The following is a 57,671-nucleotide window of genomic DNA, read 5'->3' on the forward strand; positions in this document are numbered from 1 at the left end:
TCGCATAGCGAAAACCTTAGTCTTTTAACAAACGAAGTGAGTTAAAACCCTTCACTATAGTGCTCGACAAATTCCAATTTGTAAGGATAAATTTGGTATTGGTAATTTAAATATTTCAGCTTGTTTATCTATATCTATAGAAATTATCTTGCTGCCTGAATAACGCCACATGCTAGTCTTCTACCAGAATTTCCCGCTGGCTGCGTTCTATAATCATCAGGGCTTTCATGTATTATTACTGTCCTTCCTATAATTTGTGGAACCGTAAACTTATTTGTAAAAAATGTCATTCTTGCATAACCATTATTAGAAAAAAGAACTGGAAAATCTCCTGCATGATTTCCATGAGGTTGATTAGTTGGATTCCAGTGTTCTCCCGTACTTGAAAATGGTTGTTGACTATTTCCTACTCTACAGCTCCCACCTTCATGTATGTGAAAGCCAAAAGGTCCAACTTGAGGTCTTCCACCTCCTCCACGTCTATATGGAGGAAGTCCATTAACTTCAACAGAAACTTCAGTTCCTCCACGTACACCCGTAAATGTTACAGTACCTCTAATATTAGGTGCTAGTGGCCCTCCTGTTATATTAGCAACAGCTCTCCTAGGTCTATTACTAATATTCATCTCGCTTCTATATCCATGGTAATTAAAAAAAGGACATTGATATTCAGAAAAATGCATAGTTACCTCCAATTTAATATTACAATTTATATTTTATGTAATTTTAAAAAAAATTGTTACAATTCTAATATTTAAGGTGATACAGCTATACATTACCAAGTATACAATTTCGCAAAAAATCTAAAACTATTATTGATATGGAGGTGTTTTTAATGAGTCACAGACCACTCGTTCCAGGTGCAAGAGGAAAACTTGAAAAATTAAAAGAAGAAACAGCAAACGAAATTGGTATTAGATTTAATGAAGGTTATGGTGGCAATGTAGCTTCAAAAACCAATGGATATGTTGGAGGTCCAGTTGGTGGTTTAATGACTAAAAAAATGGTAGAGGATTTTGAAAAGAAGCTAGCGAAGAAATAATGCTTCGTCGCATTAAAAAAATCCTATAAATCTAAGTGGTGAATTTAAGCGAGTACCTGCTCAGGGTATAGAAGGATAATGGGCAAAGCCCATGCCCCGTGCATGTTTACTCGCTGAGAAAATGCTCAAAAATTTTGTCCATCCACTTATTACTACTCATTTTTGTTCGTTACGCGGAAGCTAATTATAGTTCCAACCTGCTTAATCGAATATCCATAATAAGCAATGGGTGATAGTTTGAGCTACGGAAGTTAAATTCCAACAAATTGAATCATCAGCCCATTTCTTATTATAATAAAAATAAGTGCAGATTACTTAATCAAATGAGATTAAGTGTCTACACTTATAGTACAAAACAGATTGAAATATCTAAGCATTTTACAATTTTTAAACCAAGATTTATTAGAATCTTTTTAAACCGTTCCTTCAGCATTGTTACTTCACCCCCACGGTAGTGCAAGGAAAAAATTCCTCCGTATCTACGGAATTTTAGATGTAAATTTTTGTAATTGCTTAAATTTTCACATTATATATAACTATCAATTTTCATTGAATGACCATATTTACAATGTATTTTTTGCATCAATCCACAGCTTGGTATGGCTAGTTTAAGGTTCTCAAATCACATTAGCTCCGCCAAACCCACAATATGTGTATATCATTTGCATTTCCGGTTTAGCTAAGTAACAACATTGAAGAAATAGTTTAAATAAAATTTTAACAATTTGACGCTTAGATTTATTAATTTTATTTAATATTTCAAGATGTTGTTACTTCGCAATTTTTTATTGCATGCTAGTAGACATATTCCTGCATTCAGTTGCACATTGCTTACAAACATCTGCACAAGTTTTGCAATGCTGATCTTGAAACATACTGCACTCATTTGCACATCTATCACAAATTGTAGCACATACATTGCATATTTCTTTTATGCTTCCGCTGCCTCTTGACATAAAACAAACTGCTGTAGAACATATTTCTGAACAATCTTGAAGAGTTTTAATGCAATTTTTTCTTGCACTTACATCTGGCTCTTGTAAACACATATCCAAACATTCCTGACATATCTGAGTACACTTTGCGCATGCATCTATACATCTTTGATGTGGATTTCCTCCTGTTCTAAGTGATCCTGCTGGTATATTCATTGTTGCTGGCATAATAATTCCTCCTTGTAAATTAAATTTTAATACAAAGTTTATTATCTGCTTTATTGTTAGAATTATTCTGCTAAATTAATGTCATAAATTTTTACTTACAACATGTAATTTTGCATAATCCTCTTCTATACTAACAAGTCCTTCATCTTTATAACCGTTATTTTGAAACCATTTAAGATTGCCATTTGGGAACACACCTTTTTCATCACTAATTCCTATAATCCTTTTAAATTTAGATTTCAATTGTTTTTCCAAAGTCTTAAGAGGATAAGATTTGTTATCAAACTCTAGATCATAAGATAAATAAGAGCAAGTTAAAAATGCAGTTTTTTCATCCTTCGGTATATCATATGGAACAAAAATCGATGGTACATATTCGGCACCTCCAATTATTCTATTATTATTAAAATGAAGGTAACCTAGAAATTCTCCATCTACCTGTGACAAAAACTCACCTTTAGCTTTACATCCATCACTGCAACCACTCATAGTGCAGCAATCTTTAACCTCATTTATTGTTTCATTAGTAAGTTCTATTAATTTACCCTTATATTTATTTGAGGGTATATCTACAATATAGGGTTTTTCCTTAACCTTCTCACCATTTCGCATTTTATTAATGAGAGTAATATTTATTGGACTTCTCCATCTAATACAATCATCGAATACAGTTAAAAATGGGAAATACATATTCATTTTTTTAGTTAAAGCTTTATCATCAGTAATATCATAAAAACTAATCCTAAACAAATTTGAATCTAAACTATTTAGTAATTTTATTGTTTCATAATTTATAGGACATTGAGTGCCCCAATAATAAAAATCTATTTGCATTTATTCGTTCCTCCACTTTTTATAATGGAAATAAATTATAAACCAGTAAATTCGACAACTGTATGGCTTATATAATTATTAATGTTTTTTAAATATATTCCATATTACATTAGCTACAAATGATAATGCTACAAAAACTACTAAAAAAATAATAACCTTCATTTGTATTCCTCCTACATTACAAATCTTTTCTTGAATAAATGTGAATTGATAAAGCCATAGAAATACCAGTAATTATTAAAGCAAGAACATACGGTCCCAATTCTTGCATCAACTTAGGTAATGAAGTAATATACTGAAAGTCAATATTATTAGATTGAAGCCACTTTGCTATATACCCTCCAGTAATTGGTATCATAAAAACAATTATGACCAGTATATTTCTCAATTTTATAAAACCAAATTTATACAGTGCAGGTATAGTAATATCAAAAAAATAGCTACAATTAAAAGAGATATTCCAATCTCAGAAATATTTATCTTAGTCACATTAACAGGGACTATAAGTGCTGTAACTGCATAAATAATACAGTTACAAATAAAAATTACAAAAACAAATAAATATTTTGCTTCTACTAATGCTTTTCGTGTATATGGAGTTGCACAAAGCAATACTGAACCTTTATATTTATCTTCCAATTGCCATATCATAGTATTCAATACATATTCAAGCACAATTTCAGTCATAAAAAAGCCTAAAATACCAACATTAACCGTTGAGTTAGCATTAATAAAAATTGGTGCTCCAATTGCAAAAATAATAAAAAGCAACAAATATTTTTTTACTAATAAAAAATCCTTGTTAACAAGACTCAAAAGCATTATTATCCCCTCCTATGTAAGCTAACATAATATCTTCAATAGTTGGTCTCTCTATTATTACATTTTTCATTTGCTCACGAACAACAGCTTTTCTATTTGTGATGCCTTCAAAATTATAATTAGTCTCGTGAAGCTTTAAAAATAACTTTCTTGTGTGCTCATTAATCATAGATTTATCACCTTTAACTAATCCATGAGTATCCAATATTATGTCCTTTTCTTCGTTTAACACAATTTTCCCGTTATCAATTAAAATTAATACATCAGCTATTTTATCCAAATCGGATGTAATATGAGTAGAAAAAAATACGCTTTTGCCGTCTTCCTCCATAAATTCTAAAAGTATATCCATCAGTTCATTTCTTACTAATGGATCAAGTCCACTTGTTGGCTCATCCATAATAAGCAAATCTGCATGATGTGCCAGTGCCAAAGCAATACTATATTTCATTCTCATACCTTTTGACAATGTAGAAATTTTCTGTTTAAGTGGCAGCTTAAAACGAGTTATATAATTTTTAAATACTGTTTCATCCCAATTTGAATATGCAGGAGCAATGATGTTTTTCATTTCTATAAGCGTCATATCATCATAAAAATATCCATCATCCAATACAACACCTATATGATTTTTAAGTTCTCGTTCATTTTTATCAATTTCCTTTCCAAATAATTTAACACTTCCAGCATCCTTTATTACGAGACCAAGAATTGATTTTATAGTAGTAGTTTTTCCTGCCCCATTTATGCCAATAAATCCTGTTATGCACCCCTTTTTAAGCGAAAAACTAACATCTTTTAAACCAAAACTTCCAAAATCTTTTTTTAATCCACTTACTTCTAAAATATTATCCATTACTCATCATCCTCTTCAAATAATAAATCCATCATAGAATACAATTCTTTTTTAGAAATTCCAAGCGAGCGAGCAGTTTCCCATGCCTCTAAAAGTTTTGTTTCTACCATACGTCTTTTTGATTCCCTCAAAAGCTCAAGATTTTCTGGTGCCACAAACGACCCTTTTCCTGCTTTTGTTATAACAAATCCTTCCGACTCAAGTTCATCATATACTCTTCTAGTAGTAAGAACACTAACATGTAAATCATTTGCTAGTACTCTAATTGATGGAAGTGCTTCTCCCTCTTTTAACCCACCACTAATTATTGCATTTTTAATTTGTTCTTTTATTTGCTCATACAAAGGTTTATCTGACACATTTGAAATAATAATATTCATTTAATTTTCTCTCCATCTTTAAAACTGTTAATATATTAAATACACAGTATGTACACAATACACATTATATATAAGTATTATAATATTGTCAATATTTCCTCGATATAAAAAACAAAATTCCAAAAGGCATTTAACCTTCTGGAATTCACAAAAACTTCTTATTTAAATATTAGAACAGCGCTTAAAATCCATTAATCACATAAATCTTTATCATCATTCTTTATTCTTTCTTTGCCTTTTTTAGTAGCAGCAGTTTTTCTTTTCAATTTTTTTATATTATCAACATGACGAAAACGAATTGCAGACCAATTATCATCAATAGAAGCTTGAGACACTGGTTCAAAATCATACGGAGAAAATATATCCCACGACTTTTTTCTATTAATATTCGATTTGTATTTTTTAGAAGTTCCCTTTGGATAACAAAGCCACAAATGTCCATCCCCGTCCAATGCTTCAATCGCTGCTTTTGCATAACTATTTGCCTCTTCAAAGCTTATAGAAAACATCTGTATAAACTTATATTTTCCATTAAATTCTTTATGAATCTCACCATCTATGTCCTTCATTATTTCTTTATATTCATCTGGTGCATTTAAAATAAGTACTGGATTTTGATTAGTTAATCCTAATTTTTTTAAAATGGCATTCATAAAACATTCCTCCTGAATCCTCAAAATATTTTTACCTACAATACATATTCTACTGCCAACTATTTATCTGTTTCACATACATTGATTTTGCAAAACTAAAGTAAATTACTTGAAGCACAAAATAAATCCCCACAATAGTCATCAAATAAAGGCTAAGATTTGAAATTAAAAGGTTACTAAGGGCTTTTATTGCAAAGCTTGTATGACTAAATGCTATTACAAAAGGCAAGAAAAACATTATAAAACATTGAATACTTACTATCCTTTTCACTTCTTCTGCAGACATGCCCATCTTTTTAAGTGCTATAAATTCTTGTTTATCCCTTTGAATTTCATTAAATAGCTTAAAATAAAGTATACTGCCTGTTGCTATGAAAAACAATACTGCTATAAAAGTTCCTATAAAGAAAAACAAAGACATGTTCTTCATAACTTTAGAGAACTCTATTACCCTTTGACTAAATGCACTTTTCATTTCCTCAGGCACTTCACTTCTCAGCTTCCTTACGGCCTTTTCTGATTTTATCCAATTTTCTATGTTATAGCCATAGTATACATTAAGTTTTTCGTCTGTAAGTTTGTTTTTAAGCTTATTAAACTGTTTATCACTAATCACAATGGTATTAGAATTTATTTCATCCTCATTAATTACAGCTCCACCTATTTCTTCTATAACATTAAACTTTACAGTTTCACCTTGTACATTTAGTTTTAAATATTCCTTACCTTCTGGTATCTTTGCCGCCTTAGCTCCCTCAGAACTGTGAGAATATACAACTGCTTCCCCTGACTTGAGAGAAAAACTTTCCTTTTTTTGCTGCTGTGCTAAAGAATTATACTCATAATTAGATATAATATAAAACTGATTTTTACTGTTGTATCTTTGATATTTTAAAGCTCTATTTATAAACTTAGACTCACTAGTTCCCTTCATAAGTATGATTTTGTCTTTATTCTCTACCTTATTTCCATAGTTATTAAGAACTTCTTCAACTCTTTCAGGCATTATCACCTTATGAGAATTCAAACCATCCTCTACAAAGCTTATATCATGTGGAAAATCTAAAACTGTTTCCTTTTCCATAGTTTTTTGAAAAGAATATACACTAGAAGATGCCGTTAAAGTTACTGCTGAAAGTATTGAAACTGCAAATAATATTCTTGCATTATCTCTTAGTTTATATATTATTTGAGATAAAGTTATCATATTGATTCCTTTATAAAAAATCTCTTTGTTATTTTGGAGCTTATTTGCAAAATATACACTAAACTGAGAATATAGAAGGTATGTTCCCCATACGGTCAACCCTAAAACTGGAAACATAGTAGCTATTATAAACTGCCCTGAAGCTACTGCCATAGTATATCCAAGTACAATAAGAACTATAGAAGAAATTGCTTTCTTTGTTGAAAACTTAGGTACCGGTTTTGCAATTCTTGCACCTTTTAGAAGTTCTATTATGTTATTATTTTTAATTTTATAACTTACTATAAACCCAATTCCCTGAAACAATACTAAAAAGCATAATACAGTTAAAACTACAGCTTTAAGAGATATTGTGAGAGGAAGTTCTGTATCCAAAACTAAAATTGCTGAAACTCCCATAAAAAACAATTTGGAAAATAGAATACCTAAGAATAATCCCGTTAAAATTGAAAGTAAGGAAACAATAAAGTTCTCAAACATTACGTACCCTCTTATTTCGCTTTTTGTAAGACCAAACATAGATAAAAGTCCAAATTCTTTCTCCCTTGATTTTAAAAAGCTCGAAATAGAGTAATTAGTAAAAACTATTGTAAACACAACTATTACAAATTCACATAAGATCATTATATTTGATATAATCGCTCCCATTTGTCCCATGTTTTTTACATTTTTTATATTGGGACTACATATAAAATTTGCAAATATAAAAAATACCATAACCACAAATGCATTGCTTAAATAATACATTATGAATTTACTTAAATTGCCTTTTATGTTTTTTAGAGCAACATTACGCAAGGTCATTATTTCTTACACCTCCTATAAGAGTAAGTGAATCCATAATTTCTTTAAAGAAAGCTTGACGATTGCCTCCTCTTACAATTTCTAAGAAATATTTTCCATCCTTAATCATTACTATTCTCTTGCAAAAACTTGCTGCGAATGGATCATGTGTAACCATCATAATAGTTGCTTCATTTTTCTCATTAAGCTTTTCTAAAGACTCCATCACATCTTGAGAAGCCTTTGAATCAAGGTTTCCTGTTGGTTCATCTGCAAGTATTATAGCAGGATTGTGAATTAATGCTCTTGCACAAGCGGCCCTCTGCTGCTGCCCTCCTGAGGTTTCATATGGTCTTTTTTCTAAAATTCCTTTTATATTTAGTATTGCTGCAATTTTTTCAACTCTTTCTTCTATTTCACTAACTTTAATTTTTTCCATCACAAGTGGAAGTATTATATTTTCTTTTATTGATAATGAATCCAACAAATTAAAGTCTTGAAATATGAAACCTAATTCCTTTCTTCTAAATAAAGCAGCCTTCTTATCATCAAGCCTTGATAAGTTAGTTCCGTTTATAAAAATTTCCCCTGAAGAGGGCGTATCTATTGTGGCAAGAATATTTAAAAGAGTGCTCTTTCCACTTCCCGAAGGTCCCATAACTCCTACAAATTCTCCTTTTTCAACGTTGATGCTAAATTTATCGAGGGCTTTAATCTTTAACCCCCCTCTTTTATCCCCGTAAACCTTAGTTATATTTTCTGCCTTTAATACAGCCATATTACCACTTCCTCCAAACCTTATATTATATATACATTCACTTTACTCTCTACTCTGTACACTGATTTAACTATATTATAAAAAAAATAGAGAAATCAATGTATCGATTTCTCTTTCAAACATAACTTTAATCTTACAATTTTGAAAGCTTAAATATACTTTTATTTTTATAAAATATAATAGAAAAAACAGCGCCTCTCCCTTCTTCTGATTGAACAATAATATCATGCCCCAATTTATCACATATTTTCTTTGCCAGATACATTCCCATGCCTGTTGATTCATCTGTCTTTCTTCCATTCTTGCCAGTAAAAAAAGCGTTAAACACTCTTGTTAAATCTTCTTTAGGTATACCCATTCCTCCGTCTTCTATAGACAATATAATCTTTGAAGCTTCCTCACTAATGCCAAAGGTAATGTGCTTGTTTTCTGATTCTTTAACTTTTGAATATTTTATAGCATTTACTACTATTTGATTTATAACAAAAGAAATCCACTTCCTATCTGTTTCTATCATTACATTTTCACCTTTAATTATTCTTGGAAATATATGATTTCTTATGAGAGACTTTTTATTGTCATTAATAACCTTTCTTAAAACAGATATTAAATTAAGCCTCTCTACCTTAAAATCAATATTAAATTCATTAAGCCTTGCATTGTAAAGCATCCTATCAAGCCCCTGCTTAATTTTTTCATTTTCTTCAGCCATGCTTTCAAATACTTCCTTATTCTCTTCATTTATCTCATCTTGAAGTATAAGATTAATAACAGATACGGGGGTTTTCATTTGATGTACCCACTGATTTATAAAATACATATACTGCTTATGTTCTTCCTCATATTTTATCATCTTATTGCCACAGGTTTTATATACTTTGAGCAAAATTCTTTTAAACATTTCTTGTTCTTTGGTATTGGGCGTTCCTATGTTTAATATGCAATCTAAATCATCTTCTGAATTTAATATTCTGTTTAACTGTTCTTGAAAATTCTTATTTTTATAATAATCATACACTAAGAAAATTATAAATAAAACCGCAGAAATCAAAAGCGCATACAATATATTATTCTTTGAAAGCTCAATTTTATCTATTATCAAAGTCAAATACATTATAAAAATAACTACTGCACTACCTAAAAAATAAACTACTCCATATGCTATTTTGTCCTTAAAAAAATCCTTTAACTTCATTTATTCACCACTTTACCAACAGTTTATAGCCTTGTCCTCTTTTAGTTTCAATGACATCGGTAATTCCTATATCCTCTAATCTTTTTCTAACTCTAGTCATATTAACAGATAAAGTATTATCATCAACAAAATCAACATCATTCCATAAAACTTCTAAAAGAGTCTCTCTAGAAACAATTTTATTTACGTTTTTAAGAAGCATATATAAAAGCTGAAATTCCTTTTTGCTAAGCTCAATATTTCTTTCTTTGTATTCTACTGTATTTTGATTCATATACAAAAATAATCCGTTTATCTCAAATACGTCACTATTTCCACTTTCGGCGTAACTTCCATAAACTCTTCTTATAACTCCCTTTATTTTTGCAAGAAGAACATCATAAGAAAATGGCTTAGTTATATAATCATCCCCACCATTTTCAATTGCCATAACTTGATCCATATCAGAATCTCTAGCTGATATAAATATTATGGGTACCTTTGAAATAGTTCTTATATCCCTGCACCAATAAAAACCATCGTATACAGGCAAATTTATATCCATAAGAACAAGACTTGGATTATTTTTCACAAATTCCCCTTTTAGATTAGAAAAATCATCTATGTTGAAGGTTTTATATCCATACTTTTTAAGGTGATTTTTTATAAGACTACTTAGTTTTTTATCATCTTCAATTATCATTATACTATACATATATATTCTCCTTTAAACTTAGATATAAAATTGACTAAATGTATAAATCTTGTGAAATTTAATTCCTGAATGCTTTGTTTTTATTGTATCATATTGTACTCATGTGGATAAACTAATTAAAATATAAATTATAGGAGGGATTTTATGACATTTAGTATTCCTGCTACTACCAGGAGGGTAGAATTGCATACTAGTAAACGTGTTAATCAAAGAATTAGAAAAGAAACTCTAGATAATATTGCAAGTTATACTAATAAACCAAATGAAGAAATTATAGCTAGAATAAATGAACTTAATAAAGAATGGGATATTGAAAGATTACTTGAAACCAATGCAGCATCTGCCGTAATTTTAGGTACCATACTTGGATTTGCAGCAAATAAAAAATGGTTTGCACTTTCAGGAGTAGCTGGAGGTTTTCTATTAGAGCATGCTATTCAAGGTTGGTGCCCACCAATACCTATTTTTAGGCGACTTGGAATAAGAACTAGTTCAGAAATAAACTATGAAAAAGAAGCACTAAAAAATCTGCTTAGTATTCATAGAGGTTATTAATATATATAGGGAAACTATCTCCAAACCCAAAAATACAAATGGATGATTTATCCTTCCTGCGTTGGATAAATCATTCACAGAATTTGTTCCTATATTCCTTATACTTTTCTAATATGTCCTTATTACTATTAAAAAAGCCGCATAATATTTTCATGCTTTTTACAGTATCTTCATCAATAATGTGCTCTATTAATTCAGTTTGAACCAAAGCATCTTTGTTACGTCCTATAAATGATAAAAAATTCTCTATTGTATTATGCCTGTTTAATAAATACTCTCCTATCCTTCTCCCCTTATCTGTCAGTGTTACAATTCCATACTTCTCATAATTCACAATTCCTAATTCTCCAAGTTTTTTTACCATCTTTGAGGCTGAAGAATCCTTAACATTTAATAGTTGTGCAAGCACATTTATTCGAATATAGTTTTCATTCAAACTATTCCTATATATCATCTCAAGATAATCCTCTAATGCAGAGGTAAGCTTATTTTTGCCATGTCTTTGCAATTCATATCCACGTACGGTATGAAATCTATCGTCCATTTTAATCACCACCATCAACTTTATAAAGAAATTACATTCCTATTTATAATATATTAGTAACACTTAAAAAGTAGTTATCATATTTTAGTGTAGGGAAAGATTTTTTCTCTTAAGCAAAAGATTTTACTTAGAAACTTTTGTTATATAGTGAAACTTATAAAGTGAGGTTATTTAAAATGAATAATTATTATATTCCGCTCAGCTCATTAAAGCTAGGTGAAAAATGCAAAGTTAAAAGGCTTACTTCAGGTGGTATATTAAGAAGAAGATTGCTGGACTTGGGCTTAATTGATGACACAGTAGTTGAATCCTTAGAAAAAAGTCCCTCTGGAGATCCAGTTGCTTATCTTATTCGAGGCGCAGTAATTGCTCTCCGTGCCGAAGTAGCATCAATGATATTAGTAGAAAAGCTTTAAATAAATTTATCAAGTGTTTTTAGGAGGATATATTAATGGGGTTAACCGCCAAATCAACCGGAACAGGAGCAATGGAAAAAGACCTTAAAATAGAAAAAATTACACCAAATGATAAAATTATTGCTTTAGCAGGCAATCCTAATGTTGGCAAAAGCACCGTTTTTAATAATTTAACTGGTTTAAATCAACATACCGGGAACTGGCCTGGTAAAACTGTAACAAATGCTCGGGGAACTTATTCTTATAAAAATACCAATTTTATTCTAGTTGATATTCCAGGTACCTACTCATTAATGTGTAATTCCGTTGAAGAAGAAGTAGCCAGAGATTTTATTTGCTTTGGTAATCCAGATACAATCGTAATTGTAGTAGATGCTACCTGCTTAGAAAGAAATCTAAATCTTGTCCTACAAACCTTAGAGATCACTCCAAAGGTAGTGGTGTGCGTTAATCTATTGGACGAAGCAAAACGAAAAGGAATATCTGTAAACATAAAAGAATTATCAAAGCAGCTTGGTGTTCCTGTAGTAGGAACAAATGCTTTACATGGAGAAGGCCTGGATAATTTGATGGACATAGTTTTTAATGTGGCATCAAATAAAATCACTACTAATCCTATAAATATTATATATGAAGAGCCCATAGAAATGCTTATTTCTAAAATTGAGAGTAAAATTAAATCACTACTTCAAAATAAACTTAATCCTAGATGGGTATCACTAAAACTTTTAGATGGAAATGAAAGTCTGCTTTCTTCCATTAATAAATATCTAAACTTTAACATAACTGACCAACATGAGCTTATGGATGAGGTTAATGAAGCACGTGCCTCTTTATATGAACATGGTATTGATTCTGATACATTACGTGATAAACTGGTGCTTCAATTGGTAAGGACCTCTGAAAAAATCAGTAACAAGGTCGTCTCTTTTAAAAATAAAAATTACAATAACACTGATAGAAAAATAGATAAATACCTTACTTCTAAAAAATTTGGAATCCCTATTATGATTCTTCTTTTAAGTTTTATTTTCTGGCTTACTATTGTTGGTGCCAATGTTCCTTCTGATATAATTTCTGCTGGTTTATTTTGGGTTCAAGATAGACTTACAGATTTTTTCACTTGGCTCGGTGCTCCTTCTTGGGTACATGGATTATTAGTTATGGGTATGTATCGGACTCTTGCTTGGGTAGTATCTGTTATGCTTCCTCCAATGGCTATATTCTTTCCTCTTTTTACCTTGTTAGAGGATTTAGGATATCTCCCTAGAGTGGCTTTTAATCTTGATAACTACTTTAAAAAAGCCTGCACCTGTGGAAAGCAGGCACTAACAATGTGCATGGGGTTTGGATGTAACGCTGCCGGTATAGTAGGCTGTAGAATAATAGACTCTCCAAGAGAGCGTCTTATAGCAATCTTGACTAACAACTTTGTTCCTTGCAATGGAAGATTTCCTACTCTCATTGCTATTATATCCATGTTCTTTGCAGGAATTATTGTAGGACCTTTTAGATCTGTATTATCTGCACTTATTCTCACTGGAGTTATCCTACTAGGGGTTTTTATGACACTTACAATATCTAAGATTTTATCAAAAACAATACTCAAAGGTATTCCATCAAATTTTACTTTAGAGCTGCCACCCTATAGAAAGCCACAAATAGGCAGGGTTATCGTAAGATCCATATTTGACAGAACCCTATTTGTCCTTGCTCGTGCGGTGATGGTAGCAGCACCTGCCGGTCTTGTTATATGGGTAATGGCTAATATTCACATAGGTAATTTAAGCATTTTAACTCACTGTGCTAATTTCCTAAATCCCTTTGCAAAACTCATTGGATTAGACGGTTATATTTTAATGGCTTTTATTTTAGGCTTTCCTGCAAATGAAATAGTTGTTCCAATAATCATCATGAGTTACATGTCTACTGGAAACATAATAGAACTCAACAACCTAGATCAGTTAAGACACCTTCTTGTTTCAAATGGCTGGACTCCTTTAACCGCTGTATGCGTTATGTTATTTTCTTTAATGCATTGGCCCTGCGCCACCACCTGTTTAACTATAAGAAAAGAAACTCAAAGCTTAAAGTGGACCCTTGTTTCTTTCCTTATACCAACTGCCACTGGTATCGTGGTATGTTTTATAGTTGCAAGTGCTGTGCGATTAATAGGTCTGATATAAATTTTTATTAAAATATCAAAATTCTAAAAAAGCTGGTTAAAGCCATTTTCTAAAACTTTAATCAGCTGATACCTTTTAACAGTTAGTCTCTATGGCTCAACTTTAAAGTACATTATGTAAATGTAAATGTGTATATACTATTACAAAAATTTGGTCACAATTTATATACACTACAATCCTTTCCTTCCATTTTTTTGGCGGCATACATAGCTTTATCAGCTTCTACTATTAATTTATCAATACTATCTCCAGAATGAGGATAAAAACTGACACCTATACTCAAAGATATATTAATTTCTTTTCCATTAAAATTTATGCTTTTACTTTTGCTATTAATAATCCTTGAAATTACAATATTATAGTCATCAGTATTTTTCATATTAGGTAATAATATTAAAAATTCATCACCTCCATATCTGGCAACTATATCATTTTTTCTTGTAGCCTCTTTCAATATTTTAGCTACATTAACAAGAACTTTATCACCCACTTTATGACCATAAGTATCGTTTATGTCTTTAAATTTATCAACATCTATGAACATTAAGCCTAATAAACTATCCTGTCTCTTGGAGTTATCTAAACTTTTTTCTGCAAGTTCATAAAATAACGTCCTGTTTGCAACTCCTGTCAATTTATCATAATAAGCTAACTTCCTGATAGTATTTTCTTTTTTTTTCAATTTCATATTTACCCTGTATAATTCTTTTATATAGTCCTTTAACATGTTAATTTGCGTGAATTGATTTGTAACATCAATAAATTCTAAAAGTAAAAATTTAGCTCCAGCTATTTCAAAACTGCTCATTATTAAATTTAAATTTTCTTTATTATTAACTAGTCCTTTATGCATAGCCGCAGAAAAAAACATTTTACCGCCATCGCTTAGTACATTATCCATGGATTTCTTAAAATAACCTTTGTTCAAATTTGGCATTATCTTGTAAATATCACTATCAATAACTCTTTTATCATCAATTTTTGCTATGACTTTCATATATTTATTCCATAGATAAATTTTCAAGTTCTCATCCAAAACTATTATGCCTTCATTGAGATTATTTAACATATTATATAAATCCCTATTCATAAAGTTCATCCTCTATCTTATCTATTTTTTTTATTAATTCATTTAATGAATTGAATGTCAAGTTAATTATAATTGCACCTTCAATTTCTGTATCATCAATTATAAATGTTATATAGAGTAATAATATATGATTATTTTCATTGTTTTCAATATCCTTATCAAAATCTATTTTTTTAAATACCTTTACTTCTGGTAAAGCATAAGTTAGATTTATATTTAGCAAATTCCCAATACTCCCAATAATACAATTTAAAATTATATTACCAACCTCTTTAATAATATCAAAATCCACATCTGTAAAATCCATTTGATAAATGTTATCTTCTTCATGCAAACAGAGATTTATAAAGGTTCTCATCTTTGGGGCTGGAAAAATCAAATTTGCTTTTCCTGTTAAACTTTCTTCAAAAGAAATAGATGATACCATTAAAGTTCCACTTAATACCTTTGGGACACTTTTTTTTAATTTTACTTCTGCTTCTTTTGCATTAATAAATTCAACATTAGGTACATTTAAAAAAATCTTTTTATTTATTATTTCTGAAAGCATATCTGCTGCTTTACCAACACTTATATTAAACAATTCTTTTAATATATCATCCTTTAGTTCTTGTTTACTCATTTACTTCCTCCTTTTTTATCAATTCACATACTAGCTTAGCTTTTTCTGCATTGAATGGCTTATTGATAAATGCCACAACATCGTATGCTTCGATTTCCTCTCTTATACCTTTTTGTATATCTGCAGATACTACAAATATTTTTGCATTTTTATTAAATTCTTTTATAAGCTTTAGTAGATCTTGACCGTTTATTCCAGGCATTAACAAATCTATAAATGTATAATCTGGTTTAATATTTTTATATTTTATAAAGCCTTCTTTTCCATCACTTGCAAAGGAAATTTCAACATCCTTCAAAAATTTCTTAATTAAATTAGCCGTTGTTTTTTGTGAAAATATTGAATCATCTACAATTAAAATTTTTAACATAATAGTCTTCCACCGCCTTGTTTAAATTAAAAATAAAACCAGTAATTAGCAAATTATAGGTTGCTAATTACTGGTCGGTTGCACCACTTACTCCAAATCCTCAAGGTACCCAAATAAAGAGAATTTTTCATAGTTTCCATTTTTATATTTTATTGGACGAATAAATTTTTCTTTATCTAATGCATAATTTTCTAGTTTTAAAATTATTAAGAGTAGTAAATTAAAACTTTATGCGCACATTTTTACATTTTATCATATTAATAGGCAATAATCAATAGCCAATAATTTCAAAACTGAAAGTTAAGTATTGTATCACTATCTTAAACTAAATCATAGATTATTATTGAGAATAACAATTCTCATACCTTTAGTCGTACAAAAGAGAAATGGAAGTGACTAAGACATGTCAGTTAGAATTACCGATTTTGCTTTTCCTCAAGGTGTAATCAATAATATTGCTTTGGCTCAAGGCAGTAACACTCCTCTTGCTTTCGCACAAGCTCCAATTGCAATTAACAGTGCTGCACTAGTTATGAATAAAGCAATACTCCACTTACCACAAATTATAAATGACTCTATAATATATGGAATAGTGGTTCAAAATATTGGCAATACTGTAGCTACAGGAGTAATAGTAGAAGATAATGCTGTTTCCCATGTTTCATTTACTAATGCAACAACAAACACAGGTATAGTCATAGCTTTAACTCCATTTATTGTTAGAGTTTTTATTGGTAATATGGCACCTGGTCAAATAGCTATAGTTTATATTGCAGGAACGCTTGTATAATAAAATATCAGCTAGCCAAGTGAAGTTATAAGATAAAAGTAGACCTGATATATAACTACCAATCGTCTACTTTTTCATGCAAAATCTAAAAAATCAACTCTCCTGGCTTATAGCCGGCAGGCAATTCCTCTTCACTTAAAAATTTGAAATTGTCATCACGGAGTATTGGCAAAAATGCTTCGTATGGAATTCTGGAAAATTCACAACCATAACTGCTAGCTCCAAACCATTTACCTTCTTTGCTGCTCAAGTTTAAATCTCGTGTAAATTTTGTATAGTTTGAACAATCATGAACTACAAAATTCCACTTTTCTTCATCGGCTATTTTCATAAATTTCAAAGTTAGCTCTCTACTCCAAGTTGGAGATATATATCCATGCCTAGAAATATACATATTTTCTCCATCGTAATTTTCTATGTTGTTTTCATTTAAATGTAATTCTGCACAATTCATAAAATCGAGTTTTGTATCTAAAATTGCCTGCTTTTTCTTAAAGAAACCTTTGAAAAGCTCAGGAGTCATTGGAGTTTCAATACCTACATTTTTAATATATTTTTTTGCTATTCTAATATTTTCAATAACTTTGTCTGAGCAATTGGAAGCACCTAGGTTGAAACGCAATTCGTCAAGACCGGCTTCGCCTAATGCTTTTAATGTTTCTTCTGTAGCTAAAATTCCATTTGTATATAGATGTTGATGAACCCCTGCGACACTAAATTTCTTTATTACTGAATAGTATTTTTCAATTTCCATAAATGGCTCTAAATAAACGTAAGCAACTCCAGTAGGTTTCTTATGTATAGAAAGAAGTAAATCAATATCCTTATCATAAAACCTTGTGCCACCAATTTCCCACATATCTTCGCCAATTGGAGGAATATCCTCTAGTTCTCCATAATCATAACAGAACTTACACGCTGCATTACATTTGTTTGTTTTCCTAATTGCACTCAAACCAGTACCCATCAAACAAGAAATACATCCTTTTGGAAATTTATCTTCACTTCCTACAAAAAAAGTTCTATCCTTTAAAGTTTTTAAGCCTTTGATTTCAGACATTAATATATCATTTCTATGATCAATGGCTGCCTCAATTTGCGCAAAGGTAGCATAAATGATTTCTTGTTGTTTTGTCATAAGTTCCTGTTCCTCTGGCAACATTGCAAAAAACTCAAACCACTTAAGCGCATCTTTCTTTGGTATTTTCATAATATATCCTCCTCTAATTAGTTGCTAGTGTAAAATTTTTTACACTGCTTTTTTAAATTTCTTTATATAGCAAGGTTTTCATGTTCCTTCAAGAAAAAAACAATGCCCCTTTTTTGTTATATCAAATCTACTATAGATAGACAACTTGGAAGTTGTGAAGCAACAATGCTTCGTCGCGTTAAAAAAGCCCTATAAATCTAAGGTTCAAAAATCATAAAATACTAAGATATTTCAATAACTCGCTATCGCTCAAACAGATTGAAATATCTAAGCATTTTACAATTTTTGAGCCAAGATTTATTAGAATTTTTTTAAACCGTTCCTTCAGCATTGTTACTTCACTCCCACAGTAGTGCAAGGAAAAAATTCCTCCGTACCTACGGAATTTTAGCATAAATCTTTGTAATACATTATTTAAGCAGTTTATAATCATTTTCATTGTCAAATCTTGTCAGCAGTGTATTTTTCGTAGAGAATCGGAGAAAAATATTCCTTGCTTTTTCTATCTAAGTGAAGTGATGTTGACTTGGGATGGTTTAAATAAAGCTTTATAAATCTTAGATGATAAATCGTAAAAGTCTTAGAGAATTTAATCTGTTTGAGCGTATGCGAGTTATTAAATTCTCTTAGATTTTTAGGATTTATCGTCTTAGATTTATTAGCTTTATTTAATATCCCAAATCAATATCACCTCGCTAAATTCCAATTTGTCGGGATGAATTTGGTATTAGTCATTTTAACCTTTCAAGTGGTTTATCTTTAAAAACAAAAATAACACAAAAGGATGTCATTGTCCATAAGCTTAATTATAACTTATTTGTTTTTATGTTATCAATAATTATAAACTCTCAATAAATTTTTAATTCTACGAATTAGCTCATCCCTTACATGTTCAGGCTCCAGACATCCGCATTTGTCACCAAAACTAAGCAACAGATTATATCCAAATTTATTTTCCTTAAATGAAAAGTTTACAATTAGTTTTTTGTCAAGGTTATATAATAGAATACAACTATATTAATAAGAAAACCTTGATATTGATTTTAAACAACTTGTAAAGGAGATAAAGATAACATGAATATAGTACTGAATGCAGCAGGACAGATAAGTTCGATGCTTGTCGATAATCTTTTAAAGAAAACTCAAATCTAATGATTTATAAAACCAATCAAGAACGAATATATGAAATAGCTGGGCCAAAGCTTTATAGTTCTTTGGACATAGCAAAAATATTTGGAGATGTACTAAATAGAAATGTTGCAGGACAGCAAGTGATGCCTGAAGACTGGAAAAGTACATTGATGCAAGCAGGTTTCTCAAAAGACGGGGCAAGAAATCTTATGCTTATGACACAAGCGGTAATTGATGGAAAAACAAAAAATAAAACCACTAATTCAATTCGTTTCTATACAGATTTTAAAAAGTATTTGATAAATATGATATAAAGCCTTCTATAATAAAGTATGCCTTCAAAGGTTTATTTGAAGACTTTATTCTTTACAATTTTCTATTGTCACCTCATTGTGAATCAGTAACTCGATTAGGGGCATGAATTTTACATACCCCTAAAAAGTGAATACTTCTGCATTATTGAAAAAGCAAAATTATATATCTAATCCTGTTGTTTGTATTCTGGCTTCTTCTTCCAATACAACTACTCTGTGATCTTCAGCCAGCAATTTCATCTGACTGAGATAACAAATTTTATTCCTCCGATATATCGGTATAATTCAATTTTTTATATGTTTGTCTAATATATACTCTAGTAGCTAAAATTAATTATGTCAAATGGAATGTTAATAAAAAGTTTTCATAGCTTGTTTATTCGAAAACTAATTAAATTTTATTTCATGTTCTTCATATTCATTTATTCAATGGCATAAGGAATAATTTTCTTAACAGTGATAGATATCAGATAACCTTAGAAATCTACTTCATCCGGATGAAGTCCTGAACCTCCACAATCGGTTAGTCTGTCAATCTTCTCAACATCTTGTGCATTGATTTCAAAGTCAAATACCTCAAGATTATTTTTAATTCTCTCTGGTGTAACAGACTTTGGCAATGGAACTATTCCCTTTTGAATAATCCAGCGCAGACTAAGTTGAGCTACAGATTTTTTGTATTGATCTGCAATTTCCATTAATACCGGATGCTTCAAAATCTGTCCATTTGAAAATGGAGCCCATGCCTCCACCAAAATATTGTGTTGCTTACAAAACGCTACGGTTTCCTCCTGCAACATGCCAGGATGGAATTCAATTTGATTCACCATCGGCTGAATCTTAGCTGTTGCTAGCAATGGCTCAAAATGGTGCGGAAGAAAATTACTAACTCCGATTGCTTTGATTTTCCCTTGTTTATAAAGTTCCTCGAATGCTCTCCAGCTCTCGCTGTTTGCTTCCTGCCAGTTATTCTTGGATGCTTTTGCAATAGGCCAATGGATAAGGTATAAATCCAGATAATCAAGCTGTAAATCCTCTAATGTTCTATTAAAAGCAGCTAATGTCTTTTCATATCCTTTGTCATCATTCCATAGCTTACTTGTTACAAATAATTCTTCGCGTGCCACACCAGATTTACGTATGGCTTCACCAACACTTTTTTCATTTCCATAAGCAGCAGCGCAGTCAATATGTCTATATCCTGCCTTGATTGCATTCAGTACAGACTGCTCTGTTTCCTCTCCGCTAGGCGTACGGAATGTACCGAATCCTATATTCGGAATCTTATAGTTGTTGCTTAATGTGTAAAAATTTTCTTTCATAATTATTTTCCTTTCTGATCTATTATCGTATAAAATTTGTCATAACATGGTCTTCTTCTACAGGAACAGGTATTTTTTCTTTTCCAGCGTCAATTGTCTTAAGGAGCCAGTCCATTGATCTGGCATTTTTACGAAGGGTCTGAATACCTTCTTCATCCTGATGAACTTCTCCTTTTTCCAAACCATATGCTAATGTCCAGTATTGAGACGGCGACATGACTGTCTGGGCTAAGTTAAGATAGTTATTTAGCTGGTGTACTACATCTACACCACCGGCACGTCTTACAACTGAAATAGAATATCCACAGCCAATGCACCCATAAATATTTAGCTGACCAATTTGAATGATTTCAACTTCTATACCCTGCTGTTCCAGCTCATCTGCCATAACCTTGAATGCCTGACTTGTATTACCGTTTTTACGGGGACTACCATTAATAGCTATCACTTTAATAAATTCGCACTCCTTTCTCTGCTATACGGCAAGTATAGACCCTACACTTAACTATAGGTCAATAGTATATGCAAAAAAAATTTTCATATTCATACTCCTTTCCTTACGATGCAATCATCCTTGACTTAGAGTTAAGTGTAAGTTATATAATATATAAGAAAACTATTTGAGGTGATAAACGTGAACTATACCATAGCACAAGCCGCTAAAAAAATGAATTTAACAATATATACATTAAGATACTATGACCGTGAGGGACTGCTCTCTAATGTTAAAAGGGATAAATCAGGCAACCGTATTTTTACAAGGGATGATATGGAAATGCTCTCACTTATATGCTGTCTTAAGAATACTGGAATGCCCATTAAGAAAATAAAGCAATTCACAGACTGGCAGAATGAAGGTAATCATACCCTTCATGCTCGTAACGATATCTTAGTAAAACATAAAGAAGATGTTTTAAAGCAAATCGAAGATTTAAAAAAACATCTTCGCTTGATTGACCGAAAGCTCAATTATTACCATGATGCCTGCCAGGCCTATGATACGGACTCACCAATCCCAACCTGTTGCGAATATACGGATAATGATTCAGAATTTTAGGTTTAATTTTAATGAGTATTTCTATCTACATAATCTTAATATACAGGGTTTGATCCGTTTGTTCTTAACTTTAAAATAATTACTGTGCTTCTATTTGACACTACTCTCCTAAGCCCTAAAAGCCTTGCAGCTATTAGGGCGACAGCATAAACGGTTTATGGTAAACAAGCACCATAAGAATCTCACCTCTCCCAGGATCTTTGCGATCCACCACAGACCGTTTTATGACCATGCCTTCTCGCTCTTCACATTCGATGGCATAATCACTCATTCACAGCAAAGCTTGATTTCAATTACTTCCTTTCTGAATTTTTTGCAAAAAATAGACATTCATTTCTGAACATCTAAACTAAAAAAGAGAGATTATTTTTCACAGTATCCCTTATTAATTTTATTCTGTTTTGACTCCATCTAATATTAATATTTAAAAATATACAATTACCCATTATTTTATTTTCAGTTCTTGATCTATGAGGTCAAGAAATACCCTGAGCGCTGGTGATACCCATTTGTCTTTATGATATATAATCTGCGTCGATATATGAAACTCAGGACCCTTCCATGGAAGCTCAACCAAGCTCCTTTCGTCCAAATCCTTCTTAACAGCAGCCTTGACAAGTAGGCATACTCCAAATCCATTGGCCGCAAATTGCTTTTCAGCCTGAAGGCTACTCACGGATATTATGGATCGAAACCTAGCCTTCTCTCCAGTCATCATGCCCTCTAAAAGATCTCGGTAACTACAACCGCTTTCACTGATAATCAACGTTTCATTAATCAGATCACTCGGGTATATTTCTTGCTTTTGCGCCAAGGGATGTTGAGGTGCACACACAAGAACCATGCTTTCAGGGTAAGATGCTTCAATAATCAAATCCTGTTCTGCTGTTTCTTGGTCATACATAATGGCTGCGTCAATAGTATTCTTTCTTATGTAATTTTTAAATTCAGAACAAGGACCGAATTTAAAATCGAAATCAATATCCGGAAGCATTTGATGATAAACACCAAATACTTTTGAAAGCCTGATGATAGCCAGAGATTCCGCTATTCCTAAAGTTATGGTTCCTCTCGGAGCCTCTCCTGAAACAGCGGTAAACGCTTCTTCAGAAAGATCTATTAAGCGCTCTGCATAGACAAGAAGTGTTTGCCCCGCATAGGTCAAACTGATTTGTTTTCCCAATCGTTCGAATAGTTTAACCTTGAGCTCTTCCTCTAATAGCTGAATTTGAGAAGTGATCGTGGACGGTGCATAATCCAATTGTTTAGAAGTTTCTACAAAACTACCTAATTTCGCAGCTGTAACGAAAGTTCTAAGATGCTTAATTTCCATTTGTTACCTCCATATTCAAAAATACTGAATTATCAATTCATTTTATTTCGTTTTATAAAATGATATATCTATGTTAAGATGATGTCAATAAAAGTTTGTATATGAGGAGAATTTGTATATGAAGAAATTTAATTATAAATGGGTTATACTAGTATTATCTTTTTTAGGTTTGCTTTCCGTACAAGGAACAAGAAGCACATTCGGTGCTTTTCTTCAACCATGGGAAACTGCTTTTTCCACTAACCGAGAAACCATGTCTTTAATAGCTATGTTGAGTTTTGTCATTTATGGAATTTCCCAGCCCATCATCGGCAAATTGATAGACCGTTATAGTGTTAAAAAGATATTTTCCATTAGTACTTTGTTGGTTGGAATCAGCACTATCTTAACTTATTTTGCTGAGAATGTATGGCATATAGCTTTTCTCTACGCTGTGATCGCTTCCATAGGCTTTGGCGGAGCATCAGGAATAGCTGCAACCGTAGCAGTAACAGAGTGGTTTCAAGAAAAACGTGGCTTTGCATTAGGAATCATCAATGCGGGATCAAGCGCAGGCCAATTAATTCTTGTTCCGTCCTCTTTATTGCTTATAAACAGATTTGGCTGGAAGCCAGCTACTCTTGCTTTAGGGTTATTTCTTACGTTTTTCACCTTCCCGATTCTAGCAATATTTTTTCGGTCCGCTTCAACAGAGAAATGTTTGAAGCTTTATAAAGAAAAAACACATAATGTTGAAATAAACAATAACGTTTCTCATCATTCTGTTTTTAATCTAAAGAGTACTTTTATGATCATCAAAAGCCGTAGGTTTTGGTTTCTTGCTATACCTTATTTAATCTGTGGTTATACGACTACCGGATTGATGGATACTCACCTGATCTCACTCGCACATGGGCATGGATATTCAGAAACCATGGCTGGCACGGCAGTAAGTTTGCTTGCCGCTTTTAACATTTTGGGAACACTCCTGTCTGGCTTTTTTGCTGACCGATGGAATAACCGTAAATTTTTAGCGGGATTATACATTATTAGGGCAATCTCAATTCCTATTTTGTTTGTTTCCGGACATAATTTTATACTGTTACTGTTTTCAATCATTTTCGGGTTCGTCGATTTTGCTACAATAGCCCCTACTTCTATACTTGCTACAAATTTTTATAAAGGCGATCTTATAGGGTATGCTTTGGGCCTCCTTTATTTAAGCCATCAAATAGGCTCCGCATTGGGCGCATATATTCCCGGTCTTTTCTTTCAGATAACAGGGAATTACAATATCTCATTGGCTTCAGCTATTGTATTATTAATTGTTGCCTCAATATTAAGCTTTCTGTTACCGGGTTATTGAGGTAACATGATCATTATAAAACAACAATATCTCCATGGATTATTCCGTGGAGATATTGTTATAGATATTCATCTTAAAACTTATTGCAAGCCACGCTTACACTTTTCTTCAGATACTTTTTTAATTGCTCTTGTTACAATTTTTCTATTTCGGCTTTTTCAATTTCTAATAGTCCATTAACATTTTACATATGTGTATCTTCACACTCCATATCAATAACTACAGAAACATTAATATATTTTTCCAACTGCTTATTGCAAATTTTATCTCCCTCATTTGTAAAAACAAAATGGTTGAAGAAGTGCCTAAAATTAAGGATTTCTATATAGTTTTTCGTTGTAGCAACACGCAAGTCTCCACATGCATGAAGACGAGCTATAAGGTGAAAAGGAAACACATATGTTATATATTCCTTTCAATATAAAAATACTATTAACTTCGTTATGTTGATTATAATCACCTAAATCTATCTCGTTATATTTTGGCAAGCTTTTTAATATCAATACCTCGTTTAATATGTGCTATTATTGTAATTCATTATTATAGTTTCAAATCTAACTTAGTCCCATGATTTATTTACAATAAACTCTTTTTCATAATGCCATAAAAAATTATGTACATATGATAAATTGAACTCAAACGAATTTTTAAAGTATTTAAAAAGTTCCCTGCAAATATTATTAAAAAATATATACTCTTGAGCATTTTCAACTGAAAAGAAAATATCAATTAATTTAAATCTATGCATTGCATTAATTGCATTTTGTTCAATAACTGTATACTCCCTTGGATATAATCCAGCTAACATTTCAGTTATAAAGAAAATCCCCCCACCTGAAATTCCATATTTTGAATTCACTCCGATACAATTAGTTATTCTTTCTTCAATTAGTATTGAACTATTTTTTAGATAATCAATCATATTAATAAATTTCGAATATTCATTTTCTATATTTTTTAGTAGCTGTTGTTTTCCTCTAGATTTCATAGTATTATTATTAATAATATCAATTGCTTTGTTTTTATTTTGAATAAGCTTACTATTCCAAAGTAACTTATTCAAACTTTCTGTTGTATCATTATGCCATTTACAATCCTTAAATATACGTCCTTGTGTATTTACATTAACTTCATAATTGGCAATAGCCTCATACAAGTAAGCAGAAATATATATTTTTTCTGGTTTTTGCATATATTCTTTACATGGTAATGTTGGGCAATCTATTAGAGGGATATTTTCTCCCTGTGCCCCACCTGTCATAAACCATTTGTAAGACTCTCCATTTGTACAACAAAAATATGGAGTTCCAAGCCTCTGAGCATAAGATTCGGCTTGTGGAATTGCAAAATTTATATTGTTATCACTATCTTTTTTTACCTCTATTACCGCAAATGGTACTTTACTATTATTTTCAAGATAGATACTACAAACAATATCTGCCCACACCACAGTTCTTCCAATTTGTACAGGAACTCTACCATATCCATCTATGCTACCTTCATCAAATCCAATACTTTTTAGATAAGGAATAACTTTTTTATATGCTATATCTGCTTCATTCATAGTTTTACCTCTCTGCGTTTCATAATACTATTATTCTTTAATGCTCAAACTTTGATTACTACGTTTACTCTCAATATACACCATATTTAATCTTTACAGATCTATCTGGCAAACAATATTTGTTTCTATCAAACAGAACTAAATTTGTTCCTTTTTTACCTATTAATTTCATCCTTGTACTTGGATATAGTATACCTACACAACCTAATTTTTCAGCTTCTTCTGCCAAAATATGAAACAGTTTGTATTCAACTTCAGGATTTTCATTTTGAGCAATCGGACTAAAAATAGTATCAATGAAGTAATCATTTTTTACTTTCTCAGTTGTTTTATATAATGTTTTCCAAAAAATTTTCTCAATATTATTGAATGATTCCATTATATTTTTTTCACTGTCATTTGGTATATTTTTAAACTTGCTTTCCATTTCTGAAATTCCTTCATTAAATTTTTTATCCAAATAATTTTTTTCAATATCTAAGTTCAAAATTTTCTCATCTTTATAATCTTCATTAATCAAAAATTTGGCTATTGAAATCTTTATATTTTTATTAGGTTCTGCCCTAACTTCATTAATACAAGTTAAATCGCATGAATTCCAATACGAATCTTCTACTGTCATACTCTTGTATACTGAGCATCCCAAATATAAAAACATTTTATTATCAGGGTTCCATCGATTTAATGTTCCTTTATTTGGTATAAAAGCATCATAGTTAGTCACATAATCAGGAAATTCTTCACTTGACTTTAAAGCCCTACATAAATATTTTATATGTTTTAATTTTATAAACGCATTTTCCTGATTTATTATATAATCTAATTTATTTTTAATATATTTCCGTGAATTCTCTTGATTTTCTAAGTACATATTTATTAACCATCTCTTGTTATCATCACAAGTTTCAGTCATATTTTTAATAATATTCTTTGCCTCATTATCAAAACTCAATACTTTCTCCCTTCTATAATCTTATATTTTAATAAGATTATATCATTCATAATAATCTTAGTTTTACAAATCTATATACTTTTAAATAATGTATTAACCTTTATCTATCCAAACTATTACCTATATTAATTAATTTTGATCTACTTATTGTATAAGAATTACAAATTAAGCATATTTTTCAATTAACAATATATTTTAGTCTTTTCCTGTAACGAACCATCTTTCTAATAAATGCTACTGCTATTTTTATTTTATAAATTTTTCATATGAAAACATTCCGATTAATTCGCATACTTACTTTTATACGTTTTAACTACTCATATTAATTATTATTAATCATCCAATCAACTCCAAATTAATTCAAGTATAATTATTGTTTTATAGCTGTTAACATGTATGGATGTAATTTATTCAACGAATCATTAATAATATAGCAAAGATACCCATTATCAACTTTAAAAGCTGCATCTGTTGGTAAATAATCAAATGTTGGTAATTGCTTTACTTCGGCTGACCTTCCCTTTAATTCACTTAAATCTAAAGTTTTTAACGTATAATTAAATTTAAAGCCATCCATATCAAATATAAAATAATATACTCTATTATTAAAAAAAGCAAAGCTTCTCTTATCTTTAAAATAATTTCCAAAATCCATATCAACATGTATATATTTATCAATTAATTCAATATTACCATTTTTATACGTGTATCTCATTAAACTTACACTGCTATCAAGAGCGCCTGATGTATTTGAAGGATAATCATAATGTTTATTTGAAAAAATCATCTGATCGTCATTTAAAAAATATATAATTTTGCAATCTTCTATTTTACATATTTGGCCATTATCTGTATTTATAATATAGCAAATTGGTTGTTGGTAATCACCTTTATGCACAATTAAATGCTTATTGGCAGATGCCATCATAAATTTATCTATATCAACATACCCTATATCTTCTAAAACAATATTTTCTTTACTCCCATTAATCATCCTACTTTTTATTACATTAATGCTCCCATAAGATGTTCGCATTTCTTCGAGGTAATATACTCTATTTTTTATTACTTGATATCCATTTTCTATATACTGAGAATTTGCATAATATCCATCCCCGTATCCTTTATCACAATAAGGATGCAAGTTAATCAAAAAGTTTTTCCAAGCCTCTTTATCAAATTCAATTTCCTCTAACATTTCAATTTGTATATCTTCAGGAACAAATCCATATTTTTCTGATATCCCCTTACATCCAGTAGCCTTGTAAATATTATCAATATTTTTTTGAATTTCAAAAAAACCCTTACTATTTACAGAAAAATACGAAAATAATTCTTTATAGTAATTAAGGTAGCTATGATTTTTGTTCCCCAAAAATAAAAACTCCATTAATGTCTGTAGAATAGCTTTTTGCACACTAGTATTTTCAATATTTTCAATTGAAGATACGTCCACACAAGCTTGCGGATTTAAAACGTTAATATATTTTAAAACAGATCTAACAAATTCTCTCTGATATTCATTTATATTTTCAATATCATTTGCAATCGTAATAAGTATCGCAGCTAAAAATTCCTTTTCATCACAATTAAGGTTCTTTGCAATATCATACTTCGTATTAAGATCATATATCTCCTTTTTCTGTTTCATTGAAAGTTCATCTATAATTGTATCTGTTACATCGCTAATATCATTTAGTTTATCTTTAACTTCCTTTCCTACCTTTTCAATTGCTTCTTCCTGATTACGAAATTTTTCCTCGAAAGGTTTTGCTCCTGCTATCATTCCTTCTTTAAATTTATTTTTTTTACCAAATAACTTGTCAAATATCATATAGATTCCTCCTGCTAAAAATTATAATTATCACCAATTACTATATTATAAAATTCTTTTTCAAGAAATTCTTCTTTTACAGATTCAATAAACTTTTTATCAGTTATAACCCTATGTAGCGCCACTAAAAATCCTCCAATATCAAGTTTAGATAAATCATGAGTTATCGTTGCATAAGCAACATTACTTGCTGATGCAATGATATTAGAATAACTTATAATTTTTCTTGTTTTTACTTGATATAAGTTCCATGAGCTATAACCAGACTGATTAAAAAATAAGCCATGTATTTCAGCAATAAGTATATTTATTAAATTAGCAAACATAGCCTGCTTACCAATATTAAAAGAATTAGCAAAATCAATACCATATTTTGCAAGATTTTGCGTTACATCAGGTGAAATTGCTGATAACATTGGAATAGGTAATCCAACCTTTGAGAATTCATCAGATTCGTAATGAAGTGCTTGTTTTATTACTGAAGCTGCAAATGCTTCCGGTTCACTTTGTGAACGTTCTATTACTTTAGATAACATTAAACTCGTATCTGCATTCTGCACTATTTTAGGCATTAATATTTTATTTATCTTAGGAACTTTTTCAACATGGTAAGTAAAGAATTTCCAATCTGTCAAAGTACTCGTCATAATATTTGATGTACCAAAAATCCAGCCTAATATTGGATCATGTCCTAATGTTCTAAAGCGGTGTGAATTTCCATTCAACCCTAAATTAAAATCATTACTTCCAAACAAAGCATCATATGGTACCCCATTAGAAATAATTTCATTAAGAGTAGCATAATAAATCCTATGTGTATCATCCATATTCTTTTTAAACCATTTATCAAAAATCTTAGTTTCTTTATTATACGCGTCCTTTGCACTTTCAACATGACTTGTTTTTTTCTTAAATAATGTTAAACAGTATTGTCTTACACATTGCAATGACACCGCAAAAAATAGAAAAGCTATATCTATATCATTTAACTTTGTTGCTTGTTTAAATTTAACATCTAAATCTCCTATAATAAGATGAGCATTCTTAGCTACATCCGCTACCCTTCCTGATTCTTTTGCAATTATATTTAATTTATTAATACTCGTGTCAACATCAGAAAAAGCTTGTTCCTTTTTTTTGCGTAAAGCATCATAATCTATCATTACTTGTCTCCTTATTAATACCAATTACATCCTCTATTTTAGATATGTCAACAGTAGTATATCCTAAGTCACTACTACCTTTAGTTATATAATAAATTACACCGGATGCTTTATATTGTATTCCATCTTTTCTATAAATTATAATATAATTTCTGCCTACAATCAAACATACTTCTATTCCTTCTTTATTATCAACATATATACTTTCCATTTTTTACACCTATATATTTAGTACCAAATCATATCAATTCCTTTAAACTAATACTCTCATTTTTTCAGTATTTAAAACTAAAGAAAATTGAACACACAATAAATTATTATTAACATTGCTGAATATCAACAGAAAGGTTACCGTTCACATATGTATTACTATACAAAGTTAGTATGTATTTACTTTTTATTATTATATTTTTTATATAAGTTATTTATTAATTCAATATGTACAAACTATATTATAAATATACAAAAAAACGATGTTATTTTCCATATAATTTGCCAATTTATACTTATCTTTTATTCACGGTACAGCTAAAAACAAAAGCATTAGTTCCTAAAAATAATACCTAATGCTTTTACTCATTACACACCTATAATACTTCTTTTATAACCACTCCCATCTTATACCCAATCTCCACCTCCACCAAACTTACCACCTTTACTTCCTTCACCATCTGTCCAAAAAGCTCCTCATCAAATTCCTTAATAATATTTTGTCTGCCTCTTAATATATCTTCAATTTCTTTTACCTTCTCAATCCCGTTCTTCCTTATGAGTTCCACATTATCAAACCTTTCCTTCTTTGCCTTCAGCTGCTTTATTTCTTCTTCAAGCCTTCTGTATTCCTCATCGTAAATTTCATGGTCTAAACCTTTTCTTACATCCAACCTTACTAGGTTCATCATTTGCTCTTTAAGTTCTTCCAATCTTTCATTTACAGCTCGCACTTCATTGCCATTTGTTTCACTTCCTAATACCTTATTTATATTATCCATCATAGTTTTTAGAAAGGCTTCTTTGTTTTCAATGATTCTATTTATAGACCTTACAAATGCGGCTTTTAGTTTTTCTTCAGACACTGCCTTCATGCTACAAGCCTCATTTCCATTATCTATATGATTGGCACAAAGCCACACATATTTTCTATATTTCTCACCGGGTCCCCACATTTTTCTTGTGCATTTACTGCCACAATTACCGCATATTATCTTGCCTGAAAAGGCATATTTATTACTGTATCTACTTTTCGTTTTTTCTGAATAGCCTGCAAGTGATGCCCTTCTCTTTATTTCTTCCTGCACCTTTTGAAATACTTCTTTTGGTATTATTGATGGATGGCTATTTTCAACATAATACTGCTGCACTTCACCTTTATTTTTCACTCTTTTATGTGTTAGAAAATCCGTTGTTATAGTTTTTTGAAGCAGCGCATCTCCTGAATATTTTTCGTTTCTCAATATTTTTTGTACAGTGGAATCGTACCATTTTATTCCTCCTGCACCAGTTAAAATATTATCCTTTTGAAGTCCTTTACCTATAGATCTTATACCCTTTCCTGAAAGGAACTCATTGTATATTCTTCTAACTACTTTAGCCTGTTCTTCATTTATAATAAGTTCTCCATTTTCATCTTTGTCATAACCTAAAAATCTTGTATGATTTACCCTTATCTTTCCCTGTTGAAATCTTCTAACTATGCCCCATCTGCTGTTTTCAGAAATGTTTCTTGATTCATCTTGAGCAAGGGAAGATAAAATAGTAAGTAAAACCTCTCCTTTTGAATCTAGGGTATCAATGTTTTCTTTTTCAAAATAAACTCCTATACCTTTATCCTTGAGCAGTCTTACATATTTAAGGCAATCCAGTGTATTGCGGGCAAATCTCGAAATTGACTTTGTAATAATCATATCAAACTGACCTGCAAGACCTGCATCTATCATCCTTTTAAACTCGTTTCTGCGTTTTGTATTTGTAGCAGTTATTCCTTCATCAGCAAAAATCCCCGCAAACTCATATTCTGGTTTACTTTTAATATAATTTTCATAATATGTTACTTGAGTTTCATAACTCGTAAGCTGCTCTTCTGTATCTGTACTTACTCTGCAGTAAGCGCAAACCCTTTTCTTTGTTCCTTTTGGCAAACCTTTTATCACTTGCATAGGTTTTGCTGGTATTACTGAAACCTTTGGCATGAAAATCCCTCCTTTACTGCAGCCCCTTAATTCCTCGCTTTTTAATAAATTTTTCTTCCATTATCATTCCATTCTTGAAATGAAGCTCTAAATGTGTTGGTGTAATAACTACTACCTTTTCTATTAGATTTTCAAATATATCATCATCAAACTCTGTAAGAGTGTTTTTTCTTTCTTCAATAAAGCTTTTAATTTCTAAGTTCCTTTTAAGAACCTCTTTATATTTATCATCATCATAAGTTAATTTATCTTTTTGCTGTTTAAATACTTGAAGCTTTTCATTTAAAACTACATATTTCTTATCAAATGCACTTTCCTTTAACTGACCTTTTATCTGCTGCCTCACAAGGCTTTTCATTTCTTCATTAATATTCTTTATTTCCATGTCTATTTTAAATGCCACCTCACAGCTTGCACTTTGCCTTATAACCTTTTGAACATTATCAATAAAAGCTTTAAAAAACTTTTCTTTGTTTTCATATAGTCTATTAAAAACTCTTACAAATACTACTTTTAAGGTGATATCATCTACTGCTTTCATATCACAATACTTTTTTCCTTTGCTTATATATGTGCTGCACTGCCACACAATTTGTTTTGATTTTAGCTTGCTATTCCAGGTTCTTCTTTTAAAAACACTGCCGCAGTTACCGCATACTATTTTCCCGCTGAAAGCATATCTTTGAAGGTATTTATCTCTATCTCCAAATAAATTGCCATATTTTAAAGCTTTCTTTGCCATTATATCTTGAACCTTTAAGAAATCTTCCTTTGATACTATTGGCTCATGGTCACACTTAATTACATACTTTGGAGCTTGCCCTTTATTTTTCTTCCTCTTCTTAGTCAAATAACTTACTGTTATAGTTTTCTGAAGTACAGCATCGCCATAGTATTTTTCATTTTTTAAAATGCCTTTTATTGAGTTTTCACTCCATAAAACATTTCCTGATACAGTTTTTATATTATCTTTTTCAAGTTCTAATTTTATAGCCTTGAAACTTTTGCCCTCAAGGTACCTATTATAAATTCTCTTTACTATTTCCGCTTCTTCCTTATTTACAATAAGCTTACCTTTATCATTCATGTCATAGCCGAGAAATCTTTTTGTATTAATTTTAAATTTTCCTTTCTTGAAATTTTTCTGAATACTCCATTTAACATTTTCTGAAATGTTCCTTGATTCATCTTGTGCAATAGAGCTTAATATACTTAAAATCACTTCACTGTCAGCATTTAAAGTATTTATATTTTCTTTTTCAAAATATACACCTACCCCAAAACTTTTAAGGTACCTTACCACTTCTAAGCAATCAGCTGTATTTCTTGCAAATCTTGATATGCTTTTCGTTATTATCAGGTCCACTTTTCCTAATTCACAAGCCTTAATCATTCTATTAAACTCTGTTCTTTTACCTGTTCCAGTACCCGAAATACCTTCATCTGCAAAAACACCAGCATAATCCCATCCAGTTTTGCTTTTTATATAACTTTCATAATAAGAAACTTGTGTTTCCAATGATTCCATTTGTTTTAGACTATCTGTGCTCACCCTGCAGTATGCACAAACCCTTCTCTTTTTTAATAACTCTTGATTATCAGCAGACACTGTATTTCTTGCTGCAATGGCAGTTATCTTTTTCAACGTAAAACCTCCTTTCATTGGTAGTACATGTTACCTCTACTACCGCCTCAAAGCAAGTAATTTAGGCAGCGGAAACATGTAGAAAAAGTAAAAAAATAAAGAGCCTGAACCATTACAGTTCAAGCCCTCAATTTATTTATTAAAGGATTTTTTATTTTCGGCATCTATTTTAGTAAACTCAACTTCTGTTATAAGCTTATCTTTTAGAATTTCCTTTAATATAGATTTACTGATTAAATATTCTACTGAAACATTTGCAACAGTAAACATTTATACCACCCCTTAAAAACTTTCCTTATTTGTAGGATCATTAAATATTCCAAAGGCTGTAAGCACAGAAAATATTAAAGTCGTTAACTCTTTGTAACTATCTTCTGTAAGTCCTATTGGTGCTAAAAGTCCATAAGTTTTTAAAATAAAAAGCACCAGAGCTGCTACTGCTGCCCATGATGCCATGCTTTTAAATCTATTTTGCTTTTGATTATTTCTGCTTACTCCATTGTTATTTTCACTGCTATTTTGTACTTGATTATTATTATTTTCCATTATAATTCTCCCCTTCTATTTAATATAATCAGCGTAAACATATCCGCCATGATCACCAAAATATATTGACCACCAACTGCCTACTTTTTTATCAAGTCTTACTTTTTGTCCATTTTTAAGTTGTCCTATTACATTGTAATTAGTTCCTGCACCACTTCTTACATTAAGCACACTAGCTATTACAGTTCCATAAATCACATTGCTATTTGCTACTTGATTTGATGTACCTGAAGAAAGTCTATTTTTAAAGCTCCACCATCTTTGCCAATTGTTTGCACTCATGCTCTGTGGACACATTTTTCTACTGGCATCATAATGCCTAACAACTTTATCAATAGGCACATTATATTTCCCCATAAGAAATTTCACTAAATCAACTGCATTACTTACAGACTTTTCATAATTACAATCGCAATTAACACATATCTCAACACCAATGGAATTATGATTTGTTATGCCATATCTTCCACCACCATCTCCGCAGTGCCATGAAGCATTATAATCCTCAATCAATTGAACTATTTCCTTATCATCTACAAAATAATGAGCTGAAGACTGCCTATCCCCTCCATTGAAATATCTATAGTGTGCTTCAGCATCTGCACCTCTATCCATATTTGCTGTATCATGAACAACAATGTATTTAATATCATTGCCAGAGGAATAGTTAAATTTAATAAGCTTTTTTGTTATTGGTAACATATTTTTTCCTTCCTTCTACTTTAAAATTCTTGATATTATAAATATTGCTATCTGAGTAACTAAAACTAGAATTATTGTTTTTGTGGTTTCGTCCCATTTCTTAGCTGGTTTTTCTTCAAGTACTTTTATTCTTGAAGACAGCTCCTTAATATCATCCTTCAAAACTACTACTGTCTCACTTCCTGGTGGATCTCTTTCAAAATTATCTATCTTATCTGCTATTGTTTTTACACTGTCTTTTATTTCATTTAAAATATTAAATATCATAGATACTCTTTCTTCATTTTTGTCTCCCTGTCTTTCCAATTTTCCCACCCTATCTTGAAGTTTTAAAATCATGTCATAACCCTTTCCCTCTGAATCTTTTAATCCCCTTTCAAAGCCTTCTAGTTTATTCTTAAGATTTTCAATCTGCAAACAATCCTTGCAACTCTTATCCTCCAAAGTTTTCATCTCCTTTCTTTCAAAAAATAAAAAAAGACATCCTCGATTTAAGATATTTTATATACTTAATGAGCAGGCATATCTAATGGATACACATAATCACAAGTAAAATCATATTGAATTTTCATTGTATTTGTCGGTGTTTTTGTTATTGCCTCTGGAAGCAAAGTATGTGCTGAAGCTGGAATAATATACTGCTGCCTTATTTGCCCACAATTACCATTATCAAATGTAAACATTGTAGATGTATCATTATCCCAAGATATACTACTACATCGGGTAGAACTAAAGGTTGATGTACTATAAACAGTCAAATCACTATTTAGCTGCAAATAAACATCGTGTCCTACCATAACCCACAATTTGTTATTAGTTATTTTTGTTAAAGTAATGCCATTCGAATTTCCAGAATATATTTGAGCTTTATCAGCAAAAGTACCATCCTTATTGTACCTTGCTATATAACTTTTATATTGAGACTCTGAATCTGATGTATCTATGCAGCCTTTATAAACTACATAAACATAAGCATCATTTGCTGCAATATCACAATATTGTACATTATATATGAGATCAGCTGGAATAGCTGCACTTTTGGAATAGGATGCAACCACAGCAAAATTTTTATCTAACTTTTTAAAAGAACCATCACCTATTAGTATCCAAAAATTTGTGCCATCATAGGTAATAGCCTTTGCTGACATCGAAACTGCTGCGTCACTTTTCTTTTGACCTGTAATTTTATCATATACCTTTAAAGCAGATGAATCTATTTTTAATGCATAAACATTGCTTTCATCTGTACATACATTGTAGTCAGGCAAATAATTGCCATCGCTTCCTGTCTCTAATGTTTTTCTGGTATAGGTTGAATTTATTACTGGACTTCGTGGACTCCCATCAGTGTCATCTCCACCTGTCCAATATATGCTTTTAAATGTTCCATTGGCTGCATTTGTTGGAAAATCCATAACATAGTGCCTTGTAGTATCGTTTCTCGTGGTTTCGGATTTGTTTATACTTCCTCTTAAATTATCATTACCACTGTAAGGATATACACTATCTGCATATCCAACAATATTTCCCCAAGTCCAGTAATCATAAGCATCTTCCGGAATATCCCCTGTAGTCAAAACCATTATTCTAAAGGGATAAGTTGAATATATGTTCCTAAGTATGTCCTTTATATTATTATCCAGCATAGGATAGTAAAACCCATCAAGGTAAGCAGTATTTCCAAATACAGCAGATATTCTATTTTCACTCTTAGCTTCATAGGTTTGCTTTCCTGTTAGTGAATCATATAATTTAACTGTAGCAATACCTGTGAATGGTAATATTGGTTTTTTCTTTAATACTTCTAATTTTGTTCCTTTTATTAAGTCCTGACTGTAGGATAAACTTTGTTTGTATGGCATTAAAAGTTGCTCCCTTCTATTTATTTTTAAATATAAAAAAAGCCTATACCGTAATAGGTATAAACTTTAGGCGTATAATACAAAAATACTATAAAAATTCTAAATTGAATAATACATTATTTTAAATCCAATATTTTGTATATAAAAACATTATGTTAAAAATTTATAATATTTTATTGATAATAGTATTATCAATATTCCAATTACTATGGGAGCAGCTAACCACCAGTGTTTCTTTTTCAATTCAAAAAAAGCAATAGTTATAACTGTAAAAATAGTTGAAATGCTTATAAGTAAGCATCCATTTACTATAAGCAAACTTTTCAATGAAAAATCTTTTAATAAAGACACGTTTGTTGTTATTAATGGAGCAAGTGCAAGTATAATTGCAACAATTGAAATAATTTCCTTAGTATGAGCATCAATTCTATTATTTAAATCAATTAATTTTTTAGCTAGATTATCTTGTTGCTTTGATGCATCGCTAATCATATCTTCTAAAAATTTTCCATTCCTATATCGGTCTCCCTCAGCAGTTAAATATAGAATGGCGTTCATTTGACATTTACCATTTTCTATGTTGTTATATAATTTACATAAATTTTCAAATAAATGCAGATATGGATTTCCTAAATAACCTGATTGTCCTCTTTTAAAGAAAATTTCACCATTATATTTACTAAATATATCAATAAAACCAATTCTATATAAAAAAAGCAAATCATTAAAAAGTGTATTTTTATCTTTACTAATTTCTTTATAATAGTCCCTATAGAATTTATGAAAATTATATATATCGTCATTATCATTAAGCTGATAATTAAAATATGATGTGTAATGTTCATATCTTACAATTATTTTAAATATTTTATTTAATTCATAATAAGTTCTAGTATTCTTTAAGGTATTATCCCATGTATTTTTATAAATTTTTTCTATTCTTCCAAAGGTTTCACCATACTTATTCTTTAAATTTTCTCTTATGTTTTCTAATGAAGAATTATTAATTTCATCTGTATTTTCTCCCATCACATTGCCCTCCATTTTTTCTTTATATGATTAATAAATAAAATTATGTTACTTTGATCTTAAAAATTGGAAGTTGTCGAACTATTAAAATTTTTTATATGCCAGATTTAATAATACTTTTTTCTATAACTTCCCGCCTATACTTTTTAATAACACATTGATCTGGTCTAACTTCATCTCTAGGAAGCCAAATATTTCTGACTTTGTCATATTCCGCTTTATCGTTTGGATAATATTTATCAATCCTAAGTTGTAAAATAGGATTGTACTTATCTATATATTTAAACTCTAAATATCTCCTTTGCTCCTCGTCGACTAACCCATCATCAATTACCTGCATTTTTATATTGACAGTAGCAGTTTCAATTTCCTGAATATCTAATCCCCAATAATCTCTTGAGTTAACACACATATGATAGATATGAGCTAACCACCGGCATGCAATTTCGCTTGACTCTCCTATATATACGCATCTATCATTAAAACATATACCATATACACCACAATTTTGGGCATCTGAATTTGGCATCTTAAAATAATTTTTTTCTATCCACATATACTGTTGATATATATATCTTTTTATAAAATTTTTTCCGCCACCTTTTTCATACCATTCTATTTCTAGTCTACTATTTTTTTTCATATTTTCCTCACCAAATACTGATTTTCTTATTTGCCTCAAATTTAAAAAATCTTTGATTTTTCCTTATTGATGTTCTGCATAAAAGTGCTATATATTTAAAATATAATATTTTACATCTTTCTCTATTATAGTTCAATCATATCATATTTTGTAAATATATTATAACTTAACATTCATTATAAAAACAAACCATATCCCTATTCTATACTGTATTATAATTAACTCTTACTTGATTTAATTTTAATTCATCTGTGCTCCCACTAATCTCCATATACCACCCAAATCTCATTTTTTTATTCGAAAGTCCAATTGATGTCCATTGCATTTCAGTAATTCCTTGAAGCACAGAAGCTATCATTCCTTTACTTTTCACATCCTGCATATTCGTTATATCCACCAATATCCATGAGCTACCATTCCAAGCCTTCCAAGAAACTCCGCTATCTACACTTACTATAAAAACTATGATTCCACTTCCTGTATTCTTTAAAGTAACTACTACATTCATAATATCATTTATATAAGCTTCACTAAAAGAAATATCATCCTTCATAGTTACTACTACAGGCTTAGGCTTAATTGTTTGAGTTATCTTTGGTGACGGCATTTCTGATGAGGATGACCATATTTTTAAGATTGGAGAAGTTGCTATTATACCAGTTCTTTCTTTATGACACACATCATCACCATAAGTTTGAAATTTATCTGCTGTTAGTGGTAATTCTGAAACCTTAACATAACTTAAAGTGCTTGCATCCCAATGTTTAATATCATTTCCGTCTACTATAAGGTATTTTATATTAGCTTGAATATAAGAACCTTCTTGAACGGTATATGACTTTCCCTGATCCTGCTGTGGAATAAAAGCATAAGATTTATTATTTTCAAGGGTTAAAGTAATCATCCCTAGTGTAGGATTTTCAAAAGAATTTGTTCCTGTATTAGGTATCTTTTCTATAACAAGTACCATAGCACTATCATCAAATAATGTAAGCTCCCAGACCAAATCAAGAGTTCCCCAACTACTGTAACTTTGATGACCTTCCCATCTTATCCTAAAAATTGCTTTGCCATTTACCGTTTCTTTTGCATAGTAAATATTATCTGCTCCTGCATCCCTTTTGTTTATTCTAAGCTGCTCATTTGAAGTAAAACCAATCCATGAATTGCCGTTGCTAATGATTGTAGTTCTGCAGTTTACACCATTATAGAAAAAATCAAAACCTAAGTCTGGAAAGTTAATTGTACCATCATCATTATGAGTACTTATTGAAGTCATGCCGCTATTTCCTTTTGGAGAAATTATATTTGTACTATATACTCCCACATTACTTCACCTCTAGTTTTTCAACACTTGCAAATTTACTGCTATCAAGCAGCTTAAAACTGTACAATTTTCCTGAATCTATACTCTCATCAACTGCTGTACCTTCATAAACGGTTTTAAAATAAAGTCCATCATCATCTATTAATAAAACATTGTCATCTATTGAATACTTGTATTTATACTGAGAATTAAAATATAAAATTTCACCTAACTTTTTAATTGAAACAGCATAATTTGTGTTCCACTTCCTACCGCTGGTTATTGAAGATATATCAGCTGTTTTATGAGCACTAAGTATTGAATTAAATGGACTTTTTAATTCTGTCCCTAGATAATCGTATTTTACTTTACTTAAATATAAACTATTCATATCCACAAGCTCTTGTTTTTGAACGCATTCTGCGTGTGGATGCTCAGCGCTTAAACCACCTTGAAGATTTCTTCCATCAATCATACATTGAAGATTGAAAATTGGTATATTTACTGTACCTGTATCTACCTTTAAAAACACAGCAATATAATGTGCTCCTTCTGTCACCTGTGGAATTCCTAAAGGTATACCTATAACATTATCTCCTTGCTGCAATTTTTGTTTTGGTGTAAAAGGAATATCCTTATTATCCAATTGAATTTCAATCGTTAATGTACATAAACTGCTCGCTGTACAATACATAGAAAAATTCATGGACAAGTTTGTATCTGCCACTGCTGTTATTCCTAAATAAATTGGTTCTACGGCTACAGTTTCTACGGTTAAAGCGATTGGATTAGCATAATAAAGCATAGAGCTAAAAGATTCAGCCACCTTATTTCCGAGGTCATCTATTGTTGTCTTAATATCTGCTGTATCAAGTCTATTTAATATACTGTCTTTGGGCTGTCCTAACTCAATTTTAATGTTTGTACAGTTTAATATATCTTTCTTTATTTTTATTACAGGTAATTTTACATCAATATTAAAATCCTTGTGCCTTACTATAACTAAATCTCCTATGTTAACACTTTGAAGATGTTTATATTTTTCATATTCTTTTGTCTTGCTGAGTTCTATAAAATCAACCTCAATATTTACTCTGCTTAAACCTATTATGGTTGCTGCTTCTTTTGCAAGTACTCTTAAAGTAACTTCATCACCAGCATCCTTAAATTCTACCTTCTTTATAATAGGAAAAGGTGGATATGCCTCACTATTCCAATTAGGAACACTAATATATTTTTCAGTAAGTTTTATGCCATTCTTTCCTACAGGATAAAGCTTTGTTACAACACTTGTAGTATCTATATTAAACTTTAAACCAGCTATATTTTTCCCTTGTGCAATCAATACACCTGCATCTTTTCCAATAGCTTTTAGTATTTTTATATCAAAATTATCTCTTTTAAGTTCCCCGCAATTCCATACATTGATTATTGAAAACATAACCTCTACAGGGTTCTTTTCCTCTACATCAATTGTATTTGCAGTTATAATATCGCTGTCCACTGTATATATGGTTATTAAGTCCCCAATTAAAGCTTTCTGCATAGCCGTTTTTACACTGCAATTTTCAACTTTCATACTTTCTATAAAATAATAAGAAAGATCATAAAAAATATGTTTTGCCCATACGCTTATAATATTTTTACCATCACTACTTTTCTCAACTTTATATATTCTAAAAAGCTGGTCATCTGCCTTAATAATATTCCACTCAACTAAATGCTTTGATTTTTTAGCATTAGCAGGATATTCTATCTCCAAAGAATAATCTCCATTTAATTCTTCCGTTATGTAGCAATTTATAGCTTCATTTAAAATTCCAAGACCATTGTTATCAAAGTTACCTTTAGTAGTTTTCTTATCATAAATACATATCATTATAACCACCGCCAGTTTGGTAAAAGCTCAACTTTAGTAACATTCCCACTCCATCCTATAATATTTTCACCAGGTTTTATTTTTAAGAATTCACCTGACATATTTCCATTTAAATTGTTTCCAGCATCATCATAACAGTCCTGTATAACTGAATCTACTATGATTTTATCAGTTACCCCTTTAAAGCTTATCTGCTGTCCATTTATTTTAAAAATAATATTACCAGAACCATAAATGCTTATTATAGGCTCACTTTCAATAGAACCTAAGTTAGTTATTTTGGTACCTGATGTAGTTATAGTTTCTATATTGTTTTCTACTGAATATTTAAAAGGTCTGCAATCAAATATTATTGGAAACTCACTAAAATATTTATAAACTTGCTTAAAATCAATAGCATTTACTACTTGAGCAATGTATTTCTTATCGGCTTGAAAGCTAAATATTAAATCACTTTCACCTGTTTCAAAAAGCCAGCCTTTTACAGCATCGATTTTATTTGAGATATCCATTTTATCCTTTACTGAACATTCCACTTCTATTGTTATATCATCATAAGTTTTCTCGTCAAATCTTAGATTAGAATCTCTTCCGGGAATATTTATTGTATTTACTCTACGTTTAGGAGAAGGAAAGTTAGGTCTTTGAGCTATTAAAATTCCAAAATCATCATAACTATTTTTGCCACCAAAATTAAAGCTGAGCACCTTAAATTCCTCCTTTCCCCATAGCCATTCTTTTTCTGCAAAATTCTAATTCGTAGGCAAGCTGCTCTATATCTTTCTCTGTATAATTATTAAAGTTCTCTATGTTAAAAATCACACTGCTATTTGCCTGTGTTTTTTCTTTTATGCTATTTCTAACTGGTACCGCTACAGCTGCTATATTGGTATTCATTTTCATATCCAAAGACAATCCCTTTACAGCTTCTGCAACAAGGTGCTTATTCTTATTTATTCCCTCTGCTAAACCTGACATAAAATCCGGCATCCATTTTTCATAATCAACCAGTGGTCCTTCATCTGGTACTGAAAAATGAAGATAACTTCTTATCTTAGCCGCTAGAGCACCTACTGCATCCTCAACTGCACCTACCGCTGATTTTATACCTTTTACAATTCCATTTACAAAATCTGCTCCATAGTTCCATGCTTTACCCGGTAGACTTGCTAAGAAATTTAAGGCGCTGTTTATGCCACTTTCTATAGAACTTTTAACATTTCCTATAGTACTACTTACACCATCTCTCATTCTTGAAAACATATTAGATCCATAATTATAAAGTTTACTTGGTAATTCACCAAACCAATTTAAAAGAGTATTCCAAATATTTATAGCCCCTTGCTTTATATTAGTACATAAATTAATCACTGTATTTTTTAAACTAGTCCAGGCATTTTCTCCACTTTGTTTTATATTATTCCATAGGGCTACTATAAAACTTTTAAAGTCATTCCATATATTTTTCGCCGTACTTGATATTGAGTTCCATATTGAAGCACACGATGATGATATAGCTTGCAAAGTTCCACTGAAAATTTGTTGTATACCCTTCCATATTTCTGAAAAGGCATTTTTTAAATTATTCCATATACCTTGAGCATCAGAGCTTAATTTTTTAAAATTCCCTGTTACCACATCTAAAATCAAAAGAATTGCTCCAAGAAAAACATTTTTAATAACTTCCCATATTCCTGTAAAATAGCTTTTAAGTCCATTAAATATATTATTTATTCCAACAGACATACTTCCAAACTTACTGCTTATAAATGTAGTTATTGAAGTTAAAGCATTACTAAATATATTACTTATATTAGTCCATATATTTGTAAAAAAAGCACCTATTGCTGTGAATATGCTTGTTACAGTAGTTTTTATCCAGTTCCAAACAGCACCTAATCCAGCTTTAATATCATCCCAGTGTTTTACAATTTCTAAGGGTATACCTATAAATGGAGCTATTACAACCAATATTTCAGTACCCCATTTACTAAAAAAGTTCTTGAGCCAATTCCAAAAATTATTAAAGGTAGTTTTGATTCCATTCCAAAGATCACCAAAGAATTTCTTTATTGGCTCCCAGTTTTTTATTATTAAATAAGCAGCAGTAGCTATTGCTGTAATCCCTATGATAATACCAAAGGCTAAGGGATTTATTTTAAAGATTGCTTCAAAGATCTTTCCTATTTTAGATAAGCCTTGAAGTCCCTCTACTGCTTTTTTTATGTTATTAATGCCTGTAATTATATCCGTTACAAGTTTTGCTATTTTTATTTCTGCTATTACTGCAACAATGCCTACTATAATTGCTTTTGTTAATTCTCCATGTTTAGATATAAAATCAAATAAATTCTTGATAATTGGTGTTATTACTGCCCCCATTTCCTTTACAACACCAGCTATACTGTTTACAGCATCTTGTATAGTTTTTTTATTGTCAGATATAACCTTTCCTAAACTTGTAAACAAATTAGTTATAGTCGGAAGTACTGCACTTGCTATTGGCATTAATACCTGAGCTATAACCATTGAAAATTGACTCATTTCCATTTTTAACACTTGCAGTTGCACAGCTTGCTCATGTGCTTGTTTAGGATCTACACCAAAGCCTTTAACCTTACTTGCAGCTTCTGAAGCCTCCGTATAATCCTGCAATATTGGTATTAATTCTTGTCCTCTTGCACCCAATACTTGTGCTACAAAGGCCTCTTCATTTCCACTTGCAGCCGCTTTTTGATAGCCTTCAGATAATTTTTTAAGCTGCTCAGGCATTGGCAGTAATTTACCACTGGCATCTGTAAGCTTAACACCAAATTCATTTAGTGCTTTAGTTGTTGAATTACCGCTTTTTCCTGCACCTTCTATGCCTTTGTCAAGCTTCAGCATCGTAGCTATAAAAGGCTGCGTATCTGTATCAGTTATTTTTAACATCTTATTGAGGTTGGCAGCTTCTGATGAGGTTACTCCTAATTTTTGCGAAAGCTTATATGCAGCATCACCACTTTCAACAGCTTTCTCTGTGAGAGAAAATAATCCAAGTCCTCCTGCAAGAGTGGCACCCACTCCAATTGCTGCATTTTTAATGCCATCAAAAGCATTTGAAACGTGTGTATGCATTTTAGTCATAGCTTCTTGTATGCTACTTCCAAGTTTCTTTGAGGCAGAAGATTCTTTTTCTATTTCTTTAGTTGTTTTTACTAATTCTGTATCCATATTAGAAAGTGCTTGTTTTGCTTTATTAAGTTTTATTTCAAGTTCTTGTGTGGCTTTGCTGTCTTTACCCTTTATTTCAGCACTTTTAATATAGGCTTGTTCTAGTGCACTTACCTTTTGCTTTTGAAGTTCCATTTGCTTAGAAAGAGTTTCTTCTTTTAATCTAAGTCCTTCAATTCCCTTTGAATTTTCTCCAAGAGCTGCTGTATTAGCTTTAAATTCACTATCAAGAACTCTAAGATTTCTATTAATGCTACTTATACCATTTTGAAAACCACTTGAATCTAAGCCTATTTTTACAGCTAAACTTCCAAGTTCCTCTGCCACACTCTCACCACCATTTACAATAGATTTAAAACATTATTTAAATTCTCTGCATATTCTTTGTTAGACCTATAAATTAAAATATCAAAATAAAAGAATATGTCCATGTCATCAATATCATTTAAAGTCCATCCCTGCTCTAAGAGCTGACAATAAATTTCTTTTATAAAATTAAGCGGAGATAGCTTTTCTTGTGCCTCTCCGCTTACTTGTTTGGGAATTCCTTTAACTTATTTCCTAGGTTACCCACTATTCCATTTATGCTGTTATTAAGAGTTTCTACAAGTTTATCTGCATCTAAGCCATCATAAAAATTGTCCCTTGTAAACTTATTTTCATATAGTTCTACTATAAAATCTACAAGTCCATCTAAATCCTTTGTCTTCATGTTATTGAAGTCTATATTTTCATTAATTTCAATGGCTTTTCTAAGCATTCTTGTTTTTACCTTAGGCATTACATAAGTTTTATTGTTTAATACTATTTCCATAATGATTTCCTCCTAAAAATGGTATAAAAAAGCACCTACTTTAAAAGGTGCTTCCATATAAGCCTATATATTATACATATATTTATTTAAGTCACATTTCAAAATCCTTCCATTTCTATATGATAGTATAAAGTTTATATTATTAAATATTTTAATAAACATTTTATCTTCTTCAGTCATTAATGCTTTAATCCATATGTTTCTACCAACTAAAACACCTCTTATATCATCCTTTCCAGCTTTAACTTTGCCATAAGCTTTGTGGTTTCCATCTAATATGAAAAATGGCACTTGATTTGTACTCAATCCAGTAAAATCCCCACATATTACTGCTTCTTCACTATTAACACACTTTTTTGCATATTCTTTATCTACTTGATCCTCATAAACTATTCTGCTAAGAAAATCTTTTGAAAACAACATATCCATTGAATCTTCATCACAATTATTTACTTTTATCCGAAATTCCTTATTATAATCTGAATCACTAAATTTATTTAATTCTGTTTTATTCTCTAAAAGTAAATTTAACAATTCAATATTTATCTTTAGCTCAAAAGTACTTCCCCCAATTAAATCGAAAGGTAAAGTATATATTTGTCCTTTTAATGAACCTAATGTGATTATTGGCTCAAGTTTGCTTTGTTGTAGTTTCACCTTATAACTTTTAATTATTTCTCTATAATTAGGATACTCTTTTGTTAATTTTAAATCTCTTTTTATATCCATTGATAATAAATAATCAAAAAAATTATCTAAATTGTTCACTGAAAATCCTCTTTTATTTAATTAGTTACATAAAAATTCTATTCTCTATAACCTAAACTTATTACTTAACACTAATAAATAAAATTGATTTATACAAAACAGCTATATTTCGTAGTTTTAGAAGCTATTATTTTACAATTGCAATACTGCCAAAGGAAAAACTATAAGTACCAACTCAAAGACTATTTTTAGATTCTGCTCTAGGTTTCCAAAGTCTTGGTATTATTTTTACTTAAAATTAACTTGCTGTATACGCCGCGGTTGAGCTTAATCCTAAGCCTACTGATCTATTCGTTCCTGCATCTGCTTTTACTCTTACTTGAACTTTTCCTACAGCATAACTTGCATTGCCAACACTTTGTGGATTTGCTGTTACTGCTGACCAAGTTGCTCCTCCATCAACGCTGTATTCATAATCTGAAGCATTACTATACCCACTTACATTTGTCCATCCAAAAGTATTAGCTGTATCATCTTGAACTGGATTAGTCGGTGCTGCTGGTATTATTGGCTGCCCATAAACTTTATTAAACCATGTAGCCCCTCCTGTAAATCCACTATCTTCATCAGCTGTATACTTCCACTTGCCATCTGTTCTTGTTAAAAATGTACCTTTGATTTTAGGTGTCTGAAATTTTGTTTTATCTTCCTGTGAAGAATGTTCTTCGTCTGGTTCACTAAACTTTCCCTTAAGAAGCCATACATATCTATGTTTACTATTTGCTTTTTTTATTTTAAACCCCATAGCAACATATGGTGCTGAATCTTGAACATCAGAACACATTACTTTACTTGTCGAATCAATTTTATGTCCTAGAAGTTCTGCCTGCACTTCAAGTGGCAAATCTTGTGTTTCAATTTCTACATCTATCTCTCCTAAAGATGTAGCTGTTTCTACTGCTCTATTATCAGCATACAAAGTGTCTGAACTACTTTTGGGACTTATCTTTATATTTATTGCTGGAGAAACTAATTTTGGTGTATCATAAGTTAAAGTATCTTCATCTGTTAAAGTTGCATAGACTAAATTTTCTACTCCTATAGGAGCACTATTTATTACCCCTGACATAAGCTGATACCTCCTTCCATTTGAATAAAAAATCTTATTGTTTTGTGATATATTTTAGTGTCTTCTTCAAATAAATCAGCCGCAGAAGTTCTTGTAAACCCTGCGACTTTCATATAATTTATTATTTTTTCTACTAATTCTGTGTAATCATTTTTGCTCCACACATCTAATTGAATATAATATCCTGTAGCCTTTTCTTCATTATCAGCATACTGTTCACCCTGCTCTAAGTAATTAAAGAAAGTAATATAAGTAGTTTCTTTTCCCTTATACTTTTGAAAGGAAACTGGTATATTAAGAGGTTTTAATGTCTCCATTAATAATTTATTTATCACTTTAAACCCTCTTTCAAAGTCGCAGCTATAATTTCTTTTATCCTATTTTTATTTTTCTCATAAGCAGGCTGTAAAAATGGATGAGCCGCTCTTTTACTTGTACCAAACTCAATAAATTTTCCATAAAATATCTCTGAATTATCGCCTCTGTCCACCCCTACAAGGATATATTTAACCCCATCTTTGTTTTTAATCTTGCCTATCTTAAGACCTTCTTTAAGTTTTCCAGTTCTTATAGGAACATTTGCTTTTGCATCTTCAAGTACTGGTCCAGCAGCATTTTTTAGAGCTTTATTTTCAAGTCTTCCAACATTTTCACCCATTTGCTGAAGTCTATTTAATATTTCATCAACACCTGTAAGTTCTATCTCAGCCACTATTCTCAACCTCCAGAGCTTTTATTTCAATATATTTATTCCTGTATTGAATATTGTCTATAAAAGTTATGTTATACTGTTTATCTTCAAATAATATTCTCATATCCTCCGTTATATCTTGTAAATATCTTATAGTAAATTTAACAGTTTTTTCTGCTTGTACAGCTTCAGCTGCAAAGAATTCTCTACCTCTAAGATTTTCAACCTTTGCCCAACAAGTAATAAAATCCTGCCATTCCTCTACTTCAAATCCATTTTCATTTGTAGTTATTGAAAGCTTTTGAAAAGTTATTTTATGCTTAAATTCTTCTGTTCTCATACTGGTATCACTCTATTCATGCTTAACAATGAATTTCTTGCTTCTTCAATTTTAGTTCTTTCATCAGGCTTATAATCATCATACAAAAGTTTCATATGAAGAATCATTGCCCATTTAACTGTTTCTGGAACAGCTTCAGCTTTATCTCCAAACCCGGCTGTGAATCTAATTCTTACAGCATTAATTGGCTGTAAAACTATTGTAGGCCATAACTTGCAGTAACCAAGCACAATTCTATTAACAAAGCTATCAGTATCAACAATATAATTATTTGAATCAAATATAAGCTCTTTTCCATACGTATCATAATATTTTACACTTTCTACATTTTGAACCGGTGAAGAACTATCAAAAGAAATATAATTATCATCCGGGAAAGAATCTAATACAAGCTCTAAAATTTGAGTAATATATTTTTTATTTTGAAAATCCTCGCAAAACTCTCTAGCCTGTTTAATCATACTCAGTAATATAATATCGTCATCGCTGCCAACTATTCTTAAGTGCTGTTTTGCCTCATCCAAAGTTATAGGTTCAATTACAGGTGGCGTTATAATTTTTAGTGCCATAAAATCACCCCAAAATAAAAAAGCCCTTAAGGCTTACAAATTTTAATTATTTACTGAAGAAAGTGTCTCATCCCCGGCATATTTGTTCTCCAATATAAATTCTCCACTAGCGAAGTTCGTAGCTTGTGTACTTGCTCCTATTCTTATATTTAAACAGCAAAATCCGTTATTTACATCTAGTTTTGCAGGATCTATATAAAATACTACCTGTTTATTCTTTGCTGTATTGGCTACAGTATAGCTCACTCCATCTGCCTGCCTTGCAAGTATATCATTTGCTGAAATATCTTCATTTACAAGTATAGGAACATCACAAGCTAAAGGTTTTGCACCCGTACCTTCTACATCTTGTGATTGATATAAAGAAATTTGTGTAGAATGAGCAACTGCTTGAGCTAAGTTAATAACAACTGCGGCTGTAATAACATTTTTTAAGGTTACATAGTTACTTATTATTGCAGCATTTGTTGTTTTTGGCTCAAAGGCTTGTATTAATTTATATTTTTCTATTAATGACATTTTTATCAACCTCCCTAAATAACAAAGGCAGCACTGAAGCTGCCTTTTAAAATTCATTTGGATATTATATTCATATTGTTTTCTACAAATTATCAATTGTTGAAGCTGCTAAAAATTTTTGTAGTGTTGTTCTACGTCCTCTCATTAAAGATACCGGATTAACACTTCCTTTTGTAATTGGTTTAGGTAATTGCTTCCTATTTTTTAAGAAAAATTCGTATTTACCTTTGTCAGGGCCAGAAGTTATATAATTTATACTCTTTATTTCTGAATATTCTATTATATGTTGTCCTCCACCACATTTACTCTTATACACCTTACTTTTGTATAATGCAAAATACTTTATATAGCCTTTTCTAATAAGATCAACTACATCTTTTCCCAAATAAACAGCCTTCCAATAATCATTTTGATAGTATTGAGCATATTTACCTAAATGATCAGCGCTTGTAAAAATGATTATTTGATCAGATTGATTTGAATTACTTTTAATAAAATTCAATCTATCAATTTCATCTTTTAACTTTAATAAATACTCTCTAGCTGCAACTTCCATAAAACTATTTCTAGAACAAAATTGCTTTGTATTAATACTTATATTCTCAAGCACTTCATCAATTCCACCAAGAAGTTTTTCATCAAAATTCAAATTTATAGATTTTCTATTTTCAGCCTTAAATTGTTCAAGCAACATGTTTAAATATCTCTTTTCATTACTCATAAAGAAAGCGCCCCCAAGATTTAGATTTTTTATATAATTTATTATAACCTATCCATATTAATTTGTAAATATGTTTAAGCTTTTTTATATAATTTTTCTTAATCTTGTTTATAATTTAAAATACATATTTTTTCAATATATCTGTTTTAGCAAAATCACAATTCATTTATAATACAATAAATACTTACTTAAAAATTGCTATTACAAATTCTTTCTAACATAAAAATAAATTTAACTTATCATCTATCCCCCAAAATAACAAACGGACTCAAAGCATTAGCTCCCTTATAAGGTGTAATTGGTTTATTTCTATAAGGAGCACCATTAAATTTATAAATAAAACGAAATACCTGCTCATCATATAAAAATCTTACGTGTATTGATACATCTGCTGTTGGTGCCTTCTTATCTATTCCAATATACTGCGTAGGATCAGCAAGTATAATATCACCCTTTTTACCTAATGGAGAGCATTGTTCAATAGGAATTATAGGTCTATTTAAAAGAGTACTGTATTGCGAACTTGAAGCTCCTCCTGAAGGTAAAAACACCGGTGCCCCTCCTGTTCCTATATTTAAAGCCATGGTATAAAGCTGTGGCTCAATCTCCTGATTAATATACCAAACCGCATTTGCTCTTAATCTAGCCGGCATAGAACTCCACATTTTGAGTATATTTTCATACTTTATTGTACTTGCAGCTTGATTTGATTCTTTTGGTACTGCTACAAGTGCATCTGAATTAAGTATTCCAAGTGGCATACCAACACCTGTACCATTTATTATTGCATCATCAATTTTAAAAGACATTTCATCTGCATAAGCTTGCCTTACTATTGCTTCAAGGGCTGTTGCATCCTGAAGTAAATCGTCTGTAACATAACAAAGAGCTAACAATTTCTGAAGTGCCATATCAATTTCTCTAAACTTAGGCTTTGATTTTGTTACAGTTTCTGCTTCAGCTATCCAGTAAGCTTGAACACCACCCCATCTACTTCCGTTAGCCCTACTAGTTTCATCAATTCCAAGAGTTCTAAGTCTATTTGTATTTGCACCAATTGGAATCATCCTTATCCTATTCGCAACTTGGCTTTCTGACATCATAACATCGAACATATCTTGTATAAAATCATTTTCCAGCATAAATCCACCTTCAGAACTTACACTTTCATTTAAACCGGAAGCTGAATTTTGATATATAAGCCTATTATCCATTCTTCCACCAGGTGAAGATGCCTTTGCTACAGCTTGAAGAAATTCTCCCATGCCACCTTTCCACTTTTTTTCATTTGGATCTTTAGGTTTTGCATATATAGGTTCATTTACTGGTGTCTTATTAAGTTTTTCTCTTTCTTTTAGCTTGTCTTCTGCTTCTATGGTTTTTTCAAGATTCTTAATTTCTGTTTCTAAACTATCATATAATTTTTGTTCTTCCTCAGTCATTGCTCTTGCTGAATCAATGGCACCTTTTACTATAGATGCTTGTGAATCAAGTTTTTGTTTTAATATTTCTTTTAAATTCATATATTAAATCTCCTCTCATGAATTTCATTTAGTTTTTTATATAAATCTATTGGGACTTGCTTTTCAATTTTGGCTGCTATTTTTTTATTATTTATAGGTTCTTCTTTAGGCTTTTCTTCATTTGTAATTGGATTTTTAAATTGTATTTTATTTATTTGAAGATTCTTATATTTGGTTATATCAACTTTAAGCCCATTGATAGCAAATATTTCATTATTCAATGAAGCTGATAACTGCTTTTCTTCCTCAATTTCATCTGCAAAGCCAAGTTCTACTGCCTCTTCTGCTGTCATCCAAGTTTCTGCATCCAATAATTCAACTATTTTATCTTTTTCCATGCCTGTTTTATCTTCATATACTGAAATCATACTTTCTCGCACTTTATCCAAATCATCAGCTAATTTTCTAAAATCATTTGCATTACCACTTCCAAAAGACCAAGGATTATGCACCATAAGCATTGCATTTTTAGGCATTTTAACATTATCTCCTGCCATAGCAATTATTGAAGCTATACTTGCTGCAAGTCCATCAACATAAACATTAACTGTTGCATCATGACGTTTTAGCATTGAATATATTGCCTGTCCTGCAAACACATCACCACCACCACTGTTTATATAAACATTCAAAGTTTTAACAGCACCAAGAGAATCTAATTCTTCCTTAAAATTTTTAGGTGTCACTTCATCTCCCCACCAAGTTGAATCACTAATATCTCCATACAGAAGAAGTTCTCCTTCATCACTGTCTTCCTTGGCATTAAACTTCCAAAACTTCTTACCCTTACTCATGTTTTTCACCACCCTTTGAAATCATTTCATATATTTTTTCTGCCAGTTCCTTATTTTTCGTATCATTAGTACCAGCTTCATTCATATTCAAAGGTTGCAAGTATATATCTCCATTTGGAATTGGGTCCATATTTTCAAGCCTTCTTATATCATTTACACTTAGCCACCCCCACTGTCTACCTTGTGCATAAGCTGAAGCTCTAGTAGCAGCATCTCCTCTTAAGAGTGCATCCACCTTAAATTCAAAATATCTGTTTTTTCTTTTGGATTCATCAGAAAGAAGTTGTAAATTTAAATTTTCTTCCCATCTTTTAAACCAAGGAAGCATAGTGTAGACAATAAACTCAAGACTTTGGTGTTCTATATTATTGTTAGTTGACCTTGTTAAATCCTGCACTAAGTGAAGTGGTATCCTAAATATTCTGCACACATCTTCTATTCTGAATCTCTTAGATTCCAAGAATTGCGCATCTGTAAGCTTCATTGTAACTTCCTTAAATTGACCTCCACCTTCGAGTATCATCGGCACTCCTGCATTTTGAAGTCCAGTATAGTTTTTCTTAATATCTTTTTTTAGCCTTTGAAAGGCTTCATCACCCAATTCATTAGGATACTGAAATATTCCACTAGTAGATGCTCTATTAAAATAAAAGTTTCTTTCAAATTTATCTTGCGATAAACCAATATCAATAGTTAGTGCGGCATAAGTTAAGGGTGTTACTCCTATATAACCATCTAAAGTCAAACCAGGTATATGCAATATTTCATCTCTCATTTTAGGTTCAGTTTTTCCATCAATAAAATAAAGAAGCCTACCAGTACTTTTATCTATATCAATTTTTACCCTATTCCATAAAATAGGTCTTAGTTCCAATAAGTCACCATGAAGATTAAATACCTTCTGAGCTATAAAATTTCCACCCAAATTCATATTACTCATTCCCGTTTCTTTAAACTGACCTGGTGTCATTTCTGTATTTGGCGCATAATGTAATATCTGATATTCTGGAGCATCTGTAACTTGAACTCTATTCCCCTTACTGTCTTTTTCATATAAAAATACAGGGCAACTTGCAAGTGTTTCTGAAAGTACCCTGTTACATGCAAAAACTGCTGTAAAACTCATAGCTGTGTCTGCATCTATATTTACATTACTTGATGTGGGGACATCTTCTCCACTTAAAAAATCCTGCGAATATTTCTGCAGGACTTCAAACAATGCATTTTGTGGAGTTAAAAAAAGCTTACATCTATCTATAAATTTCAAAACATCACCTTCTAATCAAGCAAACTTCTCATTCCTCTTTTTTCATAAACTGATTCTTTTGCTTCATGTCTTATTGCCCTATCGAGAGCCATTATTAATGCAACAGCTCCATCTATTTTTTCAGTAGACTTCTCTTTATCTGGTTTTATATTTCCAGCAGGATCTGTCCTTACAAATATGTTGTCCATCATCCAACTTAAAACTGGATGTCCCCCATGTGCTATCTTCTTTTCCAAAGTTATCTTCATAAGTTCCTTTGTTGGTGGACTCATATCTTTGTATCCTTGTCCAAAAGGAATTACTGTAAAGCCTAAACCATCCAAGTTTTGAACCATTTGTACTGCTCCCCAGCGGTCAAAAGCTATCTCTTTTATATTAAATTTGGTTCCAAGTTCATCTATGAAATTTTCAATAAAGCCATAATGAATAACATTACCTTCTGTAGTTTTAAGAAAACCTTGCTTTTTCCATATATCATAAGGGACATGGTCTCTTTTCACTCTAAGCTTCAAGTTATCCTCTGGTATCCAAAAATAAGCTAAGACATAATATTTATCATCTCCCGGTATTGGCGGAAACACTAAAACAAAGGCTGTAATATCATTAGTGCTCGAAAGATCCAAGCCACCATAACATTCCCTACCTTTAAGTTTTTCAATATCAACTTCAAAAGAGCACTTATTCCAAACATCCATAGGCATCCATCGAACTGATTGCTTTACCCATTGATTAAGTCTAAGCTGTCTAAATATATTTTCTTCAGCTGGATTTTCTTTTGCACTATTAAAAGCATCCCTAACCTTTTCAATAGGTATAGTATGCCCAAGAGAAGGATTAGCCTTATACCAATTTTCTTCTAAACTCCAGTCTTCTTCATCTTTAATTCCATATATAACAGGATAAAAAGTTCTATCATGTTTTTTACCTCTTAAAATATCCTCCGCTTTTTGATGTACCTCATAACATATAGAGTTTCTATCAGTTCCTGCTGTTGTAATTAAAAAAAACAGCGGCTGCATTCTCGCATCACCACTGCCTTTTGTCATAACATCATACAATTCTCTATTTGGTTGTGCATGGAGCTCATCAAAAATTACCCCATGCACATTAAGTCCATGTTTTGAAAATGCCTCTGAGGATAAAACTTGATAGAAGCTTCCAAGAGGTATATACACTAATCTTTTTTGAGATATTACAGGTTTTATTCTTTTCTTAAGTGCTGGACATTGGTCCACCATATCCACTGCAACATCAAATACAATAGATGCCTGCTGTCTATCTGCAGCACAACCATAAACCTCGGCTCCCCACTCATTATCTGCACAAGTAAGATAAAGTGCTACTGCAGCTGCAATTTCACTTTTTCCATTCTTTTTTGGTATTTCCACATATGCTGTATTGTACTGCCTGAATCCATTGTCTTTAACATTTCCAAATATATCTTTAATGATTTTATCCTGCCAAGGTAATAAATCAAAAGGAACTCCATGCCACACACCTTTTGTGTGCTTTAAATTATTTATGAACTTTACTACCCTTTCTGCTTTCTTTTCATCAAACACTTTTACACCATCCTTAGAATATCTTCCATTGGATCTGATGTATCTGCTTTTGAAGTTCCAGCATTTATCCTAGACCTTGCAGATGGAGTAAGTCCAAATTCTGAGCAGAAATCCTTCATGATTTTAAGATATGTTTGTGCTATAGATACCTGCGGCACTTGTTGAATATATCCTGATGGTGTTTTAAAAATAGTACCATGCTTTGTTAAAAATTCTTCTGCTTCCTTCCATCTTGCATATGCTTGACAATAACCTGCAAAAGCAGCCGCATCAACTTTTGTAAGTACACCTATTTGTTCTAATGTCTTTGTCATCCTTCTCCACTCTTTTTTTGCCTCTGGCTCAAGCCATGACGGACATTTTGGAGCTTTATTTTCTGGCCTTGGTTCATTTAAATTTAAAGGTCTTTTTCCTGGATTCCCTTCAAGGACTTTTAGAGCTGTAGGCTTTGGTTTTCTTCCTCTTGTCGCCATGGGGTTCACCTCCTAAAAATAGTAATAGAAAGAATTCCTCCTATTTATATAATTCTAATAATTCATCAAACTTTATAGATATTCCACACTTTTTTAATCTTTCTTCTCTTTGTTTAAATAAAATATATAGCATATCTTTTTTATCACTTAATTCAGCATGGTGAAGTTTCTTATGACAGACAACACATAAACTAACTATATTAGCTTCTACATCTAAACTCTTATCAAACTTTTCTTGATAACCCATAGGAATTAAATGATGGCTTTCAACATAGTTTTCTCCTGTTGATTTAGCTTTGAAATATTCATGATTTGGATCTATTGTACATTTAAATTTTGCACTAATCAAAACTCTTTTTGCTACCACTGGATCTCTTGCCCATTGATTTATAATACTTTTTCCCAATTTGTTTTTATCTTTTGGTACATCTTCAAAATTTTCATTAGGAACTACTGCCAATAAAACTTTTTCTTGGTATGACATATTGTATTGTTTCTTTTTATCTTCCAGTAAGCTAAGAATCTGACTTAATTTATTTATATCTAAAAATTGTTTAGAATTAGAAAATCGTTGAAATTTACAATCTATATTTGTTAATTCATTTGCTTCTATGGGTTGAAATATTTCTATAGTATCCTTATAAAATAATATCGACCCCTTGTATTCTCCATACTTATCATTTTGTATACCATTAAGTTGTGCTGATGCAATTATTTTATTGTCATATTGAAATAATATTAAACTTCCATTACTACTGTTTATTCCTTGCTTTCTATAATAATATTTGCAATCCTCTCTATAAGTTAAACAGTTCAAAAAATATTCTTCTTGCACTTCTTCAATTAGTTCATTATTGAATTCTTCTGTACTCATAGGCATAATTCTTATTTCTGGAACTTCTTTATTTTTTAATATAAACATATACATCCCCCATTCCTTTCTTCTATTATACAGAATTAGAGGATGTTTTTTTTTAATTGAAAGTTCATAATAATAATATAACTTTAAACTATTCTTATCTAATCTTAATATCCTCCTTCTTATTTCTAAATGAACCGTTTCCGTTTAAGTTTTTAAGTAATTGATTCCTTGCCTCTTTATACCTATTGCCTATAAATCCAAGCCTTAAAAGCCAAGTCCTAAAGGTATATTTTTCATTATCGGTTTGTCTTTCTTTTGCTGATGAATATTTAATCTTTTTTGAACTTTCATTAAGTGCTTCAGCAAATTGATTAGCAGTTTTAGTGTTCTCAAAGCTCTCTACAAATTTAAATTGTAAAATACCTTTTTTAAAATCAAATTTAATACCTTGGCACTTTTCCAATCCAATTTCTATTGCTA

At 30.9% G+C, this 57,671-nt stretch carries 61 protein-coding genes, 1 pseudogene and 1 riboswitch (1 of these 63 running past the window's edge); of the genes and pseudogenes, 8 read left to right on the top strand and 54 right to left on the bottom strand.

All coding sequences use genetic code 11. The features are described from left to right. Window positions 1-143: 143 nt before the first annotated feature. The gene (locus LQK79_RS10715) at window positions 144-683 is read right to left on the bottom strand and encodes a superoxide dismutase family protein (protein WP_053243378.1); all 540 of its coding nucleotides are present in this window, start codon (window positions 681-683) and stop codon (window positions 144-146) included. Window positions 684-835: 152 nt separating this feature from the next. Between LQK79_RS10715 and LQK79_RS10720 the strand changes: the two genes are divergently transcribed. After that, a complete protein-coding gene (locus LQK79_RS10720) occupies window positions 836-1,042 on the top strand; it encodes an alpha/beta-type small acid-soluble spore protein (RefSeq protein WP_053243379.1) in 207 nt (68 codons plus the stop codon). 785 nt (window positions 1,043-1,827) lie between these two features. Here the strand turns inward: LQK79_RS10720 and LQK79_RS10725 are convergent. The 10 genes and pseudogenes from LQK79_RS10725 to LQK79_RS10775 form a co-directional block, all read right to left on the bottom strand. Next, window positions 1,828-2,205 (bottom strand): four-helix bundle copper-binding protein, encoded by a 378-nt coding sequence (locus LQK79_RS10725; RefSeq protein ID WP_231016532.1) that lies wholly within the window; start codon window positions 2,203-2,205, stop codon window positions 1,828-1,830. Window positions 2,206-2,286: 81 nt separating this feature from the next. Further along, window positions 2,287-3,039 (bottom strand): hypothetical protein, encoded by a 753-nt coding sequence (locus LQK79_RS10730; protein ID WP_231016533.1) that lies wholly within the window; start codon window positions 3,037-3,039, stop codon window positions 2,287-2,289. A 178-nt stretch (window positions 3,040-3,217) separates the two neighbouring features. After that, window positions 3,218-3,861: pseudogene (locus tag LQK79_RS10740) on the bottom strand (ABC-2 transporter permease). Further along, complete coding sequence (locus LQK79_RS10745; protein ID WP_053240874.1) at window positions 3,842-4,717, bottom strand: ABC transporter ATP-binding protein; 876 nt, start codon at window positions 4,715-4,717, stop codon at window positions 3,842-3,844. Before LQK79_RS10745 ends, LQK79_RS10740 begins: the two are co-directional and overlap by 20 nt. Then, window positions 4,717-5,097, bottom strand: a complete 381-nt coding sequence (locus LQK79_RS10750; RefSeq protein WP_053240875.1) for a GntR family transcriptional regulator — start codon at window positions 5,095-5,097, stop codon at window positions 4,717-4,719. The genes LQK79_RS10745 and LQK79_RS10750 overlap by 1 nt, the downstream gene beginning before the upstream one ends. Window positions 5,098-5,288: 191 nt before the next feature. Then, a complete protein-coding gene (locus LQK79_RS10755) occupies window positions 5,289-5,750 on the bottom strand; it encodes a hypothetical protein (RefSeq protein WP_053240876.1) in 462 nt (153 codons plus the stop codon). Between the two features lie 49 nt (window positions 5,751-5,799). After that, on the bottom strand, window positions 5,800-7,761 hold the full coding sequence (locus LQK79_RS10760; protein ID WP_231016535.1) for an FtsX-like permease family protein: 1,962 nt from the start codon (window positions 7,759-7,761) through the stop codon (window positions 5,800-5,802). Then, window positions 7,748-8,518 carry an ABC transporter ATP-binding protein gene (locus tag LQK79_RS10765; protein ID WP_053240878.1) on the bottom strand — a complete coding sequence of 257 codons (771 nt, stop codon included), beginning with the start codon at window positions 8,516-8,518 and terminating at the stop codon, window positions 7,748-7,750. The genes LQK79_RS10760 and LQK79_RS10765 overlap by 14 nt, the downstream gene beginning before the upstream one ends. A 133-nt stretch (window positions 8,519-8,651) precedes the next feature. Continuing rightward, window positions 8,652-9,713 carry a sensor histidine kinase gene (locus LQK79_RS10770; protein WP_231016536.1) on the bottom strand — a complete coding sequence of 354 codons (1,062 nt, stop codon included), beginning with the start codon at window positions 9,711-9,713 and terminating at the stop codon, window positions 8,652-8,654. A gap of 4 nt (window positions 9,714-9,717) precedes the next feature. Beyond that, window positions 9,718-10,407, bottom strand: a complete 690-nt coding sequence (locus tag LQK79_RS10775) for a response regulator transcription factor (protein ID WP_231016537.1) — start codon at window positions 10,405-10,407, stop codon at window positions 9,718-9,720. Between the two features lie 144 nt (window positions 10,408-10,551). Here LQK79_RS10775 and LQK79_RS10780 point away from each other — a divergent pair, with 144 nt between their 5' ends. Beyond that, entirely contained in the window at window positions 10,552-10,962 is a 411-nt protein-coding gene (locus tag LQK79_RS10780; protein WP_231016538.1) for a DUF2892 domain-containing protein, read from the top strand. A 70-nt stretch (window positions 10,963-11,032) separates the two neighbouring features. Here LQK79_RS10780 and LQK79_RS10785 read toward each other — a convergent pair whose 3' ends face one another. Beyond that, the gene (locus LQK79_RS10785) at window positions 11,033-11,506 is read right to left on the bottom strand and encodes a metal-dependent transcriptional regulator (RefSeq protein WP_053240881.1); all 474 of its coding nucleotides are present in this window, start codon (window positions 11,504-11,506) and stop codon (window positions 11,033-11,035) included. A 176-nt stretch (window positions 11,507-11,682) separates the two neighbouring features. Between LQK79_RS10785 and LQK79_RS10790 the strand changes: the two genes are divergently transcribed. Both LQK79_RS10790 and feoB read left to right on the top strand, forming a co-directional pair. Continuing rightward, entirely contained in the window at window positions 11,683-11,922 is a 240-nt protein-coding gene (locus LQK79_RS10790; protein WP_231016539.1) for a FeoA family protein, read from the top strand. Window positions 11,923-11,957: 35 nt separating this feature from the next. Next, window positions 11,958-14,108: a ferrous iron transport protein B gene (gene feoB / locus LQK79_RS10795; protein WP_231016540.1), complete on the top strand. Its 2,151-nt coding sequence runs from the start codon at window positions 11,958-11,960 to the stop codon at window positions 14,106-14,108. 154 nt (window positions 14,109-14,262) lie between these two features. Here feoB and LQK79_RS10800 read toward each other — a convergent pair whose 3' ends face one another. The 3 genes from LQK79_RS10800 to LQK79_RS10810 are packed head-to-tail and all read right to left on the bottom strand — an operon-like array spanning window position 14,263 to window position 16,190. Further along, window positions 14,263-15,198, bottom strand: coding sequence for a GGDEF domain-containing protein (locus LQK79_RS10800; protein WP_053240884.1), 936 nt, complete (start codon window positions 15,196-15,198; stop codon window positions 14,263-14,265). After that, the gene (locus tag LQK79_RS10805) at window positions 15,191-15,820 is read right to left on the bottom strand and encodes a chemotaxis protein CheC (RefSeq protein ID WP_231016541.1); all 630 of its coding nucleotides are present in this window, start codon (window positions 15,818-15,820) and stop codon (window positions 15,191-15,193) included. Before LQK79_RS10805 ends, LQK79_RS10800 begins: the two co-directional genes overlap by 8 nt. After that, window positions 15,813-16,190, bottom strand: coding sequence for a response regulator transcription factor (locus LQK79_RS10810; protein ID WP_053240885.1), 378 nt, complete (start codon window positions 16,188-16,190; stop codon window positions 15,813-15,815). The genes LQK79_RS10805 and LQK79_RS10810 overlap by 8 nt, the downstream gene beginning before the upstream one ends. A gap of 63 nt (window positions 16,191-16,253) precedes the next feature. Continuing rightward, a riboswitch (cyclic di-GMP riboswitch) is annotated at window positions 16,254-16,336 on the bottom strand. 257 nt (window positions 16,337-16,593) lie between these two features. On the opposite strand from LQK79_RS10810, the gene LQK79_RS10815 reads away from it, so the two are divergent. Further along, entirely contained in the window at window positions 16,594-16,980 is a 387-nt protein-coding gene (locus tag LQK79_RS10815; protein WP_053240886.1) for a DUF11 domain-containing protein, read from the top strand. A gap of 85 nt (window positions 16,981-17,065) precedes the next feature. On the opposite strand, the gene LQK79_RS10820 is transcribed toward LQK79_RS10815, so the two are convergent. Continuing rightward, entirely contained in the window at window positions 17,066-18,190 is a 1,125-nt protein-coding gene (locus tag LQK79_RS10820; RefSeq protein WP_231016542.1) for a radical SAM protein, read from the bottom strand. A gap of 831 nt (window positions 18,191-19,021) precedes the next feature. Next, window positions 19,022-19,198 (bottom strand): WCX domain-containing protein, encoded by a 177-nt coding sequence (locus LQK79_RS21245; RefSeq protein ID WP_456237099.1) that lies wholly within the window; start codon window positions 19,196-19,198, stop codon window positions 19,022-19,024. Window positions 19,199-19,341: 143 nt separating this feature from the next. Between LQK79_RS21245 and LQK79_RS10825 the strand changes: the two genes are divergently transcribed. After that, a complete protein-coding gene (locus LQK79_RS10825) occupies window positions 19,342-19,635 on the top strand; it encodes a Rossmann-fold NAD(P)-binding domain-containing protein (RefSeq protein WP_231016543.1) in 294 nt (97 codons plus the stop codon). A gap of 476 nt (window positions 19,636-20,111) precedes the next feature. Here the strand turns inward: LQK79_RS10825 and LQK79_RS10830 are convergent, their stop codons facing one another. Together LQK79_RS10830 and LQK79_RS10835 are read right to left on the bottom strand one after the other, a co-directional pair. Further along, a complete protein-coding gene (locus LQK79_RS10830; protein WP_231016544.1) occupies window positions 20,112-20,957 on the bottom strand; it encodes an aldo/keto reductase in 846 nt (281 codons plus the stop codon). Between the two features lie 22 nt (window positions 20,958-20,979). Next, window positions 20,980-21,411 (bottom strand): flavodoxin family protein, encoded by a 432-nt coding sequence (locus tag LQK79_RS10835; RefSeq protein WP_053240888.1) that lies wholly within the window; start codon window positions 21,409-21,411, stop codon window positions 20,980-20,982. A gap of 180 nt (window positions 21,412-21,591) precedes the next feature. Between LQK79_RS10835 and LQK79_RS10840 the strand changes: the two genes are divergently transcribed. Next, window positions 21,592-22,014, top strand: coding sequence for a MerR family transcriptional regulator (locus LQK79_RS10840; protein WP_053240889.1), 423 nt, complete (start codon window positions 21,592-21,594; stop codon window positions 22,012-22,014). Window positions 22,015-22,459: 445 nt separating this feature from the next. Here the strand turns inward: LQK79_RS10840 and LQK79_RS10845 are convergent, their stop codons facing one another. After that, window positions 22,460-23,347, bottom strand: a complete 888-nt coding sequence (locus LQK79_RS10845; RefSeq protein ID WP_231016545.1) for a LysR family transcriptional regulator — start codon at window positions 23,345-23,347, stop codon at window positions 22,460-22,462. A gap of 118 nt (window positions 23,348-23,465) precedes the next feature. On the opposite strand from LQK79_RS10845, the gene LQK79_RS10850 reads away from it, so the two are divergent. Next, window positions 23,466-24,692 carry an MFS transporter gene (locus LQK79_RS10850; RefSeq protein WP_231016546.1) on the top strand — a complete coding sequence of 409 codons (1,227 nt, stop codon included), beginning with the start codon at window positions 23,466-23,468 and terminating at the stop codon, window positions 24,690-24,692. Window positions 24,693-25,251: 559 nt separating this feature from the next. On the opposite strand, the gene LQK79_RS10855 is transcribed toward LQK79_RS10850, so the two are convergent. From LQK79_RS10855 to LQK79_RS11020, 34 genes are all read right to left on the bottom strand, one after another. Beyond that, on the bottom strand, window positions 25,252-26,256 hold the full coding sequence (locus tag LQK79_RS10855) for a type I restriction enzyme HsdR N-terminal domain-containing protein (protein WP_231016547.1): 1,005 nt from the start codon (window positions 26,254-26,256) through the stop codon (window positions 25,252-25,254). Window positions 26,257-26,326: 70 nt separating this feature from the next. Beyond that, window positions 26,327-27,208, bottom strand: coding sequence for a hypothetical protein (locus tag LQK79_RS10860; protein ID WP_231016548.1), 882 nt, complete (start codon window positions 27,206-27,208; stop codon window positions 26,327-26,329). A gap of 370 nt (window positions 27,209-27,578) precedes the next feature. After that, entirely contained in the window at window positions 27,579-29,042 is a 1,464-nt protein-coding gene (locus tag LQK79_RS10865) for a hypothetical protein (RefSeq protein ID WP_231016549.1), read from the bottom strand. Between the two features lie 14 nt (window positions 29,043-29,056). Continuing rightward, on the bottom strand, window positions 29,057-30,205 hold the full coding sequence (locus tag LQK79_RS10870) for a hypothetical protein (protein ID WP_231016550.1): 1,149 nt from the start codon (window positions 30,203-30,205) through the stop codon (window positions 29,057-29,059). Beyond that, window positions 30,192-30,416, bottom strand: coding sequence for a hypothetical protein (locus LQK79_RS10875; RefSeq protein ID WP_231016551.1), 225 nt, complete (start codon window positions 30,414-30,416; stop codon window positions 30,192-30,194). Before LQK79_RS10875 ends, LQK79_RS10870 begins: the two co-directional genes overlap by 14 nt. A 376-nt stretch (window positions 30,417-30,792) precedes the next feature. Next, on the bottom strand, window positions 30,793-32,394 hold the full coding sequence (locus tag LQK79_RS10880) for a recombinase family protein (protein WP_231016552.1): 1,602 nt from the start codon (window positions 32,392-32,394) through the stop codon (window positions 30,793-30,795). Between the two features lie 13 nt (window positions 32,395-32,407). Continuing rightward, window positions 32,408-34,039, bottom strand: a complete 1,632-nt coding sequence (locus tag LQK79_RS10885; RefSeq protein ID WP_231016553.1) for a recombinase family protein — start codon at window positions 34,037-34,039, stop codon at window positions 32,408-32,410. Window positions 34,040-34,171: 132 nt separating this feature from the next. Further along, window positions 34,172-34,309 carry an SHOCT domain-containing protein gene (locus LQK79_RS10890; RefSeq protein WP_231016554.1) on the bottom strand — a complete coding sequence of 46 codons (138 nt, stop codon included), beginning with the start codon at window positions 34,307-34,309 and terminating at the stop codon, window positions 34,172-34,174. Window positions 34,310-34,321: 12 nt separating this feature from the next. After that, on the bottom strand, window positions 34,322-34,585 hold the full coding sequence (locus tag LQK79_RS10895; RefSeq protein ID WP_231016555.1) for a phage holin: 264 nt from the start codon (window positions 34,583-34,585) through the stop codon (window positions 34,322-34,324). A 15-nt stretch (window positions 34,586-34,600) separates the two neighbouring features. Further along, complete coding sequence (locus LQK79_RS10900) at window positions 34,601-35,287, bottom strand: N-acetylmuramoyl-L-alanine amidase (protein WP_231016556.1); 687 nt, start codon at window positions 35,285-35,287, stop codon at window positions 34,601-34,603. A 15-nt stretch (window positions 35,288-35,302) separates the two neighbouring features. After that, the gene (locus LQK79_RS10905; protein ID WP_231016557.1) at window positions 35,303-35,731 is read right to left on the bottom strand and encodes a hypothetical protein; all 429 of its coding nucleotides are present in this window, start codon (window positions 35,729-35,731) and stop codon (window positions 35,303-35,305) included. Between the two features lie 65 nt (window positions 35,732-35,796). Continuing rightward, window positions 35,797-37,149: a hypothetical protein gene (locus LQK79_RS10910; protein ID WP_231016558.1), complete on the bottom strand. Its 1,353-nt coding sequence runs from the start codon at window positions 37,147-37,149 to the stop codon at window positions 35,797-35,799. A 150-nt stretch (window positions 37,150-37,299) separates the two neighbouring features. Continuing rightward, on the bottom strand, window positions 37,300-38,178 hold the full coding sequence (locus LQK79_RS10915; protein ID WP_231016559.1) for a hypothetical protein: 879 nt from the start codon (window positions 38,176-38,178) through the stop codon (window positions 37,300-37,302). 94 nt (window positions 38,179-38,272) lie between these two features. Next, window positions 38,273-38,821, bottom strand: coding sequence for a hypothetical protein (locus tag LQK79_RS10920; RefSeq protein ID WP_231016560.1), 549 nt, complete (start codon window positions 38,819-38,821; stop codon window positions 38,273-38,275). A gap of 202 nt (window positions 38,822-39,023) precedes the next feature. Beyond that, the gene (locus LQK79_RS10925; RefSeq protein WP_231016561.1) at window positions 39,024-40,148 is read right to left on the bottom strand and encodes a hypothetical protein; all 1,125 of its coding nucleotides are present in this window, start codon (window positions 40,146-40,148) and stop codon (window positions 39,024-39,026) included. Between the two features lies 1 nt (window position 40,149). Beyond that, window positions 40,150-42,006 (bottom strand): phage tail spike protein, encoded by a 1,857-nt coding sequence (locus LQK79_RS10930; RefSeq protein ID WP_231016562.1) that lies wholly within the window; start codon window positions 42,004-42,006, stop codon window positions 40,150-40,152. After that, on the bottom strand, window positions 42,006-42,713 hold the full coding sequence (locus LQK79_RS10935) for a distal tail protein Dit (protein ID WP_231016563.1): 708 nt from the start codon (window positions 42,711-42,713) through the stop codon (window positions 42,006-42,008). The genes LQK79_RS10930 and LQK79_RS10935 overlap by 1 nt, the downstream gene beginning before the upstream one ends. A 1-nt stretch (window position 42,714) precedes the next feature. After that, a complete protein-coding gene (locus tag LQK79_RS10940; RefSeq protein WP_231016564.1) occupies window positions 42,715-45,546 on the bottom strand; it encodes a phage tail protein in 2,832 nt (943 codons plus the stop codon). A 202-nt stretch (window positions 45,547-45,748) separates the two neighbouring features. Next, a complete protein-coding gene (gene gpG / locus LQK79_RS10945; RefSeq protein WP_231016565.1) occupies window positions 45,749-46,033 on the bottom strand; it encodes a phage tail assembly chaperone G in 285 nt (94 codons plus the stop codon). Between the two features lie 63 nt (window positions 46,034-46,096). Beyond that, the gene (locus LQK79_RS10950) at window positions 46,097-46,801 is read right to left on the bottom strand and encodes a hypothetical protein (RefSeq protein ID WP_231016566.1); all 705 of its coding nucleotides are present in this window, start codon (window positions 46,799-46,801) and stop codon (window positions 46,097-46,099) included. Between the two features lie 238 nt (window positions 46,802-47,039). Beyond that, window positions 47,040-47,870, bottom strand: a complete 831-nt coding sequence (locus LQK79_RS10955; RefSeq protein WP_231016567.1) for a major tail protein — start codon at window positions 47,868-47,870, stop codon at window positions 47,040-47,042. Then, on the bottom strand, window positions 47,858-48,205 hold the full coding sequence (locus LQK79_RS10960; RefSeq protein WP_231016568.1) for a hypothetical protein: 348 nt from the start codon (window positions 48,203-48,205) through the stop codon (window positions 47,858-47,860). The genes LQK79_RS10955 and LQK79_RS10960 overlap by 13 nt, the downstream gene beginning before the upstream one ends. Then, complete coding sequence (locus LQK79_RS10965; protein ID WP_231016569.1) at window positions 48,202-48,582, bottom strand: HK97-gp10 family putative phage morphogenesis protein; 381 nt, start codon at window positions 48,580-48,582, stop codon at window positions 48,202-48,204. Before LQK79_RS10965 ends, LQK79_RS10960 begins: the two co-directional genes overlap by 4 nt. Beyond that, window positions 48,575-48,901: a phage head closure protein gene (locus LQK79_RS10970; protein ID WP_231016570.1), complete on the bottom strand. Its 327-nt coding sequence runs from the start codon at window positions 48,899-48,901 to the stop codon at window positions 48,575-48,577. Before LQK79_RS10970 ends, LQK79_RS10965 begins: the two co-directional genes overlap by 8 nt. Continuing rightward, complete coding sequence (locus tag LQK79_RS10975) at window positions 48,898-49,470, bottom strand: head-tail connector protein (protein WP_231016571.1); 573 nt, start codon at window positions 49,468-49,470, stop codon at window positions 48,898-48,900. Before LQK79_RS10975 ends, LQK79_RS10970 begins: the two co-directional genes overlap by 4 nt. A 42-nt stretch (window positions 49,471-49,512) precedes the next feature. Next, window positions 49,513-49,989, bottom strand: coding sequence for a hypothetical protein (locus tag LQK79_RS10980; RefSeq protein ID WP_231016572.1), 477 nt, complete (start codon window positions 49,987-49,989; stop codon window positions 49,513-49,515). Between the two features lie 82 nt (window positions 49,990-50,071). Next, a complete protein-coding gene (locus tag LQK79_RS10985; protein WP_231016573.1) occupies window positions 50,072-50,710 on the bottom strand; it encodes a hypothetical protein in 639 nt (212 codons plus the stop codon). Window positions 50,711-50,949: 239 nt separating this feature from the next. Next, window positions 50,950-52,233: a phage major capsid protein gene (locus LQK79_RS10990; protein WP_231016574.1), complete on the bottom strand. Its 1,284-nt coding sequence runs from the start codon at window positions 52,231-52,233 to the stop codon at window positions 50,950-50,952. Further along, a complete protein-coding gene (locus tag LQK79_RS10995; protein ID WP_231016575.1) occupies window positions 52,230-53,027 on the bottom strand; it encodes a head maturation protease, ClpP-related in 798 nt (265 codons plus the stop codon). The genes LQK79_RS10990 and LQK79_RS10995 overlap by 4 nt, the downstream gene beginning before the upstream one ends. Beyond that, window positions 53,020-54,294, bottom strand: coding sequence for a phage portal protein (locus tag LQK79_RS11000; RefSeq protein ID WP_231016576.1), 1,275 nt, complete (start codon window positions 54,292-54,294; stop codon window positions 53,020-53,022). Before LQK79_RS11000 ends, LQK79_RS10995 begins: the two co-directional genes overlap by 8 nt. Window positions 54,295-54,305: 11 nt before the next feature. Then, window positions 54,306-55,856 (bottom strand): terminase large subunit, encoded by a 1,551-nt coding sequence (locus tag LQK79_RS11005; RefSeq protein WP_231016577.1) that lies wholly within the window; start codon window positions 55,854-55,856, stop codon window positions 54,306-54,308. Window positions 55,857-55,858: 2 nt separating this feature from the next. After that, window positions 55,859-56,329: a phage terminase small subunit P27 family gene (locus tag LQK79_RS11010; protein WP_231016578.1), complete on the bottom strand. Its 471-nt coding sequence runs from the start codon at window positions 56,327-56,329 to the stop codon at window positions 55,859-55,861. 40 nt (window positions 56,330-56,369) lie between these two features. Further along, window positions 56,370-57,251, bottom strand: coding sequence for an HNH endonuclease (locus LQK79_RS11015; protein ID WP_231016579.1), 882 nt, complete (start codon window positions 57,249-57,251; stop codon window positions 56,370-56,372). A gap of 94 nt (window positions 57,252-57,345) precedes the next feature. Further along, window positions 57,346-57,671, bottom strand: partial view of a virulence-related protein gene (locus LQK79_RS11020; RefSeq protein ID WP_231016580.1) — the 3' end only. The gene runs 403 nt beyond the window's last position; 326 of the gene's 729 nt are visible here — the last part of the coding sequence; its start codon lies off the right edge, out of view; the stop codon is at window positions 57,346-57,348.

Origin of the sequence: Clostridium guangxiense (genome assembly GCF_021043395.1) — a bacterium.
In the GTDB taxonomy this organism is placed as follows: Bacteria; Bacillota; Clostridia; order Clostridiales; family Clostridiaceae; genus Clostridium_S; species Clostridium_S guangxiense.

Bases quoted from the DNA above. Each gene is read 5' to 3' on its own strand.
- LQK79_RS10715 (WP_053243378.1), bottom strand. From the start codon at position 683: ATGCATTTTTCTGAATATCAATGTCCTTTTTTTAATTACCATGGATAT.
- LQK79_RS10720 (WP_053243379.1), top strand. From the start codon at position 836: ATGAGTCACAGACCACTCGTTCCAGGTGCAAGAGGAAAACTTGAAAAA.
- LQK79_RS10725 (WP_231016532.1), bottom strand. From the start codon at position 2,205: ATGCCAGCAACAATGAATATACCAGCAGGATCACTTAGAACAGGAGGA.
- LQK79_RS10730 (WP_231016533.1), bottom strand. From the start codon at position 3,039: ATGCAAATAGATTTTTATTATTGGGGCACTCAATGTCCTATAAATTAT.
- LQK79_RS10745 (WP_053240874.1), bottom strand. From the start codon at position 4,717: ATGGATAATATTTTAGAAGTAAGTGGATTAAAAAAAGATTTTGGAAGT.
- LQK79_RS10750 (WP_053240875.1), bottom strand. From the start codon at position 5,097: ATGAATATTATTATTTCAAATGTGTCAGATAAACCTTTGTATGAGCAA.
- LQK79_RS10755 (WP_053240876.1), bottom strand. From the start codon at position 5,750: ATGAATGCCATTTTAAAAAAATTAGGATTAACTAATCAAAATCCAGTA.
- LQK79_RS10760 (WP_231016535.1), bottom strand. From the start codon at position 7,761: ATGACCTTGCGTAATGTTGCTCTAAAAAACATAAAAGGCAATTTAAGT.
- LQK79_RS10765 (WP_053240878.1), bottom strand. From the start codon at position 8,518: ATGGCTGTATTAAAGGCAGAAAATATAACTAAGGTTTACGGGGATAAA.
- LQK79_RS10770 (WP_231016536.1), bottom strand. From the start codon at position 9,713: ATGAAGTTAAAGGATTTTTTTAAGGACAAAATAGCATATGGAGTAGTT.
- LQK79_RS10775 (WP_231016537.1), bottom strand. From the start codon at position 10,407: ATGTATAGTATAATGATAATTGAAGATGATAAAAAACTAAGTAGTCTT.
- LQK79_RS10780 (WP_231016538.1), top strand. From the start codon at position 10,552: ATGACATTTAGTATTCCTGCTACTACCAGGAGGGTAGAATTGCATACT.
- LQK79_RS10785 (WP_053240881.1), bottom strand. From the start codon at position 11,506: ATGGACGATAGATTTCATACCGTACGTGGATATGAATTGCAAAGACAT.
- LQK79_RS10790 (WP_231016539.1), top strand. From the start codon at position 11,683: ATGAATAATTATTATATTCCGCTCAGCTCATTAAAGCTAGGTGAAAAA.
- feoB (WP_231016540.1), top strand. From the start codon at position 11,958: ATGGGGTTAACCGCCAAATCAACCGGAACAGGAGCAATGGAAAAAGAC.
- LQK79_RS10800 (WP_053240884.1), bottom strand. From the start codon at position 15,198: ATGAATAGGGATTTATATAATATGTTAAATAATCTCAATGAAGGCATA.
- LQK79_RS10805 (WP_231016541.1), bottom strand. From the start codon at position 15,820: ATGAGTAAACAAGAACTAAAGGATGATATATTAAAAGAATTGTTTAAT.
- LQK79_RS10810 (WP_053240885.1), bottom strand. From the start codon at position 16,190: ATGTTAAAAATTTTAATTGTAGATGATTCAATATTTTCACAAAAAACA.
- LQK79_RS10815 (WP_053240886.1), top strand. From the start codon at position 16,594: ATGTCAGTTAGAATTACCGATTTTGCTTTTCCTCAAGGTGTAATCAAT.
- LQK79_RS10820 (WP_231016542.1), bottom strand. From the start codon at position 18,190: ATGAAAATACCAAAGAAAGATGCGCTTAAGTGGTTTGAGTTTTTTGCA.
- LQK79_RS10825 (WP_231016543.1), top strand. From the start codon at position 19,342: ATGATTTATAAAACCAATCAAGAACGAATATATGAAATAGCTGGGCCA.
- LQK79_RS10830 (WP_231016544.1), bottom strand. From the start codon at position 20,957: ATGAAAGAAAATTTTTACACATTAAGCAACAACTATAAGATTCCGAAT.
- LQK79_RS10845 (WP_231016545.1), bottom strand. From the start codon at position 23,347: ATGGAAATTAAGCATCTTAGAACTTTCGTTACAGCTGCGAAATTAGGT.
- LQK79_RS10850 (WP_231016546.1), top strand. From the start codon at position 23,466: ATGAAGAAATTTAATTATAAATGGGTTATACTAGTATTATCTTTTTTA.
- LQK79_RS10855 (WP_231016547.1), bottom strand. From the start codon at position 26,256: ATGAATGAAGCAGATATAGCATATAAAAAAGTTATTCCTTATCTAAAA.
- LQK79_RS10865 (WP_231016549.1), bottom strand. From the start codon at position 29,042: ATGATATTTGACAAGTTATTTGGTAAAAAAAATAAATTTAAAGAAGGA.
- LQK79_RS10870 (WP_231016550.1), bottom strand. From the start codon at position 30,205: ATGATAGATTATGATGCTTTACGCAAAAAAAAGGAACAAGCTTTTTCT.
- LQK79_RS10875 (WP_231016551.1), bottom strand. From the start codon at position 30,416: ATGGAAAGTATATATGTTGATAATAAAGAAGGAATAGAAGTATGTTTG.
- LQK79_RS10880 (WP_231016552.1), bottom strand. From the start codon at position 32,394: ATGCCAAAGGTTTCAGTAATACCAGCAAAACCTATGCAAGTGATAAAA.
- LQK79_RS10890 (WP_231016554.1), bottom strand. From the start codon at position 34,309: ATGTTTACTGTTGCAAATGTTTCAGTAGAATATTTAATCAGTAAATCT.
- LQK79_RS10895 (WP_231016555.1), bottom strand. From the start codon at position 34,585: ATGGAAAATAATAATAATCAAGTACAAAATAGCAGTGAAAATAACAAT.
- LQK79_RS10900 (WP_231016556.1), bottom strand. From the start codon at position 35,287: ATGTTACCAATAACAAAAAAGCTTATTAAATTTAACTATTCCTCTGGC.
- LQK79_RS10910 (WP_231016558.1), bottom strand. From the start codon at position 37,149: ATGCCATACAAACAAAGTTTATCCTACAGTCAGGACTTAATAAAAGGA.
- LQK79_RS10915 (WP_231016559.1), bottom strand. From the start codon at position 38,178: ATGGGAGAAAATACAGATGAAATTAATAATTCTTCATTAGAAAACATA.
- LQK79_RS10920 (WP_231016560.1), bottom strand. From the start codon at position 38,821: ATGAAAAAAAATAGTAGACTAGAAATAGAATGGTATGAAAAAGGTGGC.
- LQK79_RS10930 (WP_231016562.1), bottom strand. From the start codon at position 42,006: ATGATATGTATTTATGATAAGAAAACTACTAAAGGTAACTTTGATAAC.
- gpG (WP_231016565.1), bottom strand. From the start codon at position 46,033: ATGGAAATAGTATTAAACAATAAAACTTATGTAATGCCTAAGGTAAAA.
- LQK79_RS10955 (WP_231016567.1), bottom strand. From the start codon at position 47,870: ATGTCAGGGGTAATAAATAGTGCTCCTATAGGAGTAGAAAATTTAGTC.
- LQK79_RS10970 (WP_231016570.1), bottom strand. From the start codon at position 48,901: ATGAGAACAGAAGAATTTAAGCATAAAATAACTTTTCAAAAGCTTTCA.
- LQK79_RS10975 (WP_231016571.1), bottom strand. From the start codon at position 49,470: ATGGCACTAAAAATTATAACGCCACCTGTAATTGAACCTATAACTTTG.
- LQK79_RS10980 (WP_231016572.1), bottom strand. From the start codon at position 49,989: ATGTCATTAATAGAAAAATATAAATTAATACAAGCCTTTGAGCCAAAA.
- LQK79_RS10985 (WP_231016573.1), bottom strand. From the start codon at position 50,710: ATGAGTAATGAAAAGAGATATTTAAACATGTTGCTTGAACAATTTAAG.
- LQK79_RS10990 (WP_231016574.1), bottom strand. From the start codon at position 52,233: ATGAATTTAAAAGAAATATTAAAACAAAAACTTGATTCACAAGCATCT.
- LQK79_RS10995 (WP_231016575.1), bottom strand. From the start codon at position 53,027: ATGAGTAAGGGTAAGAAGTTTTGGAAGTTTAATGCCAAGGAAGACAGT.
- LQK79_RS11010 (WP_231016578.1), bottom strand. From the start codon at position 56,329: ATGGCGACAAGAGGAAGAAAACCAAAGCCTACAGCTCTAAAAGTCCTT.
- LQK79_RS11015 (WP_231016579.1), bottom strand. From the start codon at position 57,251: ATGTTTATATTAAAAAATAAAGAAGTTCCAGAAATAAGAATTATGCCT.